A 55,420-nucleotide genomic window follows, 5' to 3' on the forward strand; every position below is an offset into this window, starting at 1 on the left:
GCGTTTAAAGTCTTGAAGACTTTGTTCCGAAGAACTTAGCCATTCGCCTCAAACGCCCACGCTTATCGGCTGTATATTTTTAACGATCCGTCAAAACAATCTCTTGTTTTGTTTGCTTCGCTGCGATCAGCGGAGCCTTCGATTATGACACGGTTTTTTAAGAACCGGCAAACTTTTTTCGCTTTCTTTCGCTTGCTTCAGTCACTTCGCTGGGAAGCTGCTGCAGTTCGCGTTTTCTGCGGAGCCTTCGATTATGACACAGTTTTTTCAACTTCGTCAACCTCGGGAGGCTTTTTCTTTCCCGCCAGTCACTTCGATCAACTCGCAACCCGGAGGCTGCTTCGTCGCCGTCGTTTTCAGCGGAGCCTTCGATTGTGACACAGTTTTTAGAACCAGATCAAGACCGAAGGGCCTTTTTTTTGTCTCGCCTTCCGACTCGCTTCGGGCTCGACTCCTGACATTTCCCGGACCTTGCTGCGATGTTGCCATCGCGTCTTGAGCCGAGCCCACGAGTATATGCCATTTTTGAGGGCCGTCCGGCGCTTCGCTCCGATAATCGCTCCTACATGGCACTCATCACACTCCTCGACGCGCAACTTGCGTTCGGCCACGTCCCGCTGCTCGACCATGCGGACTTCTCCCTCATCGAATCGGAGCGCATCGGCCTGATCGGACGCAACGGCGCCGGCAAGTCTTCGCTGCTCAAGATACTGGCCGGGCTCGAGAAGCCCGACGACGGCACCCTGCAGATTCAACAGAACGTGCGCGTCACCTACGTGGCCCAGGAGCCGGTGCTGGACATGGAGGCGGATGTATTCACCGCCGCCAGCGCCGGCCTCGGCGAGGTGATCGCCATCCGGGATCAATATCTGTCGGGCGCCCCGGGCCTGGACCTGGACGCCTTGCAGTCGCAGATCGAGGCCTACGATGCCTGGAACTGGGAGCAGCGCGTGGAAGAAACGCTGCATCGCCTGCACCTCGACGGCGCGGCCCGCATCGGCTCGCTCTCGGGCGGCACGCGCAAGCGGGTCGCACTGGCGCAGGCGCTGGTGGCGGCGCCCGACGTGCTGCTGCTCGACGAACCCACCAACCACCTCGACCTCGATTCGATCGAATGGCTCGAGCAGCTCCTGATCGACTTCAAGGGCAGCGTGGTGACCATCACCCACGACCGGAGCTTCCTCAACCGGGTCGCGACCCGCATCGTGGAGCTGGACCGCGGCAAGCTGGGCTCCTACCCAGGCAATTTCGAGCAATACCTAATACAGAAGGAAGAGCAACTCGCCCAGGAAGCCGTGATCAACGCGAAGGCCGACAAGCTGCTCGCGCAGGAAGAGATCTGGATCCGCAAGGGCGTCGAGGCGCGGCGCACGCGCAGCCAGAGCCGGATCGGCCGGCTGCAGGAGATGCGCGCCAATCGCGCGGCTCGGCGCGAGGTGCAGGGCAGCGTCAACATGGACGTCGCCTCCGGCCAGGCCAGCGGCAAGATCGTGGCCGAACTGACCGAGGCCTCGAAGTCCTTCGGCGACAAGACCGTCATTCGCGGCTTCACCGGCACGATCCTGCGCGGCGACAAGGTCGGCCTGATCGGGCCCAACGGCGCCGGCAAGACCACGCTGCTCAAGCTGATCCTCGGGGAGCTCGAGCCGGACAGCGGCAAGATCCGCCGCGGCGCCAATCTTCAGGTGGCCTACTTCGACCAGATGCGCAACGCGCTGAACCTCGACGCCACGCTGGAGGACTTCATCAGCCCGGGCAGCGAATGGATCGAGATCGGCAACCAGCGCAAGCACGTCAAGAGCTACCTGGCCGACTTCCTGTTCTCGCCGGCACGGGCCCATTCCCCGGTGCGTTCGCTGAGCGGCGGCGAGCGCAACCGGCTGCTGCTGGCGCGCCTATTCGCGCGGCCGGCCAACGTGCTGGTGCTCGACGAGCCGACCAACGACCTCGACATCGACACGCTGGAACTGCTCGAGGACCTGCTGCAGAACTACGACGGCACCGTGTTCCTCGTGAGCCATGACCGTACCTTCCTCGACAACGTGGTGACCAGCACGATCGCCTTCGAGGGCGACGGCCGCTGGCGCGAATACGAAGGCAGCGTGCAGGACTGGCTGACGCAATCGAAGCGGGCCAGAGAGATCGCGCAGCAGCGCGCCGCCGCGCCGCCGGCTGCAGCACCGGCCACCCCGGCCGTGGCGCCCGCGGCGGCCCCCGCGGCCAGCGCCAAGCCGGCCGCGGCGCGCAAGAAGCTCAGCTACAAGGAGCAGCGCGAGCTCGAGACCCTGCCGGCACTGATCGCCGAGCTGGAAGACGAGCAGAAGCGGATTTCCGAACTGCTCGCGCTCGATGGCGGGGCGATCTACGCCACCGACGCCACGCGCGCGGCCGAACTCGGCGAGCGACACGCCCGCATCGACGACGAATTGCTGGCGGCGCTGGAGCGCTGGGAAACGCTGGGCGCCGCGCGCTAGCCGACGCACCGGCCGTGCGCGGGCCCGCCCCGGACGCGGCCTGACGCCGGACCGACTGGCGTCCTTGTCCGACGCGGCGAGGCGCGGCGGCGCGCTATACAGGGCCTGTCCTGGCTCCTTCCTCGCCGCATGCCTCCTCTCTACGCCCTCGGGCGACCCGCAGCCCTGTGCCGCAGCGTCGCTCTTGCACTGCTGCTGGCCGTCGGACTCGCCGCCTGCGCCGAGCTGCCGAAGAATGTCGACCGGCCGGTCTCGGCCGCGCTGGCCTCACCGGCGGGCACGCCGCTCGGCGAACTGGTGCAGCAGCGCCGCGCTTCGGCGGGGACGCGCTACACGACCGGCTTCGTGCTGCTCGATGGACCGCCGGCCGCCTACGGCAGCCGGCTGGCGCTGGTCGAAGGTGCGCAGAAGACCCTCGACCTCCAGTACTACGCGATTCACGCCGATGCCAGCACCGCCCGGCTGCTGCGCGCGGTGCGCGAGGCCGCCGAGCGCGGCGTGCGCGTGCGCATCCTGCTCGACGATTTCCACAGCACCGGCCGCGACGCGGTCGTGATGCGGATGGCGCTGGTGCCCAACGTCGAGATGCGGATGTTCAATCCGCTGGCAGGCGCGCGCGCCTCGACCCTGGGCCGGTTCATGAGCTCGATCGAGGACGCCTCGCGGATCCAGCAGCGCATGCACAACAAGCTATTCATCGCCGACAACGTGCTGGCGGTCGCGGGCGGCCGCAACCTCGGAGACGCCTACTTCGGCAAGAACAACAAGGGCAATTTCATCGATCTCGACGTGCTGGTGGCCGGGCCGCTGGTGCAGGACCTGTCTCGCAGCTTCGATGCCTACTGGAACAACGAGCGCGCCTATCCGGTGCAATCGCTGGTGACGGCGAAGGAACTCGACCAGATCCGCGAGAAGGCGCGCGCCGAGTCGAAGGCCGAAGCCGAACGCGCGGCCGCCGCGCCGGTGCCGCCCGCAGGGGATCCAGGCAGCGGCGACGGCGCATCGGCCGCCGACGCCCGCGCGCAGGCCTGGGACGAAAAGCCGATGGACCTGCGCACGGCCGATTTCGTCTGGGCCCCGGCGGTGGTGCTGGCCGACAAGCCGGGCAAGATCCCGGCCGACAGCGCCGGCCCCGACACCGGCAAGGCCCCGGGCCTCACGGTGACGCGGCAGAACGGGAAGACGCCGCGCCAGGCCGCGCGCAGCGGCGACTCGCTCGATGCCGCCGCCAGCGCTGCGGCCGACGGCGAGACCGTGGTCGACGGCCTGCTGCAGCTGATCGGAACCGCGCGCCGCGACCTGCTGATCATCTCGCCCTACTTCGTGCCGGGCGCCGACATGAAGCAGGCCTTCGCCGCGGCAAAGGCGCGCGGCGTGCGGGTCCGCGTGCTGACCAATTCGCTGGCGTCGAACGACGCCCCGGTCGCCCACGTGGGCTACGCGCGGCATCGCGACGAGTTGCTGGCGATGGGTCTGGAGCTCTACGAACTGCGCAGCGAGCAGGCCGGGCTCGGCAGCGCCTTCGGCTCGGGCAGCGGCAGCATGGCGGGCGAATCGCGCTCGATGCTGCATTCGAAGGTGCTGGTGATCGACGGCCGGCTGCTGGTGGTCGGCTCGATGAACCTGGACCTGCGCTCACAGCTGCAGAACACCGAGATCGCGGTGCTGGTGCGCAGCGACGTACTTTCGCGCGTGGCCGGCGAGAAGATCGACCGGGCCATGCGCGAAGGCTCGTGGCGCGTGGAGCGCAGCGACGGGCGGCTGGTCTGGCACGCGCCCGAGGGCAGCGGCCTGGCGGACGCCACCAGCGAGCCCGACACCAGCGCCGGATTGCGGCTGATGCTGAAGCTGTTCGGCCCGCTGGCACCCGACTCCCTGCTGTAGGCGCGTCAGAGCTGGTCGCGCACGCGCGCGAAGACCTTCCAGAAGGTGGCGTCCTGGGCGGTCGCGAAGTTGATCCGCATCAGCGTGGTCGGCGGCCGCCGGGCATGGAACAGCGAGCCGGGGGCCAGCAGGTAGCCCTCGTCGAGCATGCGCTGCGTCAGCGCATCGGTATCGACGCCGGTATCGACCCAGCCGAACAGGCCGGCCGGCTCCGAAGCCAGCGTGCAGCCGGCCGCCAAGGCGAGCTTGACGGTGCGGCCGCGCGCGCCATCGAGCCTGACCCGGATCCGCTCGGCGTGCCGGCGCAGCTGGCCCTGGTCGATGCACCAGGCCAGCGCGCGCTCGAACAGCGCCGGCGAGGTCAGGGTCGCGAGCAGCTTGGTCTCGAGCAGGCGGCCGACCAGCGCCGGCGAGGCGGCCAGGAAGCCGATGCGCCAGTTCGGCGCCAGGATCTTGGCGAATCCGCCCACGTAGATGGTGCGCTGCAGGCCGTCGAGCGCGCTGAGGCGGGTCGCATGCTCGGGCGCCAGGTGGCTGTAGGTGTCGTCCTCGACGATGTGGAAGTCGTGCCGGTTGGCCAGCTGCAGCACGCGGTGCGCACTCCCTGGCGTCAGGCTGTAGCCGGTCGGGTTGTGCAGCACGCTCACGCTCACGAAGAGCTTGGGCTTGTGGGCGTCGCCCGCCGTGCAGTAGCGCTCCATCACCTCGAGGTCGGGCCCGTCGGCCTTGCGCGGCACCGGCAGGATCCGCATGCCCAGCGCCTCGAGCCGCGCGAATTCGAGCGCCCAGCCGGGCTCCTCGACCATCACCGGATCGCCGGCGCGCAGCAGGGTGCGGCTCACGATGTCGAGCGCGTGGGTGGCGCCGATGGTGGTGACGATCTGCTCCGGCGCCGCCGGCACGTTGATGCCCGCCAGCTTGGTCGACAGGCTGCGGCGCAGGCCGCCGTCGCCCGCGGGCTCGCCATACTGCAGCGACAGCTCCTGCAGCGCCTTGCTGCTGGTGACGCGGCGCACCGCCGCCGGCATGAAGGTCGACTCCAGCCAGTCGGAGGGGAAGACGCCCATGCCCGGCTGCGGCTTGTCGCTCGGACGATGGAACATGCCGCGGATCAGCGCACTGGCATCGGCCGCCACCAGGGGCACGGGCGCCGGAGCCGGCGTCGAGCGGGTGCTGGCAGTCTCGAGCCCGCCGCCGGCCGCTGCCGAATCGCGCACATAGAAACCGCGCTGTCGGCGCGCCTCGACCAGGCCCTGGGCCAGCAGCTGGTCGTAGGCCGCGACCACGGTGTGCGGGCTCACGCCCTGCTGGCGTGCGCACTCGCGCACCGACGGCAAGCGCGCCCCCGGTGCCAGCAGCCGGTTGCGGATGCGCTCGGAGAAGCGGTCGGCCAGCTGGCCGGTCAGCGACTGAGTAGAAGTTCGTGTCAGCATGACGGATGAGGCTCTGTGTCGACGGATCGACCGATACAGACCGGGTGCATGTTCGCATATCTGTATCGGTACTGTAATGGTCATCAGTTTAAAGTGTGTGTCATGAACTGGCAAGAATTCACAGCGCTGCTGGTGTTGGCCACGGCGATGAGTTTCTCGCCCGGTCCCAACACCACCTTGTCGACCGCCCTCGCCGCCAACGGCGGCCTGCCGCGCGCCATGCGCTTCGTGTGGGCGGTGCCGGTCGGCTGGAGCCTCTTGCTCGCGCTGTGCGCGGCCGGCGTCGGCGCACTCGTGATGGCGGCGCCCTCGCTGCGCTGGGTCATCAAGGCCTTCGGCATCGCCTACCTGCTGTGGCTGGCCTGGAAGCTCAGCCGCAGCGGCACGCTGGGCCAGGCCGATGGCGCCCGGATGCAGGTCGGCTTCACGCAGGGCGTGATGCTGCAGTTCCTCAACATCAAGGCCTGGCTGCTGGCGCTGACGCTGGTCGCCGGCTGGATCGCCGGCCAGCCCGACCCGTTGCGGCGTTTCGCGATCGTGGCGCCCGTGATGCTGGTCTATGCCTTCGCCAGCAACTTCGCCTACGCGCTGGCCGGCGCGCTGCTGCGCAACTGGCTGGCCCAGGGCCGTCGCCTGCTGTGGTTCAACCGCGCCATGGCGGCGGTGCTGGCGCTCACCGCCTGGTGGATGGTGGGCGTATGAAGATGAAGATCAAGGACGAGACCCTCGGCATGTGGCTGGGCGTGCTCGGCGTGGCCTTCTTCGCGGTCACGCTGCCGATGACGCGGCTGGCCACCGGGACGCAGGCCGCACCCCAGCTGTCGCCCTGGTTCGTGACGCTCGGGCGGGCAGCACTGGCCGGCGTGCTGTCGGTGATCTTCCTGCTCGCCACCCGCTCGCCCCGGCCGCAGCGGCAACACTGGAAGCCGCTCGGCATGGCGGTGCTCGGCAACGCGGTCGGCTACCCCCTGCTGCTGGCCTATGCGCTGCGCGTGGTCACTGCCAGCCACGCCGCGGTGATCACCGCCCTGCTGCCCCTGGTGACCGCGGCCTGCGCCGCCTGGGTGCTGCACCAGCGGGCGCGGCTCGGCTTCTGGCTCTGCGCCATCGCGGGCAGCGCGCTGGTGGTCGTGTTCTCGCTGCTGCGGGCGCAGTCGCACGGCGGCGGCTTCGGCCTCGAATGGGCCGACGTGCTGCTGGTCGGCGCGGTCATCGCGGCTTCGCTGGGCTACATCTACGGCGCCCAGGTGACGCCGGCACTGGGGGCCGAGCGCGTGATCTGCTGGGTCTGCGTGCTGGCATTGCCGGTGACGCTGCCGGGCACGCTGTGGCTCTGGCCCGAGCAGCCGGTCGCGGCCTCGGCCTGGATCGGCTTCGTCTACGTCGGCGTGTTCTCGATGTGGATGGGCTTCTTCGCCTGGTACCGCGGCCTCGCGATGGGTGGCGCCCTGCGCGTCAGCCAGACCCAGCTGCTGCAGCCCTTCCTGTCGATCCTCGCCGCCGTGCCGCTGCTCGGCGAACCGCTCGACGTGGTCACGCTCGGCTTCGCCGCGGCCGTGGTGGCCACGGTCGTCGCCGGCAAGAAGCTGTCCCAGCCGCGCGCCCCGGTCGTCGTTGCGACGGCGACCCGCTAATCTTCCGCACCTTCAAGGAAAAAACATGAACTGGAAACTCGCCGCCCGTGCCGAAAAGATGAATCCGTCGGTGCTCCGTGAAATCCTCAAGGTCACCGAACGACCCGGCATCATCAGCCTGGCCGGCGGCCTGCCTTCGCCGAAGGCCTTCCCGATCAACGCCTTCGCCGAGGCCTGTGCAGAGGTGCTGCACAAGGACGGCCAGGCCGCGCTACAGTACGGCGCGAGCGAAGGCTACGGCCCGCTGCGCGAAGCCGTCGCCGCGATGCTGCCCTGGCCGGTGGACCCGGCCCAGGTGCTGATCACCACCGGCTCGCAGCAGGGCCTGGACCTGGTCGCCAAGGTGCTGCTCGACCCCGGCAGCCGCGTGCTGGTCGAGACCCCGACCTACCTCGGCGCGCTGCAGGCCTTCTCGCCGATGGAGCCGGAGCCGGTCAGCGTCGCCAGCGACAGCGAGGGCGTGGTGGTCGACGACCTGATCGCCAAGGCGCAGGACGCGCGCTTCGTCTACCTGCTGCCCAACTTCCAGAACCCGACCGGCCGCACCATGACCGAGGAGCGCCGCGCTGCGGTGTCCGCGGCGGCGGCCAAGGCCGGCCTGCCGATCGTCGAGGACAACCCCTACGGCGAGCTCTGGTTCGACCAGGCGCCGGCGCTGCCGCTCACGGCGCGCAATCCCGAAGGCTGCATCTACCTCGGCTCGTTCTCGAAGGTGCTGGCACCGGGCCTGCGCCTGGGCTTCATGGTGGCGCCCAAGTCGATCTTCCCGAAGCTGCTGCAGGCCAAGCAGGCGGCCGACCTGCATTCGCCGAGCTTCAACCAGCGCATGGTCCACGAGGTCATGAAGGACGGCTTCCTGTCGCGCCACGTGCCGACCATCCGGGCGCTCTACAAGCGCCAGTGCGAAGCCATGGTGGCGGCGCTGCAGCGTGAGATGAAGGGCCTGTCGGTCGAATTCGTCAAGCCGGCCGGCGGCATGTTCCTGTGGGTCCGGCTGCCCGAGGGCATCGATACCGTGGCGCTGCTGCCGAAGGCGGTCGAGCGGGGCGTGGCCTTCGTGCCGGGCGCGCCCTTCTACGCCGGCGAGGGCGACCCGCGCACGCTGCGGCTGTCCTTCGTGACCGCGAGCGTCGACGAGATCGACACCGCGATCGCCGCGCTGGCCGAGGTGGTGCGCGAACAGCTCGCCCACCATGCGGCGGCCGAGGTGCAGCGGCAACTGGCGGCCAGCCCCGCCTGATCCCCCGACAGCCCCGCGATGATCGACGGCAGCAGCTTCCTGCTCTTCCTGCTCGCGGTGCTGGCGCTGTTCGTCTCGCCCGGACCCAACATGGCCTTCGTGCTTTCGCACGGGGTGTCGATGGGACCGCGCGCCGGCTTCGCGGCCGGGCTCGGCATCGCCGCGGCGGACCTGGTGCACACGGTGTCGGCAGCGACCGGCATCACGGCACTGGTCGCTGCCTGGCCGCCCGCCTTCGACCTGCTGCGCTACGCCGGCGCGCTCTATCTGCTGTGGCTCGCCTGGCAGGCGCTGCGCGCCGGTGCTGCGCAGCCCAAGGCCGGCGCCGAGACCGCCACTTTCAGGCGCGTGGTGCGCAGCGCGTGGCTCAACAATCTCGTGAATCCGAAGGCGCTGCTGTTCTTCATGGTGTTCCTGCCGCAGTTCGTCGACCCGGCGCGTGGCAGCGTGCCGCTGCAACTGGTGCTGCTGGGCATCACGCTGTCGCTGGCCGGCCTGGTCTTCAACACCGCGCTCGGCGCCTGCAGCGGTCAGGTCGGCCGCTGGCTGCAACGGCGCGGTGCGGCCGGCTTCCAGCGCGGACTGCTGGCTGCGATGATGGCGGCCCTGGCGCTCCGGCTGCTCCTGCTCGACCGCCCTCCTATCAAGGGACTCTGACATGCTCAATATCTGGGGGCGCATCAGCTCCATCAACGTGCGCAAGGTGGTCTGGTGCGCCCAGGAACTCGGCCTCGACTTCCAGCGCACCGAGGCCGGCGGCCGCTTCGGTGTGGTGCAGACGCCCGAATACCTGCAGCTCAATCCGAACGCGATGGTGCCGACCATCGACGACGGCGAAGGCCCGGACCGGGTCACGCTGTGGGAATCGAACGTGATCGTGCGCTACCTGTGCGCCAAACACTCGCCCGGCAAGCTCTACCCCGAGCCGCTGGCCGCGCGCTTCGACGCCGAGCGCTGGATGGACTGGCAGCAGACCACCTTGAACCCGGTCAGCGGCGGCGCCTTCAGGCAATGGGTGCGCACGCCGCCCGAGCAACGCCAGCCCGAGCTTATCGCCTACTCGGTGCGCGCCACCGAGCCGCTGTTCGCGCTGCTCGACGCCCACCTGGCGACCCGCGCCTTCATGCTCGGCGATGCATTCACGATGGCGGACATTCCGGTCGGCTGCGAGGCGCACCGCTGGTTCGGCCTGCCGCAGACCGAATACACGCGCCCGTCGTGGCCGAACGTCGAACGCTGGTTCGCCGACCTGCGCACCCGTGCCGGCGCGCGCGGCGTGCTCGATCTCGCACTCGAATGACTCCGATGACCTCCCGCCCCTTCAAGCAAGTCGACGTCTTCACCTCGACGCCCTATTTCGGCAATCCGCTCGCCGTCGTGCTCGACGGCAGCGGCATCGACGACGCCGCGATGCAGCGCTTCGCGGCCTGGACCAATCTCTCCGAGACCACCTTCATCCTGCCGCCGACCGAACCGGCGGCCGACTACCGCGTGCGCATCTTCACGCCCGGCGGCGAGCTGCCGTTCGCCGGCCATCCGACGCTCGGCAGCTGCCATGCCTGGCTGCAGGCCGGCGGCAAGCCGAAGGCGGCGGCACAGATCGTCCAGCAGAGCGCCGTGGGACTGGTCGCCATCCGGCGCGAGGGCGAGCGCCTGGCTTTCGCCGCGCCGCCGGTGCGCCGCATTGCGCCGAGCCCGACCTTGCTGGCCAAGGTCGCCGCCGCGCTCGGACTTCGCGCGCCGCAGATCGTCGCCGCGCAGTTGCTCGACAACGGCCCTGCATGGCTGGGCCTGCTGCTGAACGATGCCGACACGGTGCTCACGCTCAAGCCCGACCACCGGGCGCTGCGCGAGCTGGGGCAAAAAGTCGGCGTCGCGGGCCTTCCGGCCGCGGACGATTCGCCGCGCCTGATCGGGCGCTCCAACCGCGAGGCACGCGCCTTCGCGCGCTCGGAGGAAGCGCCGGCCGACATCGAGGTGCGGGCCTTCGCGGCGCCGATCGGCGTCGAGGAGGACCCGGTCACGGGCAGCTTCAATGCCAGCCTGGCGCAATGGCTGATCGCCGACGGGCATCTGCCCGAGAGCTACGTGGCCGCGCAGGGCCAGACCCTGGGACGCGCGGGACGCGTGCACATACGGCGCGATGCCGATGGGCAGGTGTGGGTCGGGGGGGATTCGGTGACCTGCGTGGATGGCACGGTGATGCTTTGACCAGCCGCCTCGCAGGGTGTTGAAACCTGGGGGTCTCGGGCCGATCCGACGCCCGAAAAGACGGTTCATGCCGCAGTCACTTTCCTGATATGCGACCGGATACGGCGCGTTGCCGGGAGCCGCGCGCAGGCCGATGAAACAGACGCAAGTGCGCCGCTAGAGTGCACGCTGCCTGTCCATCCGTCTTCGCATGAACCGACCCCGAGCTGCCAAACCTCACCCCCTGTTTTCCCGCTTCGCGGCGGCGCCGAAGCCGGCCGGGCCCGACGCGCTCTACGAGCAAGCCCTGGCGCTGTACCAGCAAAGCCACTGGGAGGCGGCCATCGCCCTGTGTCGCGACAAGCTGCTGCCGCAAGCACCTCATCATCGGGACGGCCTCTCGCTGCTCGGCGCGGCCTGTTTCCTGCAAGACGACCTGCCGGCCTCCGATCGCTATCTGCAGGCAGCGATCGCAGCAGGCGCGGGCGCCGAGACCCACACCAACCTCGGCGTCACGCTGAATGCGCTGCATCGACCCGATGAAGCCGAAGCCGCCTACCGGCGGGCCGTGGCGCTCGATCCGCGGCAGGCCAAGGCCTGGAACAACCTGGGCAACCTGCTGACGCGCAGCTTCCAGGCCAGCCGCCGCGACGAGGCCCTGCATTGCTACCGGCAGGCGCTGGCGGCCAAACCCGACTACGCCAATGCCCATACCAACCTGGGACACGAACTGGAGAACCGCAAGGATCTGGCCGGCGCCGAGAAGTGCTATCGCGAGGCCTTGCGGCTCCAACCCCGCTTCCTGCCGGCCATCGGCAATCTGGCCGCCCTGCTCAAGCGGCTGAAGCAGCCCGCGGAGGCGCTGAAGTACTACCGGCAGGCCATCCTTCTCGATCCGCGCGATCCCGCTTTCATCGGCAACGCACTCGGCCTCTGCCGCGAAGTCGCGGATTGGCGCGCCGACGGCAGGGCGACGGTCGCCAGTCTCGTGGCGGCACTGGAGCGCGACGGGGCGAGCGACCTGGCACCCCTCTATCTGCTGGCCTGGCCGGAGTGCGGCGCCGAACTGCAGCGCAGCGCAGCGCGGCGCTTTGCAACGAAGCGATGGGCCTGGGCGCTGGCGCAGCCGCCGCTGGTCTCCGCCGCCATGGCGCGCGAAGGCCCGTTGCGCATCGGCTACCTGTCGGCCGACTTCCGCAACCACCCGGTGGCCCACCTGGTGACCGAGGTGATCGCCGCGCGGGATCGCACGCAGTCCGAAGTGTTCCTCTACGCCTACGGCCCGCCAGCCGACGACCCGCAGCGCCGCGCCCTGCAACGCGCCACCGACCACTTCACCGACATCGGCGCCATGGACGACCTCGATGCCGCGCGGCGCATCCGCGACGACGGCATCGACGTGCTGGTCGACCTGACCGGCTACACCACCCATGCGCGGCTCGCGATCACCGCCCTGCGCCCTGCGCCCGTGATCGCCTCGTGGCTCGGCTACATCGGAAGCCTGGGTGAACCGCGTCTGGCCGACTATGTGATCGGCGACGCCATCGCCACGCCCCCGGCGCTGGCGCACCAGTTCAGCGAAACGCTGGCCCTGATGCCCGAGTGCTACCAGCCCAATGCGGCCCTGTATCCGCTGGCGCCAGCACCAGCGCCGGGCTGGTCTCGCCTTCGAGCGTGACATGCAGGTCGCTGCCGACGCGCGTCAGGGTGGCGTTTTCAGGGCCGACCTCACCCTCGGTCTTGAGCAGGTACTTGACGTTCGGCAAGGCCTTGATCTTGAGCGGCGCCGCGCCGTCCAAGGCGATCGGATCGCCCGCCTTCTTACCGCTCTTGTTGATGACGACTGCCGTCTTTTTTGTAGCCACTGAATGCCCCAGCTCTAGTAAAGAGATTAGAAAAAATTAAACAAAAAAATGGGTGCGAGTCGAGCTGCAGGCCACCATGGCCCGCACGCTGCCGTACGTGGCGTTGTTCACCGTGTAGCTCGGTGCAACCATCTTGCCGTTGGCATCGATCGTGGCGCCGCCACCCAGCGAGGACGCGACCTCGCGCAATTGCCCGACGTTGGCCGCGTCGGTGTTCGCCATGCCGGCGCCGACGTTCTGCAGCAGCACCGCAGCGCCGCCCTGGTTGAAGGTCACCGTGCCGCGGTTGGAGCCGGCGTCGTAGGTCACCGCGTCGAGCGTGTTGCCGCCGGCGTCGACCAGGCCGGCCTTCTTGAGTTGGCCGACATTGACCGCATCGGTTTCGGCCTTGCCTGCGGCCACGCCGCTCAGCACGCGCTCACCGTCGGTGCCCGCGAAGTTCACTGAGGTGCCGGCCTTGTCGCCCGCCACCGTGATGGCGTTGGTCGTTGCGTCCTGCTTCACCAGGCCCACCGTGCCGTTGTCGAGCTTGTTCGAGATGTTGGTGATCTCGCTCGTGTTGCCGGCGATCTTGGTCTCGGCCGTGCTCAGGCGTCCGTTCGTTGCGTTCAGCTGCGACATGTTCACCGCGTCGTAGTCGGCGATGCCGGCCGTGACGTTCTTCAGCGTGCGGGTGTTGCCGTCCCTGTCGGCGAAGTCCACGGCCACGCCGTCGGTGGCCTTGCCCACCGTCAGGTTGGCACCGGCTGCAGCTTGCTGCACCAAGCCGATGGTGCCGCTGGCCAGGTCGCCCTTGATGCCATCGATTGCACCGGTGTTCTGCGTCACGCGGTCGTCGATGTTGGTGATGGCATCACCCACGCTGCTGACCGTCGAGCCGTTCACGCTGTAGCTAGGTGCGGAGAGCTTGCCGTCCGCGCCGACCGCCGAGCCGCCGCCCAGGGCCTTGGCGACCGAATCGCCCACGCCGTAGAGCTGCGAGCCGTTGACGGCGTCCATGCTGGTCGCATTGACCGCCCCGGCCGTGACGTTCTTCAGCGTGCGGGTGTTACCGTCCCTGTCGGCGAAGTCCACCGCCACGCCGTCGGTGGCTTTGCCCACCGTCAGGTTGGCACCGGCTGCAGCTTGCTGCACCAGGCCCACCGTGCCCTTGGACAGGTCGTCCGTGAGGCCCTCGATCGCGCTCTTGTTGTCATCGATCGCGCTCTTGTTCAGCGTCACGCGGCCGTCGAGGTTGGTGACTGCGTCACCCACGTTGTTGACCGTCGAGCCGCCCACGCTGTAGCTGGGTGCGGAAACCTTGCCGTCCGCGCCGACCGTCGAGCCGCCGCCCAGGGCCTTGGCGACCGAATCGCCCACGCCGTAGAGCTGCGAGCCGTTGACGGCGTCCACACTGGTCGCATTGACCGCCCCGGCCGTGACGTTCTTCAGCGTGCGGGTGTTGCCGTCCCTGTCGGCGAAGTCCACCGCCACGCCGTCGGTGGCCTTGCCCACCGTCAGGTCGGCGCCGGCTGCAGCTTGCTGCACCAGGCCCACCGTGCCGTTGTTCACGTTGGTCGTGAGGTTGGTGATCGCGTCCGTGTTGCCGGCGATGTTGGTCGCGTTGGTCGTCACGCGGCCATCCAGATTGGCGATGGCACCCCCCACGCTGTTGACCGTCGTGCCGCCCACCGTGTAGCTCGGTGCCGAAACCGTGCCGTCCGCGTTGACCGCCGAGCCTCCGCCCAGGGCGTTAGCCAACGAAGAGCTCACGCTATAGAGCTGCGAGCCGTTGATGGCATCGGTGCTGGCGGAACCGACCGAGCCTTTGGCGAGACCCGAGATCTGGCCGTTATTGAGCCGGATGCCCGCGCCGGAAGCCGTGATGTTGAGGCCAACGCCATTGCCATTGGTGGTCTGGACACCCGTCGTGATGCCGTTGATGTATTGGTAGCCGCCAACGGACATGTTGTTGTTGGCAATTACCACATTGTTCGTTTGGCTGGTGTTGTTGTAGCCAGAAAAATTGCTACACGCAGACCACGTAGGGTTGGAAGAGGTTCCATCCATATATTGGCAACCACCCGGGTCGACACTGCCAAAAGCAGTGTCATTGACGACAAAACTCGCAAAGGCGCTCTGTGGCATGCTGAAACTGGCCAGACCGGCCAAGACCATTGCCGCCGCCGCCAGCACCGAACGGCCAGGACGTGGCGCGCCACCCGCGCCCTCTTGCGTCTGCGCACGCACCACTGCGCCCTTCGAAGCCTTGCCTCGTGCCGAGACGGCTTCACTGGCGGCCACCCATGCTCCAAGGGCTTCATTCCAAATACTGGTATACGACTTATTCATCAGACAGATCCTTCAAGTTCAAATTGATGCCGTTTCGCGCAGACCGTCTGGGCGACAAAGGCTCTCTATTGCCCTCGACTCCGAATGCATGAACCCAGTTGATGCGCAGTACAAGGACTTGGGATCAATGATATTGAAGCGCCTTTGCGCCGTATATGAGAATCCTCTTAGAAACAATTGAAGAAGCGCAATGAAAAGCTGCATCGCCGATCCCTGTCTGGATCGTTAAAAATTCCCGTTAATTCGCGCCATTAAATTAATTTCAGACGCATCGATCTATTCGATTTCGCCCGCGTGATCGAGCTCGATCCGCCCGCGGTCGCCGCCGCGACCGCGCGTGGCGCCTCCCATTGGCAGAATCCCCGCATGGGAACCCTCTACCTCGTGCGCCACGGGCAGGCCAGCTTCGGCGCCGCCGACTACGACCAACTCAGCGACCTGGGCCGCAAGCAAGCCGTGCGGCTGGGCGAATACTGGCGCGAGCGCGGCATGCGCTTCGACGCCGTGATCACCGGCACGCTGAAGCGCCATCGCCAGACCTGGGAGGGCATCGCCGAGGGCCTGGGGATCGGGCACGAGGACGTGCTGCCCTGGCCCGGACTCAACGAGTACGACAGCGAGGCGATCATCGCGACGGTCCATTCCGGCAAGCTCGAGAAGCCCGATTCGCCGGAGATGTACCGTCACCATTTCCGCCTGCTGCGCGACGGGCTGGGCGCCTGGATGCAGGGCCGCACCGAACCGGTCGGCATGCCGAGCTACGTCGATTTCCTGGCAGGCGTGACGACCGCGCTCGACCATGTGCGCGACAAGCACCACGGCGCCAAGGTGCTGGTGGTGTCCAGCGGCGGTCCGATCAGCACCGCCGTGGGCCATGTGCTGGGCACCAGCCCCGAGACCACGGTCGAGCTGAACCTGCGGATCCGCAACACCGCGGTGACCGAGTTCGCGTTCACGCCGAAGCGCCACATGCTGCTGACCTACAACACGCTGCCGCACCTCGACGGCCCGGCCTACGAAGGCTGGGTCACCTATTCCTGAAGACTACTTCGTCACTTCGCGCAGCCAGGCCGAGCAATCGGCCGCGGCTTCGACCGGCCAGTCGACCTTGAGCAGGGTGTCGCCACGCTGCAGCTCGATGCGGATGTGACGGCCGTCCGCCGTGCTGCCATTCACGAGCCGCGACCACCAGCCGCGGCCCGCTGACGCGGGCGCAGCCGGGACGGCCGCGGGTGTCGTTGCAACCGGCGCCGCAGCCGGCGCCACGACAGCCGCAACGGGCCGCGCAGCAGCCGCCAAGGGGGCCGGTGCCGCAGGCTGGATCGGCGCCGCCGGAGCCCTTGCCGGCGTGGTGGCTGCCACTGAAGGACCGCCTTCCAGCCGCGCCACCAGGTTCTGGCCGAACTCCTCCCACATCCGGTCGGCCTTGGTCTTCATGACGCTGAGCCCGAAGGTGCCGAGCCGCCCGAGCACGTCGACCTTGACCTTCATGCGCAGCTCGGTGCGGCCGTCCGGCAATTCAGTCAGGAAGAGTTCGCTCTGCTGCTTCAGCGAACTGGCGACCGAGGCGTCCTCGCCGGTGCCTTCGCAGCGCAGGTAGCGCGGTGCCTGCTGCTCGACGATGGTCGTTCGCAGCTTGAACTTGGCGCTGATGAAGGAGATCTTGACGTGGATCTGGGCGATGTACTCGACCTCGCTCACCACCTCGATCGACTTCATGCCGGGCACGCAGCTGCCCATCACCTGGGGGTCGAGCAGCATCTGCCAGACCTGCGCCGCGGGCGCGGCGACCGTCATCGTCTTTTCAATTTCCACGCATCTTCTCCGCAGCGTTCATGACGGATTCGACGATCTGCGTGTAGCCGGTGCAGCGGCAGAGGTTGCCGCTGAGGCCGTGGCGCACTTCGTCGACCGTCGGGTTCGGGTTTCGGGCCAGCATCGCGCACGACGCCATCAGGAATCCGGGGGTGCAGTAGCCGCATTGCAGGCCGCCGCATTGCATGAAGCTCTGCTGCAGCGGATGCAGCGCATCGCCGCTGCCGAGGCCCTCGACCGTCGTGATGCGGCAGCCGTCGGCCTGCACCGCCAGCGACAGGCAGGACTTGACCACCTCGCCGTCTACGATCACCGAGCAGGCGCCGCAGGTGCCGGTCTCGCAGCCGCGCTTGGTGCCGGTCAGGTGCAGGTCGTCGCGCAGGAAGTCCGACAGCATGCGGCGCGCCGGCACCTCCATCGTTTGCGCCTCGCCATTGACGGTGATCGCGATCAGGTGCTTGCTCATGGCTTGTCTCCATCGATGGCCAGGTCGAACAGCTGGGCGATGGTGCGCCGGGCCACCACCCGCACCATGTCGCGGCGATAGTCCTCGCTGCCGCGCGAATCCGAGACCGCGAGGATGTCCGCGCTCGCGATGTCGGCCGCCTCGGCCGCCACCTCCGCAGTCACGGCCTTGCCGGCCAGGAAGGCCTCGGCGCGCGCAACGCGGGCCGGGATCGGGGTCGAGGCGCCGACCACCAGCCGGGCCTCGTGGCAGCGCGCGCCGCTGCGGCGCACCGACAGCGCGACATTCACCAGCGGCCGGTGCTCGGCCGCGGTGCGCCGGAAGCGGGTGTAGCGGCCAGCGGCGTCGGCCGAGGGAGCCGGGACGCGGATGTCGAGCACCACCTCGTCGGGCTCGATGGCCGTGACGTAGTAGTCGACCAGGAATTCCTCCATGCCGAGCACCCGCTCGCCGCGCGAGCTGGCCAGCGTGACCCGGGCGTCGAGCGCCATCAGGCAGCTGGGCGGGTCGGTGGCCGGGTCGGCATAGCAGAGGTTGCCGCCGATCGTGCCCTGGTGGCGCACCTGCGGGTTCGCCACTTGCGCCGCCATCGCGGCCAGCATCGGGTAGTGCTGCTGCACCAGCGGCGACCGCGCCACGTCGCAGTGGCGCGAGAGCGCGCCGATGCGCAGGCCCTCGCGGGCGTCGAAGGAGATGCCGCGCAATGCGTCGAGCCGGGCGATCGAGACGATGTGGGTCGGCGTCAGCATGCGCTGGCGCATCGCCAGCATCAGGGCGCTGCCGCCGGCCATCACGCGGCAGTCGTCGCCGAGATCAGCCAGCATGCGGCTGGCCTCGTCGATCGTGGCCGGTTGCAGGAAATCGAAATCACGCATCACGCGCTCCTTGCAGTTCGCGCAGGCCCGCCAGCACCTTCTCGGGCGTGATCGGCAGGTCGTGGATGCGCACGCCGATGGCGTCGTAGACCGCGTTGGCGATCGCCGGCGCGCCGGGCAGGATCGCGGTCTCGCTGGCGCCCTTGGCGCCGTAGGGGCCGTTCGGATCGTTCGACTCGACGATGCCGCCGCGCAGCATCGGCACCGCGTCGCTGGTGGCCATCGTGTAGTCGGCGAAGTTGCCGTTGGCGATGCGGCCGCCCTCGAGCTGAAGCTGCTCGTAGAGCGCCCAGCCGATCGCCTGCACGGTCGCGCCATTGGTCTGGCCGTGGATCGCCAGCGGGTTCAGCGCCTTGCCGCAGTCGTCCGAGACGAAGCTGTCGACCAGCGTGACCTGGCCGGTCTGGGTGTCGACCTCGACCTCCACCGCCTGGGCCGCGAACGAATAGGCCGGCGCGATGTTGCCGTAGACCTTGTCGTCGTGCATCTGCGTGCGCGCGTCCCAGCTGCCGCTGACCTGCAGGCCCTCGCCGCCGTGGCGCCAGACGTGCAGGCGCGCCAGCATGGCCAGCGTGCAGCTGCGGTCGGGGTCGGCGATGACCCGCACAGTGCCGTTGGCGCATTCGAGCTGCTCGACCGGCCGTTCGAGCTCGGTCGCGGCCAGCGCGACGAGCTTGTCGCGTGCCATGCGCGCCGCCACGATGGCCGCGTTGCCGCCGGCGATGGTCACGCGCGAGGCCAGCGAGCCGATCGCGATCGGCGAGTTGTCGGTGTCGGGCGGCACCACGTGGGTGTGGGCCAGCGGAATGTCGAGTTCGTGCGCAACGACCTGGCTCAGCATCGTCATGGCGCCCTGCCCCATGTCGGCCTCGCCGCTGTGGATGAAGACCCGGCCGTCTTCGTTGACCTTGACCACCACCGTCGAGCCGTCCCAGTTGCCGATCGTGCGGTTGCCGCTGACGTGCATCGCGGCCGCCATGCCGACGCCGCGGCGGCGGGCGCCGGTGCCCTTCGGCGCGGCCCGCTTGGCTTGCCAGCCGATGGCGTCGATCGCCTGGTCGATGCACTCCTTCAGTCCCGTGCTGCCGATCTGCCAGCCGTGGATCGATGTCTCGCCGGCTCCGATGGCATTGAGCTTGTGGATCGCGACTGGATCGAGGCCGAGCTGCTCGGCCATGGTGTGGATGTGGCTGTTGAGTGCGAACAGCATCTGCGAGCCGCCGAAGCCGCGGAAGGCCCCGTGCGGCGGCGTGTGGGTGTAGACCAGCGTGGAGTGCGAGCGCACGTTGGGGTTGCGGTGCATGTTGTCGCTGCGCATCGCGCTCACGTGCATCACCTCGGCCGCGAGGCCGCTGTAGGCGCCGCAGTCGGCCACGATGCGCACCTCCTTGGCGACGATCAGGCCGGCGCGGGTCATGCCCAGCCTGAGCGTGATGCGCTCCGGCACGCTCGACGGCGCCGCCAGGAAGTCCTCCAGCCGGTTGTTGACCAGCCGCACCGGCTTGCCGGTCTTGAGCGTGAGCAGGCCGGCGATCAGGTTGTTGGCGTCTTCGACCAGCTTGCCGCCGAAGCCGCCGCCGGTGGTCGCCTGGTGCACGCGGATACGCGAGATCGGCATCTCGAGCGCCGCCGCCAGCCGCAGCCGCGCCTGTGTCACCGACTGGGTCGATGTCCACACCACCAGCCGGCCGTCGGGCTCGAGCGCCGCGACCGTCGCCATCGGCTCCAGGTAGCCGGGGTATTGCGCGTGCGTGGTGTAGGTGGCCTCATGGACCAGGTCCGCCGATGCGAAGCCGGCATCGGGATCGCCGCGCTCGAAACGGATCTCGTGCGAGACGTTGTTGCGCCCCGGATGGACGCCCGGTGCCTCGTCGTCCAGCGCCTCCTCGGGCAGCAGGATCGCCGGCAGCTCTTCGTACTCGACCTGGATGTGGTCGAGCGCGTCGCGTGCGATCTCCTCGCTGGCGGCCGCCACCGCGGCGACCTCTTCGCCGGCGAATCGGACCACGCCCTCGGCCAGGATGCGGCGCTCCTTGTGATGCACGCCCCACGTCGCTCGCGGTGCGTCGGCCCCTGTCAGCACCGCCTTGACGCCCGGCAGCGCCAGCGCCGCCGAGGTGTCGATGGCGACGATGCGCGCGTGCGGATAGGGGCTGCGCAGCACGGCGCCATGCAGCATGCCGGCGACCTTGAGGTCGCCCGCGTACTGCGCGCGCCCCAGCACCTTGGCGCGCGCATTGACCTGCGGCACGTCCTGCCCCAGGGTCGAAAGATTCTTTCCCGACGTCATGGCGCAGCTGCTATTCGGCCGACACGCCCAGGTCGCGGATGACCTTGCCCATCACCTCGTAGTCGGAGGCGTTGGTCTTGCCCAGCAGTTCGGGCGCGCCGCCCACCGGCAGGGCACCGAAGGTCGCGAGCTTCTCGACCACTTCGGGCGACTTGAGGATCTCGTTGAGGTGGGTGTTGAGCAGCTTCACCACTTCTGCTGGCGTTCCCTTGGGCGCGAAGAAGCCGTTCCAGGCGCCGACCACCACGTCCTTGTAGCCGGCCTCGACCAGCGTCGGCACGTTGGGCGCGAGCCTGGAACGCTGGGCGTCGCCGATGGCCAGCGGCACCAGGCGGCCCTGCTGGATGTACTGCGTCACCGGACCGAAGGTGACCCACGCGGTATCGACGTGGCCCGCGACCACATCGGTCACGGAAGGGCCGACGCCGCGGTAGGGCACGTGCGTGATCTTGACGCCGGCCGCGCGGTTGAGCCATTCGCCGAGGATGTGCATCGGCGAGCCGGCGCCGGGGCTGGCGTAGCTGAGGGCCTTGCCGCCCTTCACGCTCGCGATCATTTCCGGCACCGACTTCACGCCCGCAGCAGGGTTGGCGACCAGCACCAGCGGCTGCACCGCCGTCTTGATGATCGGCTCGAAGCCGTGCAGGACGTCGTAGCTCGCACTCGGCGACAGCTTCATCACGAGCGGCGCGGTGGTGAACGGGTTCGGCGTGAACAGCAGCGTGTAGCCGTCCGCCGGCGCCCGGCCGACGTAGTTGTTGCCCAGCGCGCCGCCGGCGCCGGGCTTGTTCTCGATGATCACCGGCTGCTTCAGCCGCTGCGACAGCTTGTCGGCGAACAGGCGCGCAATGGCGTCGGTGTCGCCGCCCGGCGGGTAGGAGACCACCACGCTGATCGGCTTCGACGGATAGCCCGAGGCCGTCTGGGCCCCGGCAGCGCCGAGCGTGAAGGTGAGGGCGCCGGCGATGGCGGCGGTGACGAGAAGTCGGCGGTCGGATTTCATCGGGAGCTCCATCGAGGGGGCGTTGCAGGGCGGACAGGGTGAGGGCGATAGGTGTTTCGCATACGAATCAATCATCCATTAACGAAACATCCAAGTCGCATTCTTCTCCAATTCGGTTGACTGATCAACATAGCAAAATGACGTATTGACAAATCAACCGAACTGGTGCGGACGGGTCGTTTCCGGGATTCAATGAGACGATTCGCCTGTCGCCCCTGCCGCGTGCGCCTGCGCCCGCCCTGAACATGGAACCGAAAAAAGCAAAAGACACCCTGCCCCTGCCTGCCGCCGAGAGCGAGGGCACGGGGTCGCCGTGGGAGGGCCTCGAGGAGGGCGGCGCCAACCTGGCGATCGAGGATTTCCTGACCACCATGATGAGTCACGCCAGCAATGCGCTGCGGCGCGCGATCACCGTGCCTTATGCCGATCAGGCCGGCCTGACGGTGTCGGAGTGGCGCATGCTGTCGGTGCTGGCCGAGGCGCGGCAGCTGCCCTTCATGGAACTGGTGGCGCGCGCTGCGGCCGACAAGGCGCAGGTCAGCCGGACGCTGCGCCTGCTGGAAGGCCGCGGCCTGCTGTCGCTGCACGCCGAACAGCAAGGCGCGCGCAAGTGGCAGACCTGCCGGATCAGCCCGCTCGGGCAGGCTCTGTTCGAGCGGATCATCCCGGTGGCGCGTCAGCGCCAGGCGGCCGTGCTCCGCCAGCTGAGCACGGAAGACCGCGTGGTGCTCCATCGGGCGCTGAAGACGCTGCGCCGCATCGGCGAATCATCCGCCGGACTCTGAGCGACGCCCAGGCCGGCGCCGGCCGCCCCAAGGCGGGGGGCATCAATCCTCACGAAGCGGACGAGCGTGGGGGCTCAGGCCGGCGCCGGGCCGCCCCAAGGCGGCCTGCGGCCCCCCCCGGGGGGCAGCGACCCACACGAAGTGGGGGAACGTGGGGGCCACCCAGGCCGGCGCCGGGCCGCCCCAAGGCGGCCTGCGGCCCCCTCGGGGGGCAGCGACCCACACGAAGTGGGGGAGCGTGGGGGCAACATTCAGGCTTGCCAGACCCCGTAGCCCGCCTCCCGCAGCGCGATGCCGAGCTCGACCTCCATCTCGCGCGCAGCCTCGTAGGGCATCGGGTTGTACATCGCGTACAGCGCCGGCAGCAGCCGAAGCCCGTGGTCGCGCACGAAGCCGTTGGCCTGGATGCCGGCCTTGTGCTTGTCGAAGCGCACGTCGGGGTCGAGCCCGGTCATGCCGACATAGACGAAGGGCATGCCGAGGCGGTAGTCAGGGTTGGCGCGCCGGAAGCGCGCGACGTTCCAGACCCGGTCGTCGAGCTCGACCACGTAGACGTGGTGATGGTGGCGGCTGCGCGCCTTGCGGACCGGCATGCGCGAGCCCTGCGCCGGACCGGATCAGCTCTTGCGCTTGATCAGGCCGTAGATGAACAACAGCACGACGGCACCGACGACCGAGGCGATGAAGCCCGCGCCCTGCCCCGCGGTGTACCAGCCCATGGCCTGGCCGACGTAGGTCGCGATCAGCGAGCCGGCGATGCCGATCAGGGTGGTGATGATGAATCCGGCGGAGTCATCCCCGGGTTTGATCGCGCGTGCCACCAGGCCCGCGACGAAGCCGATCAGAATGGTCCAGACGATGCTCATGCGGGGTCCTTGGTGGTTGGGAGGGGAGCCGCAGCGCCGAAGCGCGCGGCCGATTTGATGATAGCGGGCCGCGGCCCACAACGCCTGTAGGCCGCCAGCCATCGCGCCGCAAGGGACGCTGCGATATAAAACCCGGATGCTCGAAAAGCTCCCTGACGCGATCGGCCACGCCCTGCACGGCGTGCGTGCCGGCCTCGACGAAATCACCTTCAACACGATCGGCCTGCGCGCCGGCATGGGTGCGATCACGGTCACGAGCCTGGCCTTCGCCGACCACGCGCCGCTGCCCGAGCGCTACACGGCCGACGGCGCCGGCCGCTCGCCGCCCATCGACTGGATCGGCGTGCCGGAAGGCGCCGCCGCGCTGGTGCTGGTGGTGGAGGACGCCGATTCGCCGACGCCGCATCCGCTGGTGCATGCGATCGTGGTCGACCTGCCGCCCGCCGATGGCGGCCTGCACGAATCCGCGCTGCCGAGCGCCGACCATGAAGGCAGCGGCATCCATGCGGGCCTCAATTCCTACCTGCAGGCCGCCTGGATGCCGCCCGATCCGCCGCCCGGCCATGGCATCCATCGCTACGCATTCCAGGTGTTCGCGCTGGCCACGGCGCCGAACTTCTCGACCAATCCGGGCCGCGAAGAGCTGTTCGAGGCGCTGAGCGCGCATGCGATCGCCAGCGGCCTGCTGATCGGCACCTGCGAGCGGCACGACGGCTCGATCAAGCTGCCTGACCTCGCGCCGGCCGGGCCGCTGGTCGCCGGCTGAGGCAGGGGCCGCGGATTGCGCCCCGCTCAGGGCAGCGGCTGGGTGTAGGCGGTGTCCAGCGGCAGCCGCGACACTTCGGCCAGCAGCGCGGCCAGTTGCGTGGCGCTGGCGTCGACCAGCGCCCGCCCCTTGTCCGCGGTCGCGGCAGCGGCATTGCCGGCGGCGCCCTCGGGGTTGTAGTCTTCCATGGCCCAGCCGAGCTTGGCGCTGCGGCCGTTGCCGAGGATCGCGTAGTCGGCCGCGCGCTGGCGCGAGGTCGAATCGAAATTGCGGGCCGCGGCCATCGCGACCTGCGCCGGGGCCAGCGCCAGCATCATCGAGGTTTCCATCTCGCCGGCATGGACGCCGAAGCGGTGCTCGTCGGCACTGAAACGCGCGCCGGCCTCGCCGAGCGGCAGGTTGAACCAGCTCGCGCTGTAGACGATCAGGCCATGCGCCGCGCGCAGTTCGCGCGCCACGATGTCCATGGCGCCCGAATGCCCGCCGTGGGCGTTGAACAGCACCAGCTTGCGCAGGCCGGCGCGCGCGACGCCGGCGCCGATCTCGCTCCAGAGCCGGATCAGCGTGCCGGAGGACAGCGTCAGCGTGCCGGGAAAGCGGGCGTGCTCGGGACTCAGGCCGATCTGCTGGGTCGGCAGGAACAGCACCGGCAGCTCGGCCGGCAGCAGCGGCAGCGTGGCGGCGACGATGCCGTCGGCCAGGGTCGAGTCGACGCCCAGCGGCAGGTGCGGGCCGTGCTGCTCGGTGGCGCCGAGCGGCAGCACCGCCACCGTGGCGGCGGGGTCGAGGGCGGCGAAGTCGCGCGTCGTGAGCTGGGACCAGAAGCGACTGGCAGGGGTGGTCATCCAGCGATCTTAGGGCCTGTGCCCGCCGCCCGGAATGGCATCGAACTTGAGCGCCAGGAAGTCCACCAGCGCCCGCACCCGCTCCGGCACGAAGCGGCCGCTGGGCAGCAGCGCGTGCAGCGGATAGGGCTCGGTGTCCCACTCGGGCAGCAGGCGCACCAGGGTGCCGGCGGCCACGTCGCCCTGCAGATCGAGCTCGGACTTCAGCGTGATGCCGCGGCCGGCGATCGCCCATTCGCGCGCCAGCGAGGCGTCGTCGACCACCCTGTCGCCATCGACGCGGACCTCGGTCCAGTGGCCGTTGCGGCAAAAGCGCCAGAGCCGCTGGCGGCGCCCGCCGCGGTGGAAAGTCAGGCAGTTGTGCTGCAGCAGGTCCTGCGGCGTCCGCGGCGCCGGATGGCGCTTCAGATAGCCCGGCGACGCGCACAGCGCCGGACGCGAGTCGGCCAGCCGGCGCGCCACCAGCCGCGAGTCGGCCAAGCGGCCGTAGCGCAGCGCCACGTCGACTTCGTCGCGGGTCACGTCGAGCGGCCGGTCGCCCACCGAGAGCGCCAGCTGCAGGCCCGGATGGCGGTCGAGGAACTCGTCGAACCAGGGCAGCAGCGTCACCCGCGTCAGGTCCGACGGCGCGGCGACGCGCACGGTGCCCACCAGCGCGCCGCGATCGGCCAGCACCAGCGACTCGCCCTCGGCGAGCAGCTCGAATGCGCGCACCGCGTAGTCGAGCAGGGTCTGGCCCTGCGGCGTCAGGCGCATGGCCCGGGTCGAGCGCTCGAACAGCCGCGCGCCCAGCTGGGATTCGAGCCGCTTGAGGGTCGCGCTGGCCGCCGCCGGCGTGATGCCGAGGGCCGCGGCGGCCGCGGTCAGCGTGCCACCGCGGGCCGTGTGGATCAACACCTGCAGGTCGGCGGTATTTTCAATCTTCATTTGAAAGTGAAGCTTCTCATCGACGTCTTATCAAATTCGAGTTGCAACTCTACATTTCTCTCATCGCAACGATCAAGGAAAGTTCGCAATGAAAGCCGTCGGCTACCGCCAGTCCCTGCCCATCGACAACCCTGCCGCGCTCGAGGACCTCGAACTGCCGGCGCCGACGCCTGGCGCCCGCGACCTGCTGGTGCGGGTGAAGGCGATCTCGGTCAACCCGGTCGACACCAAGGTGCGCCGCAACGCGGCGCCCGAAGCCGGCCAGGCCAAGGTGCTTGGCTGGGATGCGGTGGGCACGGTCGAGGCCGTCGGCCCGGCCGTGACGCAGTTCAGGCCCGGCGACCGCGTCTACTACGCCGGCTCGATCATCCGCCCCGGTGCCAACAGCGAACTGCATGCGGTGGACGAGCGCATCGCCGCGCTGGCGCCCGCCAGCCTCGGCGACGCCCAGGCCGCGGCGCTGCCGCTGACCACGATCACGGCCTACGAACTGCTGTTCGACCGCCTGCGCGTGCCGCAGGGCGGCGGCGCCGGCCAGACCCTGCTGGTGGTCGGCGGCGCCGGCGGCGTCGGCTCGATCCTGATCCAGCTGGCGCGCCAGCTGACGCAGCTGCGCGTGGTCGCCACCGCCTCGCGCGCCGAAACCAAGGCGTGGTGCATCGAACTGGGTGCCCATGCCGTGATCGACCACGGGCAGCCGCTGGCGGCCGAACTCCGGGCCGCGGGCATCGGCGAGGTCGACCTCGCCGCCAGCCTGACCCGCACCGACAAGCACTACGCCCAGATCATCGAGAGCCTGAAGCCCCAGGGCCAGATCGCGGTGATCGACGACCTGCCGGTGCTCGACGCCATGGCGCTCAAGACCAAGTGCATCTCGCTGCACTGGGAGATGATGTTCACGCGCTCCCGCTTCGAGACGCCCGACATGGCGCGCCAGGGCGAGCTGCTGGCCGAAGTCGCCGCGCTGGTCGATGCCGGCCGGATCCGCACCACCGCCAACGCGAGTTTCGGCACCATCAACGCCGCCAACCTGCGCCGTGCCCATGCGCTGATCGAGAGCGGCAAGGCGCAGGGCAAGGTGGTGCTGGAAGGCTTCTGAGCGCGCCGGCACCAGGGCGGCGCACCACTACTTCTTCTTGAGCTTCCAGACCGCGTTGCCCACGTCGTCGGCGACCAGCAGGGCGCCGCCCTTGTCGAGCGCCACACCCACCGGGCGCCCCTGCGCCTTCTCATCGGCGTTCAGGAAGCCGGTCAGCACATCGACCGGCGCGCCGCTGGGCCGGCCGCCGATGAAGGGCACGAAGACGACCTTGTAGCCGGCCAGCGGATTGCGGTTCCAGGAGCCGTGCTCGCCGATGAAGGCGCCGCTGGCGAACTCCGGCGGCATGCCGCGCGGGCTCGAGAACGCGATGCCCAGCGGCGCATGGTGCGAGCCCAGCGCGTAGTCGGGCACCACCGCCTTGGCCACCATGTCCGGGCGCTGCGGATTGACGCGGGCATCGACGTAGCCGCCGAAGTAGCTCCAGGGCCAGCCATAGAAGGCGCCGTCCTTGACCGAGGTCAGGTAGTCGGGCACCAGGTCGCTGCCGAGTTCGTCGCGTTCGTTCACCACGGTCCACAGCACCTGGGTGTCGGGCTCCCAGGCCATGGCGGTCGGATTGCGCAACCCGCTCGCGAACAGCCGCTTCTCGCCGCTCTTCACGTCGACTTCCCAGATGGCGGCCCGGCCCTCCTCGGCTTCCATGCCGTTCTCGGCCACGTTGCTGTTGGAGCCGACGCTGACATAGAGCTTGGTGCCTTCGCGATTGGCCACCACGTGCTTGGTCCAGTGGTGGTTGATGCCTGCCGGCAGGTCGGTGACCTTGACCGGCGTCGCCGTGATGGCGGTCTGGCCCTCGGCATAGGGCACCTTGACCAGGGCATCGGCATTGGCGACGAACAGCTCGTTGCCGACCAGCACCACCCCGAACGGCGACACCAGGTTCTGCATGAAGACCTGCCTGACCTCGGCCACGCCGTCGTTGTCGGCGTCGCGCAGCAGGGTGATTCGATTGGCGCTCGGCACGCCGGCGCCGGCCCGCTTCTGCACCATGCCCATGACCTTCGCCCGGACCTGCGCGAACAGGCCGCTGCCGCCGTCCTGGCTGCCCTCGGGCTTGGGGGGCTTGTTGCTCTCGACCACCAGCACGTCGCCGTTGGGCAGCGTGTAGACCGTGCGCGGGTGGTCCAGGCCGCGGGCCAGCGCGGTCACCGCGAAGCCTTCGGCCGGCGTCGGGCCCGCGGTGTCGGTCCAGCCCACGGCGGGCGCGATCTTCACCGTGGGCAGCAAGGTCTTGTGGGGCGCCGGCAGCTTCGGCGCCGGACCGATGCCGGCATCGGCCGGCAGCTTGGCGGTGTCACCGCAGGCGGCCAGCAGCAGCGCGGCCGCGAGCGGGGCCAGCAGCGACGGTCGCAGGGAAAGAGGTCGCGTCATTCGGGTCATGGTGGATGTCCTTCAGGCGGGCGCCGAACCGACGGCCCGGAACCGATCATGCGCAGCCGGCGCCAGTGCCCGGTGTCGGCTGTGGGCGCTTTCGCCTGTGGGGCCGGCCCGCGCCCGTGCGCGCCGCTACCATCGGGCCATGACCGACGACCTGTTCCGCTCCGATGCCTACCTGCGCGACTGCGAGGCCCTCGTGGTGGCCGTCGACGAAAGCGGCATCCGGCTCGACCGCACCGTCTTCTATCCAACGGGCGGCGGCCAGGCAGGCGACAGCGGCCACTTGCGGCTGGCCGATGGCCTGGAGATCGCGATCGCCGACACCCGCAAGGCGAAGGATGCCGAAGGCAGGCCCACCGACCAGATCCTCCATGTCCCGGCCCCGGGCCAGGAAGCCCTGCTGGCCGCGCTGCGCCCCGGCGACCGCCTGACCGCATCGATTGCCTGGGAGCGCCGGCACAAGCTGATGCGCTTCCACACCGCCACCCACCTGCTGTGCCACCTGGTGCCGCAGCCGGTCAATGGCTGCTCGATCACGCCCGAGTACGCCCGGCTCGATTTCCACATGACCGAGCCGCTCGACAAGGAAGCCCTGACGGCTGGCCTGGCGCGGCTGGTGGCCGAGGCCCATCCGCTCGTGGTCGGCGCGATCAGCGACGCCGAGCTCGACGCCAACCCGGCGCTGGTCAAGAGCATGAGCGTGCAGCCGCCGCGCGGCACCGGCACGGTGCGCACGATCCGCATCGGCGAGGGCGCGGGCACCATCGATTTCCAGCCCTGCGGCGGCACGCACGTCGCGAACACGCGCGAGATCGGTGCCGTGGTGGTCAGCAAGATCGAGAAGAAGAGCGCCAACAGCCGCCGGGTGGTGCTGGGATGGGCCGAATGATTCCCATGGGCCGGAACTTCGCCCCGTCGCGCCGCTCGGACTGACGGCATGTCTTTTCTTTCCCGTTTTCGCCTCGCGACCTTTCTCTGCGCCGGCCTCGCGGCCTGCCTGCCGGCCGCGGCCCAGCTGGCCTCCCGCGCCGGCCCCGTGGTCACGACCCCGCACGTGCGGGCCGAACTGGTGGCCCACGCGCCGGACGGCGTGTCGCCCGGCGCGCCGGTCTGGGTGGGCCTGCAGATCGCCCACCAGCCCGGATGGCACACCTACTGGAAGAACGCCGGCGACTCCGGCCTGCCGACCGAACTGGCCTGGTCGCTGCCCGCGGGCGTGACCAGCGGCGACATCGCCTGGCCGGTGCCGCGCAAGATCCCGATCGGCAATCTCGCCAACTACGGCTATGAGCACACGGTGCTGCTGCCGGTGCCGCTCGCCGTGGCGCCGGACTTCAAGCCCCCCGTCGCACTCACGGGCGCGCCTGAGCTCGAGGTCCGGCTCAAGGCCTCGTGGCTGGTGTGCAGCAAGGAGTGCATCCCGGAGGAAGGCGAATTCCACCTCAAGCTGCCGTTGCAGGGCTCGACGGCGCTGCACAAGTCGGATTTCGACGCCGCCTTCGCGGCCCAGCCGGCACCGCTGGCGCAGCCGGGCCGGATCACCGTCGAGGGCGACCGCCTGCAGGTCCGCCTCGAAGGGCTGCCCGCCGCCGCCCAGGGCAAGAGCCTGGAGTTCTTTCCCGAAACCACGGAGGTGATCCACACCGCCGCCGTGCAGGGCAAGGACTGGACCCAAGCCTGGCAGGGCGATGCCTGGATCGCGAGCGTGCCGCTGGCCGCCCAGCGCAGCGCCAGTCCGGCCGTGATGCCGGTGGTGGTGGCCCTCGCCGAGGCCGACCGGCAGGCAGGCCTGCCGATCGCCTGGCGCGCCGCGGCCCCGGTTTCCGGCCCTTGGCCGGCCACTGCGGCCCCGGCCCAGGTCTCGCCGGCACTGAAGGCTGCGCTGGAGGCCAACGCCAACGCCCCGACCCCGCTGCCGCAGTCGTCGGCCGGCTTCATTGCCGCCCTGCTCGGCGCCCTGATCGGCGGCCTGCTGCTGAACCTGATGCCCTGCGTGTTCCCGGTGCTGGCGATCAAGGTGCTGGGCTTCACGCGCCACGCCGACGACCGCGGCGCCCACCGGCGGGCCGCGCTGGCCTACACCGGCGGCGTGATCCTGTCCTTCCTGGCCCTGGGCGGCGCGATGCTGGCGCTGCGGGCCGCCGGCGCCCAGCTCGGCTGGGGCTTCCAGCTGCAGTCGCCCGCGGTGGTCGCGGCCCTGGCCGCCCTCTTCACCCTGATCGGGCTGAACCTGGCCGGCCTGTTCGAATTCGGCCGCATGGCACCGGCCTCGATCGGCGCCGTGCAGGCCCGCCATCCGCTGGCCAACGACTTCCTGTCGGGCGTGCTCGCGGTGGTGGTCGCCTCGCCCTGCACCGCGCCCTTCATGGGCGCCTCGCTGGGTTTCGCGATCGGCCTGCCCGCCAGCCAGGCACTGCTGCTGTTCGCCGTGCTCGGCTTCGGCCTGGCCCTCCCCTATCTGGCGGCCGGATTCGTGCCGGCCGTGGCGCGCCTGCTGCCGCGGCCCGGCGCCTGGATGAACACGCTGCGGCGCCTGCTCGCGTTCCCGATGTTCGCCACGGTCGCCTGGCTGGTCTGGGTGCTGGGCCAGCAGAGCGGCATCGACGGCGCCGGCGCCCTGCTCGGGCTGCTGGTGGGCCTGGCGGCGATCGTCTGGAGCCTGACCCTCCGCGGCCGCACGCGCTGGGTGCTGGCGAGCCTGACCGTCGCCCTCACCGCCGTGCTGGCGGGCGCCATCGGCGGCCACGTGGTGCGGCCGGCGGAGCCCGTGGCCGCGGCCGCCGCGGGGCAGCGCTGGCAGCCCTGGACGGCGGAGCGGGCCAACGAGCTGGTCGCCGCCGGCCAGCCGGTGTTCGTCGACTTCACGGCGGCCTGGTGCGTGACCTGCCAGTACAACAAGCGCAGCACGCTGGCCGATCCCGAGGTGATGGCGGATTTCGATGCCCGCAAGGTGGCGCTGCTGCGCGCCGACTGGACCCGGCGCGACCCGGCCATCACGGCGGCACTGACCGCGCTGGGCCGCAGCGGCGTGCCGGTCTACATGCTGCAGGCACCCGGCAAGCCGCCTGTGGTGCTGACCGAGATCCTGGGCAAGAATGAGTTGCGGGAGGCGCTGGCACGGCTTTGACCCCGGCGTCTAACGGGTTGTCACATGAACATGAAGAATCCGTTCTAAGCTCTCGCGGTTGTTGAGTATTTATCAGGAGTCCTAGCCGACCATGTCCACCTCGTCCTCCTCCGGCTCACGTTCCTACCGTGCCGCGCGCGACGCCCGCGCCGCCCTCAGCCGGGCCTCCCGGCGCGCCATCATGACCGCCGCCGTGGCGCTCGGCGCCACCTTCCTCATGAACGCCCAGGCTGCCGCCGCGCCCGCAGTCGGCCAGCCGGCGCCCGATTTCGTCGCCGTCGACACCTCCGGCGCGCAGCACCGCCTGTCGGATTTCGCCGGCAAGTTCGTGGTGCTCGAATGGACCAATCCGGGCTGCCCCTTTGTCGGCAAGCACTACGGCAGCGGCAACATGCCCGCCACCCAGAAGGCCGCGACCGCCAAGGGCGTGGTCTGGCTGGCCATCAACTCGACCGAACGCGGCCACGGCGACTACCTGAAGCCGGAAGCGCTCGCGGCCTGGATGAAGGCGCAATCCGGCGCCCCCACTGCGCTGCTGATGGACGAGGACGGCGTCGTCGGCCGGGCCTACGGCGCCCGCACCACGCCGCACATCTTCATCGTCGACCCCAAGGGCACGCTGGTCTACGCCGGCGGCATCGACAGCATTCCCTCGGCCCGCGCCGAGGACGTCAAGACCGCCACCAACTACGTCAACCAGGCGCTGGGCGAGGTCTTCGGCGGCAAGGCAATCAGCGCCGCGGCGACACGCCCGTACGGCTGCTCCATCAAGTACAAGACCTGAGACCTGCCCTGCGACAATGCAGGGATGCCTTTCGCCCCCCTGAAGAACGATACCTTCCTGCGCGCCTGCTGGCGCCAGGCGACCGATCACACGCCCGTCTGGCTGATGCGCCAGGCCGGGCGCTATCTGCCCGAATACCTGGCGACCCGCGCCAAGGCGGGCAGCTTCATGGGGCTGGCCACCAATGTCGGCTTCGCGACCGAGGTCACGCTGCAGCCGCTCGAGCGTTTCCCGCTCGACGCCGCGATCCTGTTCTCCGACATCCTGACGGTGCCTGACGCGATGGGCCTGGGCCTTTCCTTCGAGGCCGGCGAAGGTCCGCGCTTCGCCCGTCCGGTGCGCGACGAGGCCGGCATCGCCGCGCTGGCCGTGCCCGACATGGACAAGCTGCGCTACGTCTTCGATGCCGTGGCGTCGATCCGCCGCGCGCTGGACGGCCGGGTGCCGCTGATCGGCTTCTCGGGCAGCCCCTGGACGCTGGCCTGCTACATGGTCGAGGGCGCGGGCTCGAGCGACTACCGGCAGGTCAAGACCCTGCTCTACAGCCGCCCGGACCTCATGCACCGGCTGCTGGCCGTCAACGCCGATGCCGTGGCCGCCTACCTCAACGCGCAGATCGATGCCGGGGCGCAGGCCGTGATGGTGTTCGACAGCTGGGGCGGCGTGCTGGCCGACGGCGCCTTCCAGGACTTCAGCCTGGCCTACACGCAGCGCGTGCTGTCGCAGCTGCGGCGCGACGGCGCCGATGGCCGGCCGGTGCCGCGCATCGTGTTCACCAAGGGCGGCGGACTCTGGCTCGACGAGATGCAGCCGCTGGACTGCGAGGTGCTGGGGCTCGACTGGACCGTCAACCTCGGCCGCGCCCGCGCGCTGGTCGGCGAAGGATCGCGCGGCAAGGCGCTGCAAGGCAACATCGACCCCAATGTGCTGTTCGCCCAGCCGCAGCAGATCGAGGACGAAGTCGCCAAGGTGCTGCAAAGCTTCGGCCGCCCGCACACCGACCCCGCGAGCACCGGACCGACCCACATCTTCAACCTCGGCCACGGCATCAGCCAGTTCACGCCGCCGGATCATGTCGCGGCCCTCGTGAATGCGGTGCATTCGCAATCACGCGCGCTGCGCGGCTGAGCGTTCTGTTATGAGTTGTAAGTACCTGAGAACGCTTCGGAGGCGTTTGTCAAGCGCCAAAAGCGTAAGGAGGGACTGACTTATGCACAAAACGACTGCTGCGGTGCGCAAAACCTTCTGACCTGCATCAACTCTTGCTCCTAAAGCGATAGCGAAGCTAAGTTGTTGATTCATATAGGATTTGAACTTTGCTTTTTTTGCGGGCATTCCAGCGGGAGCCTTGATTTTCAAGGGCTGGCGACGTGTCTGGCCCTGATATCAACAAAGTTATCCACAGAAACTCTGGATGTCCCGCAAAGCGCTGAAAAATCAACGACTTAAGCCGTTTTGCTCCACTTCTCTTTAACAAACCTGCCTAGCGGGAAACTGCCTTGAGTTGGTGCATCGAGGTCGCCGTACAGGCTCCGGCCCACAGTGCACTAGGGGATGTACTTAGCTACACATGTCCCGTGTCTGTGGCGCCGGGCGCACTGGTGCGGGTGCCGCTGGGCCGCCGCGAGGTGCTGGGCGTGGTCTGGGCGGCGCACGCGCCCGATGCCTGGACGCCGCCGGCCATGGCGCTCAAGCCGGTCGCCGGCGTGCTCGACGCCTTGCCGCCGCTCGGAGACGCCTGGCGCGACCTGGTCGCGTTCGCGGCCCGCTATTACCAGCGCTCGCTCGGCGAGATCGCCCTGGCGGCCCTGCCGCCGCAGCTGCGGGACCTGAGCGCGGCCCAGCTGGCGCGGCGGCTCAAGCGCCAAGGCCCTGCGACGCGCGCCCCAGGCACCGACGCCGCCACGCCCGCGGTGGCTCCGACCGCCGAGCAAGCCGCGGCGCTGGCCCGCATCGAGGCCGAGGCCGGCCCCTTCCTGCTGTTCGGCAGCACCGGCAGCGGCAAGACCGAGGTCTACCTGCGCAGCGTGGCCGCGCTGCTCGAGCGCGAGCCGGCGGCCCAGGCTCTGGTGATGGTGCCCGAGATCAACCTGACGCCGCAGCTCGAAGCCCGCTTCAAGGCGCGCTTCGGCGCCGATGCGGTGGTCTCGCTGCACAGCGGCATGACCAACCCCCAGCGGCTGGCGAGCTGGCTGGCGGCGCACGGCGGCGCCGCGCGCATCGTGCTCGGCACCCGGATGGCGGTGTTCGCCTCGATGCCGTCGCTGCGGCTGATCGTGGTCGACGAAGAGCACGACCCGAGCTACAAGCAGCAGGAGGGCGCCCGCTACTCGGCGCGCGACCTGGCGGTGTGGCGCGGCCGGCGCGAAGGCGCCAAGGTGATCCTCGGCTCGGCCACGCCGTCGCTCGAGAGCTGGCACCGCAGCCGGCCGGCCGGGGACGGGGATGCCGGCGGCAGCTACCTGCGCCTGGCGATGCCCTCGCGCGTGGGCGCCGGCGCGCTGCCTGCGGTCCGGCTGGTCGACATGAACCTGCAGCCGCCAAAGACCGTGCTGTCGGGCGCGCTGCTCGACGCCATCGGCCAGCGCATCGCGCGCGGCGAGCAGAGCATGGTGTTCCTGAACCGGCGCGGCTACGCGCCGGTGCTGGCCTGCGGCGACTGCGGCTGGAAGAGCGAATGCCCGCACTGCAGCGCCTACCGCGTGTTCCACAAGATCGACCGCACCCTGCGCTGCCACCACTGCGGCTTCACCGAGCGCGTGCCGCGCGCCTGCCCGACCTGCGGCAACCCCGACATCGCACCGGTCGGCCGCGGCACCGAACGGCTCGAGGAGCACCTGGGCGAGTTGTTCGCGGCGGTCCGGCGGCCCGACGGCAGCGCGGTGCGCATCGCCCGCATCGACGCCGACAGCACGCGCAAGCAGGGCGCGCTGGAGACGCAACTCGCCGCCGTGCACGCCGGCGAAGTCGACGTGCTGGTGGGCACGCAGATGATCGCCAAGGGCCATGATTTCCGCCGCATCACGCTGGTCGCGGCCGTCAACCCCGACGGCGCGCTGTTCTCCAGCGACTTCCGCGCGCCCGAGCGGCTGTTCGGCCTGCTGATGCAATCGGCCGGCCGGGCCGGCCGCGATGCCGCCTACCTGGCGGCGCAGGAGTCCACCGCCGAGATGTGGATCCAGACCTTCCACCCGCAGCACCCGCTGTTCGCGGCGCTGCGCCGGCACGACTACGCGGTCTTCGCCGAAGGGGAGCTGAAGGAGCGCGTGCCCGCCGGCATGCCGCCGTTCGCCTTCCAGGCCCTGCTTCGGGCCGATGCACGCACGCAGGAAGCCGCTCAAGCCTTCCTGAACGCCGCCAGTTCGGCGGCCGATGGCCTGCCGGGCGCGGAACGGGTCACGCGCTATCCGGCGGTGCCGCTGACGATCCAGCGGGTGGCGAATGTGGAGCGGGCACAGATGCTGATCGAGAGCGGCTCGCGCGCCGCGTTGCAGCGCCTGCTGGCGCAATGGCAGCCGCTGCTGCACGAACTGCGCCGCCAGCCCGAGGGGAAGGGCGTCATCCGGTGGTTGGTGGACGTGGATCCGCAGAGCATCTGAGGCCCTGCCGCAGACTCACAGCAGACCGACCGGCTCCTTGCCCATCTCCACGTACTGGAGGCCGGAGCGGCGACGCCGCACGGCGCCGGGCAACAGGAAAAGCAGAGGGCTGGGCAAGACAGCCGCCAGCGCGGCGCCGGTTCCGAGCGAACCGGCGAACCACAGCCAGCCGACGGCAGCCAGCCACACCATCCACAGCACCCAGCGCGTCCAAGTCGTCATGCCACTCTCCCGGTTCAGGTACCCACTTTAGCAGCGCTTCTGAATACAGAAGCATTAGTCAAAGGCCATAGTTAACACTATCCGCTTCGTTCATGCTCGGCTGTAGGAAATACTCTGCAACAACAGTTGACTAAGCGCCGACAGACTGCCCAAGCTACGGATTGCGGGAATGCTCACCCCGGGCCCCCGCGAAAGGCACATTTCGTGAAGACGCTCTCAGGGACTCTCTGTGGCCTTCTCCTCTTGGGCATGGCGGCCGGCGCAGCGTCGGCCGACCTGGAACTCGAAGGCCATCGGCTGGTGGTCAGCGGCATGCTCGACGGCAGCGCGATCAAGGATTTCGAGTCGCATCTGGCGGGCGGCCAGGTTCGCACCGTGGTCTTCGAGAATGCGCTGGGCGGCTCGGCCGAAGTCGCTGCCGACTATGCCCGCGCGATCCGGGAGGCCGGCGTCAATACCGAGGCCAAGGGCCAGTGCCAGGCGGCCTGCGCCTATGCCTTCCTGGCGGGCAAGGAACGCCGTTTCGGCCGCGGCTTCCAGGTTCACGCGCTGCTGATTCCCGTGGCCGGCCGGCCGCGAACCGCGGACCTCGCCGGCCGCTGGCGCGGCGAGGGCGCCCAGCGCACGCTGGCCGAATTCACCACGCGGTCCAGCGAAGCCCCGGCGGTCGACGAGCCGATCCCCAAGGACCCGTGGCAGCCGAACCAGGGCGTGCTGTTCACCTCGGCGCCGACCTTGTTCGGCAGGGTCTCCAACACCTTCTATTGCGACGGCACCCAGGGGCGCGACCTGTCGCGCTGCGAACTGCTGTCCGACGCTGATCCGCACAAGCTCGGGGTCCTGACGCCTTAGGTCAGAGCCTCGGGGCCAGGGCCGCCGCCAGGGGAAAGGTGAAGAAGGCCAGCACGGTGGTCCAGAGGATGATGCGCGCGATGCGTCCGTTGTCGGCGCCGAAGCGCTCTGCCAGCATCGAGACGTTGCTCGCGCTCGGCAGCGCGGCGGCCAGCACCAGCGCCACCAGGGCCGGGCCGCTGATCGGCAGGCCGAGCGCCGCCACGCCGCGCGCCAGCAGCCACACCAGCAGCGGATGCGCCACCAGCTTGATCGCGACCACCGGCAGCACCTCCGCCAGAGCTGCCTGCGGCGGCGGGCTGCCGGCGGCGCTGCCCAGCGCCTGGGCGACCGCCGCGCTGGCGCGGTGCTCGCGCGCCAGCATCGCCGAGCGGGCCAGTACCGCGCCGATCGTGAACAAGGCCACCGGCGAGGCCGCTTCGGCCAGCATCGCGACCGTCCGCTCGATCGGACCCGGGAGCGTGAAGCGGGTCGCCGAGGCCAGCACGCCCAGCAGGATCGACCAGGGCATCGGGTTCTGGACGATGCCGCGCAGCGCCTGCCGCAAGGCCTTGGCGGCGCCGTGCCCGTCGGCGCCATCGAGCCGCGACAGCGCGATGCACAGCGACGACGTGACGACCATGTCGAAGGCCATGGTGATGATCGTGGTCGATGCCGCCGGGGCGCCGAGGATCGCCACCAGCAGCGGCACGCCCATGAAGCCGGTGTTCGGAAAGGCGGCCACCAGCGCCCCGAAGGACGCGTCGTTCCAGCCGATGCGCCCGCTGCGGCTCAGGGCGACCGTGGCGCCGACCACGATCAGCGCGCTCAGGCACCAGACCAGGGCGACGCCGCCATCCAGCAGCTGGCCGATCGGCGCCCGGGCGCCGAAGCGAAACAGCATGCAAGGCAGCGCGAAATAGAGCACGAAGGCGTTGAGCCCCGGAATCGCGGCCAGCGGCAGCAGGCCGCCGCGGGCCGCAGCATAGCCGGCGGCTATCAAGGCGAAGAAGGGAACGGTGACGAGGAATATCTGCAGCACGCGGCGATTGTGCTTGGCGCGGCCGGCGGTCATGGCGCGCGGGCGCCGGCGAACACGCCCTAGCACACTCCGGCGAGCCTTGGCGCGCGATGCCCCCCGTATCATTGGCCGTTTGCGCCTTCCGTTCCCGCACCCTCCATGTCTTCCGGTCTCAATCTCGCGCAACAAGAAGCGGTCAACTACATGCACGGCCCCTGCCTGGTCCTCGCCGGCGCGGGCTCGGGCAAGACGCGCGTGATCACGCACAAGATCGCGCGCCTGATCCAGGCCGGCCTCGAACCCAAGCGGATCGCCGCGATCACCTTCACCAACAAGGCTGCCTCCGAGATGCGCGAACGCGCCAAGGGGCTGATCGGGCGCGATGCCAAGCAGGTGGTGGTCTGCACCTTCCACGCGCTGGGCGTGCGCATGATGCGCGAGGACGGCGCGGTGCTGGGCCTGAAGCCGGCCTTCAGCATCCTGGACAGCGACGACGTCACCAAGATCCTCAAGGACGCCGGCGGCACCACCGATGCCGCCACCGCGCGGATCTGGCAGTGGACCATCAGCAAGTGGAAGAACATGGGCCTCAACGCGGCCCAGGCCGAGGCCCAGGCGGCCGACGACAACGAGCGCATCACGGCCCGCATCATGGCCCGCTACGAAGAACGGCTGGCGGCCTACCAGAGCGTCGACTTCGACGACCTGATCGGCATGCCGCTGAAGCTGCTGCAGCAGCACGACGAGGTGCGTGCCAAGTGGCAGGCGGCGCTCGGCCACGTGCTGGTCGACGAATACCAGGACACCAACGCGACCCAGTACGAGGTGCTGAAGGCGCTGGTCGGCGAGCGCGGCCGCTTCACCGCGGTGGGCGACGACGACCAGTCGATCTACGGCTGGCGCGGCGCCACGCTCGACAACCTCAAGAAGCTGCCGGTCGACTACCCGAACCTCAAGGTCATCAAGCTGGAGCAGAACTACCGGAGCACCAGCGCGATCCTGCGCGCCGCCAACAACGTGATCGGCCCGAACCCGAAGCTGTTCCCGAAGACCCTGTTCAGCGAACTCGGCGAGGGCGAGCCGGTGCGCATCGTCGATGCCGACAGCGAGGCCCACGAGGCCGAGCGCACCGTGGCGCGCATCCAGAGCCTGCGCGCCGGCGACGCCACCGCGCAAGGCCCCCAGCACAAGGAGTTCCGCGACTTCGCGATCCTCTACCGCGCCAACCACCAGGCCCGCGTGTTCGAGCAGGCGCTGCGCAAGGCGCAGATTCCGTACAAGGTCTCGGGCGGCCAGAGCTTCTTCGACCGCGCCGAGATCAAGGACCTGTGCGGCTGGTTCCGCCTGTGGGTCAACAACGACGACGACCCGGCCTTCCTGCGCGCCGTGACCACGCCCAAGCGCGGCATCGGCCACACCACGCTGGCCGCGCTCGGCACCTTCGCGAGCCAGTACAAGCTGAGCCTGTTCGAGGCCCTGTTCAGCCCCTCGCTGCCGAGCGTGATGCCCAAGCGGGCGCAAGAGGGCCTGCATGAGTTCGGCCGCTACATCAACGATCTCGAATATCGCGCCCGACGCACCATGGGCGCCGAGGACGCACGCGCCTTCCTGGGCGAATGGCTCAAGGAGATCGACTACGAGAAGCATCTCTACGACGGCGAGGACAGCGAGCAGCTGGCAGCCAGCCGCTGGACCAACGTGATGGAGTTCTGCGACTGGATGTCGCAGCGCTGCGGCGGCACGATCGACGACGCCTCCGGCGCCACGGTCGAGAGCGAGCGCAAGAGCCTGCTCGAAGTGGCGCAGACGATCTCGCTGCTGTCGACCATCAGCGAGCGCGAGCAGGACCAGAACGTGGTCACGCTGTCGACGCTGCACGCCTCCAAGGGCCTCGAATGGCCGCACGTGATGCTGGTCGGCGTGACCGAGGGGCTGCTGCCCTTCAAGCTCGACGACGACGGCGGCCGGCAGGAAAAGATCAGCGATGACACGCTGACCCGGCTCCAGGAAGAGCGCCGCCTGATGTACGTGGGCATCACGCGGGCCCAGCGCAGCCTGGCGGTGAGCTGGACCAAGCGGCGCAAGAAGGGCCGCGAGATGGTCGCCGCCCAGCCGAGCCGCTTCATCGCCGAGATGGCGCTCGACAAGAAGACCGCCAAGGAAGATCCGCGCGAGAAGCTCAAGGCGCTGCGCGCCGAATTCGCGCGCAAGGTGCAGGACAACGCGGCCGCCGCTGCCGCCGCGGCCGCCTCCGCGCCATGAGGCGGCTGCGGATGGCCTGGCTGGCCGCCGGCTGCGTGGCCTCGGCCGGCGTCGCGGCACAGCAGGCGCCGGCAGCTTCGACGGCGCCGGCCGCCCAGGCCTGCCCCGCCAGTGCGTCGGAGCTGCCGCTCGAGGCGCTGTTCGGTACCTGGGAAGCCCGCATCGAAGGCCTGAAAGGCGTGGCAAAAGTCAAGCTCGACCAACATCCCGACTACGCCGGCGTGCGCGGCACAATCTCGCGGGGCGGCGAGGGCCGGGAGGGCACGCCCGCCACCGTGTCGCAACTGGCAGGCGATATCGACGAGGACGGCATGCTGAGCCTCGACGAATCGCTGGACGGCCGCGCCATCAGCGGCGTCTGGTTGGGCGCGCTGCAGCCGGCCTCTTGCGGCCGCGAGTTCAAGGGCGTCTGGCGCGATGCCGCGAACGACAGCACCCATCCCTTCGTACTGAACAAGACTGGCAACTCGGCAACCGATCGATGAACAAACGCATTCTTTTCTTCACCGCTCTCGTCACCGGAATCGGCGCCGCCGGCGTCCAGGCCCAGGCGGTGGACAAGCCGTCCAGCCCGCTGGCCGACTCGGAACTGACATGGCAGCAGTGCCAGCGGCTCGCGGGCAGCGGCAACAACGAGGCACGGCTCGCCTGCTTCGACCGCTGGGCCCAGCAACAGACCTTGCCCGGCACCTCGGTGCCGGTGGCGCCGCCGGTGCTGGCCGAAACGCAGCCGCCGGTGGACGCCACGATCCCGGCCACGCGCGTGGTCACGGTCGCCACCGAGGACGGCTGCCGCGACCGCCAGTACTCGCCGCTGTCGCGCTTCTGGGAGCTCGAGGCCGGCAGCAACTGCGGCACGCTCGGCTTCCGCGGCTACCGGCCGCTCAGCGTCGGCATCGGCGTGGCGGCCAACGATCCCGAGACCGCCACCTCGCCGGCCATCGGCCGCACAGGCGTCGACCGGCCCTACCAGGCACAGGACATGCGCATCGGCCTGTCGCTGCGCACCAAACTCGCGCAAGGCCTGCTCACCGGCGACGACCCGGTCAAGAAGGACGGCCTCTGGTTCGCCTACTCGCAGGCATCCACCTGGCAGGTGTTCAACAGCGAGCTGTCGCGGCCTTTCCGCACCACCGACCACGAGCCGGAGTTCATCTACAGCTACCCGACCGATTTCGATCTCGGCGGCGGCTGGCGCATGCGCTACGCCGGCCTGGGCCTGGTGCACCAGTCGAACGGCCAGGACCTGCCCTACTCGCGCAGCTGGAACCGGGTCTACCTGATGGGCGGCGCCGAGCTGGGCGACAAGTTCGTGATCACCGGCCGCATCTGGAGTCGCATATCCGAGAACGCCAACGACGACGACAACCCCGACATCACCAAGTACCTGGGCCACGCCGAGGTCCGCGGCGCTTGGCAGGTCGACCGCCTGAACCAGGTCGGCGTCACGGTGCGCGGCGGCAAGGGGTCGATCCGGCTCGAATGGTTCAAGGCGATCGGCGATCCGGTCAAGAGCAACCTGCGCATCCAGGCCCAGCTGTTCCACGGCTACGGCGACACGCTGGTCGACTACAACCGCAAGCGCACGGTGTTCAGCGTCGGCTTGGCGCTGGTCGACTTCTGAGCCGGGGCGGGCGCGGCGGCGACGACAATGCCGTCATGACGCCCTCCCCCATGCCCACCCTCTCGCTGCTCGAAACCCGCGTGCTCGGCGTGCTGGCCGAGAAGCAGCGCACCGTTCCCGACAGCTACCCGCTGACGCTCAATGCGCTGGTCGCGGGCTGCAACCAGAAGACCAGCCGCAACCCGATCCTGGAAGTGACCGACGCCGAGGCCACGGCCGCGCTGGACAGCCTGCGCGGCTACAGCCTGGTGTCGGAGAGCAGCGGCGGTCGGACCTTCCGCTACGCCCACAACATCGACGGCGTGCTTCGCATCCCCTCGCAGTCGATCATCCTGCTGACCGTCCTGATGCTGCGCGGCCCGCAGACCGCGGGCGAGCTGCGCATCGCCTGCGACCGGATGCACAACTTCGCCGACATCTCGGCGGTGGAAGGCTTCCTCGACGAGATGGCGGAACGCCCGGCCGGCGCGCTGGTCGTGAAGCTGGCACGGCTGCCGGGTGCACGCGAGAGCCGCTGGGCGCATCTGCTGAGCGGGACGCCGGCGGAGGATGCGGCGAGTCCGTCGGCGGTCGCCGGTGGCAGCACCGATGTGTCGCTCGGCGAGGTGGCGGCGCTGAAGGCCAACGTGGCGCGGCTCGAGGGCGAGGTCGCGAGCCTGAAGGCGCTGGTCGCGCGCATCTGCTCGGAGCTCGGGATCGACGGCTGAGAAGGCCCGAGCGCCGCGCGGCGCTCAGCCCTTCACGCACACCACCTGCTTCAGGGTGTGGACGACCTCGACCAGGTCCTGCTGCGCCGCCATCACCGCATCGATGTCCTTGTACGCGGCCGGCGTCTCGTCGATCACGTCGCGGTCCTTGCGGCATTCGACGCCTTCGGTCGCGGCGCGGTGGTCGGCCAGCGTGAAGCGGCGCTTGGCCTCGCCGCGGCTCATCACGCGGCCGGCGCCGTGCGAGCAGCTGTCGAAGCTGTCGGCATGGCCCTTGCCGCGCACGATGTAGCTGCGCGCGCCCATGCTGCCGGGGATGATGCCCAGCTGCCCGGCCTTCGCGCTGACCGCGCCCTTGCGGGTCACGTAGACGTCCTGGCCGAAGTGATGCTCCTTCTGCACGTAGTTGTGGTGGCAGTTCACCGCCTCGACGTGGCTCTGGAAGCTCTTGCGGACCACCGTCTTCGCGGCCTCGATCACGCGCCGCATCATCACTTCGCGGTTGACGGCCGCGAACCTCTGCGCCCAGCCCACCGCGCGCACGTAGTCGCCGAAGTAGCGGCTGCCTTCCTCGAAATAGGCCAGGTCGCGGTCGGGCAGGTTCACCTGCTGGCGCATCGCATCCTGCTTGGCCAGCTCGATGAACATGGTGCCGATGAAGTTGCCGACGCCGCGCGAACCCGAGTGCAGCATGAACCAGACGAAGCCCGCTTCGTCGAGGCAGACCTCGATGAAGTGGTTGCCAGAGCCCAGCGTGCCCAGGTGCTGGATGTGATTGGTCTTGGCCAGCTTCGGGTAGTCGCGGCACAGCGCGGTGAACTCGGGTTCGAGCTGCGCCCATGCGGTGTCGACCGAGCCCGGCGTCTTCTGCCACGCGCCGGGATCGCGTGCGCCCGGCTTGCGGCCGTGCGGCACGGCACGCTCGATGGCCGAGCGCAGCGGGCCCAGGTTGTCGGGCAGGTCAGTGGCCACCAGCGTGGTCTTGCAGGCGATCATGCCGCAGCCGATGTCGACGCCCACCGCGGCCGGGATGATGGCGCGCAGGGTCGGGATCACCGAGCCCACGGTGGCGCCGATGCCGACGTGCACGTCGGGCATGGCCGCGATGTGCCTGAAGACGATCGGCAGGCGCGCCGCATGGCTCAGCTGGCGCCGGGCCTCGTCTTCGACCGGCACGCCGCGCGTCCACATCTTGATGGGCACGCCGCCACCGACTTCTTCCTCGATGTAGTTGCTTTCGTTCATGGTGAATCTCCTTGTGCGGACGTCGCACATCAAGCCACGTGCAGCTCGCCGCGTCGCAGGCGCGAGCCGATGCGTTCGATGCGGCGCCAGCCGCTGTTGTCGTTGAGGGTGATCCAGCGCCGCTCCTCGGAACGGTAGAACCAGTCCTTGTCCTGCTGGTAGTACACCTGTGCGCCGCTGGCTTCCCAGATGTTGGCGATCTCGTTGCTGTGCGCGCGCTGCTCGTCGAAGTCGGTGGTGGCCTTCTGGCCCATCTCGCTGTAGAGCGCGTTGAGCTGCAGCAGCAGCGCGGCGACCTCGGCCGGCATGCGCTCGGCCGCCAGGCCGATCTTCACCGCCTCGTCCAGCAGGATCGGGTAGTTGTGTGAAGGGTACTTGCCGTTGAGTGCGCCCGCAATCGCCTCGGCCTTGGCCGCGTCGGCGACGTGGTAGGCCAGCAGTTCGCGGCACAGCATGATCGACAGCGACTCGGCCCGGTCGACCGCGCCGATCACCAGCGGATGCACGTACTGGAACAGCGACTTGTAGGCGTTCTCGGGCACCTCGCCTTGCTGCTCGCGCCACAGGCGGATCACGCGCTGCAGCTCGTCCAGGCTGACGCCGACGCGGTCGTTGTCCCGGTCGACCGGCGACAGCGAGTGGTTCAGCGAAGTGTCGACCGCGGTGAGATAGGCTGTCGGGCCCATCAGGATCTGGTCCGCGCCAAGCGCCACCATGGTGGCGGCCGACGCGCACTCGAGCGGCACCAGCGCGACCAGCCGCCGGCAATGCTGCCGCAGCAGGTTCACCAGCCGCAGCGACACCTGGCCGCTGCCGCCGCTCGACTTCAGGAACAGGTAGATCACCTCGTGTTCTCCGAGCCGCTGCAGCACGTGGTACATCGCGACCACGTCGCTGTGGCACACCGAGCCGCGCGGGCCGTTCCAGTAGGCGATGAGCGGCGCACCGAGCTGCTCGGCCAGCTGCGCGATCAGCGCCTGCGTCTTGCCGAACAGCACCGGAGGTTGCTTGATCTTGACCGGCACCTCGATGGCCGGGAGTTGTTCGTTCTTCATGTTGTTCTCTTTCAGTTGATGGGGGCTGCTCAGCGCAGCCTCGGACGCCGTGGCACCCGAGCCGCGACAAACGTCAGCTCAGGCGCGATCCCTTCGGCAGGCGCACGGCCAGCCACTCGTGCACGTCGGCGCGGATCGGCCGGCCCTCGAGCAGGAAGCCCTCGAAACGGCTCGGCACGTACGGCAGGTAGACCAGCGGCATGCGCGCCTCTTCCGGCGTGCGGTCGGCCTTGCGTCCATTGCACGCGCTGCAGGCGGCGACGAGGTTCATCCAGGTCCAGCGGCCGCCGCGCGATTCGGGCACGATGTGCTCGCACTGCAGGTCGCGCTCCGCGAAGCGCTGGGCGCAGTAGCCGCAGGTCATGCGGTCGCGGCGCAAGAGCTTGCGCTTGCTGAAGGCCGGTGCAACGTCGAACAGGTTGACGCGCGAAGCGCCAGTCAGCGCGATGATGGGATGCACGTCGATGACCGACTGGCGACCGCGCGCGACATTGAAGCCGCCGCGCAGCGTGGCCAGCGGACCCTCGCCATCGACCCATGCGACCGAGCCCGTGGCCACGTGCAGCGCCGCGTGCTCCAGCGAGATCCACGCCTGCGGCGTGCCCTGGATGTCGAGTTGCAGCACGTGGCTGTGGTGTGGGTGCATGGGTGGCCTCCTTTCGTGGCCGGGTCGGGGGAAAACGCTTGAATGAATGGGGTGCACGAACGGAATCGAACCGTCGTCAACGGGATCACAACCCGCGGCTCTGCCATTGAGCTACGCGCACCATGATCACCACTCGCCGAGTTCTCTCACGCGTTGGTCGAGATCCATGCGCCCGAGGCGATCCGGCGCTTGCCGGCGGAAAATCAGGGCGCCGAGACGCCTCGCCACGGCGAGAGCCAGCGGATCGCGCGGCTTGGCTGGCCGCACGACGATCGTGCGAATCGGGGTGTTGCGTCTGCGCATGGCGGCTCCTGTGATGACGTTGAATTGGCGTTCCGCAGGGGAGTCGAACCCCTGGCTTCCTCCTGGACAGGGAGGCACTCTGGCCACTGAGTTAGCGGAACAAGGTCTGGTCCGTGCGGCAGGTTTCGAACCTGCGGCCTCGTGCTCCCAAAGCACGCGCGCTGCCTGCTGCGCCACACACGGGAAAACTGAAGATGGCGTCTCGTGCGGGGGTCGAACCCGCGATCTTCGGGATGAAAGCCCGATGTCCTTGGCCACTAGACGAACGAGACGAAAAGAGAAAGTTGGTGCCCCAGGGGAGAGTCGAACTCCCAGGATTCCGCTTCTGAGGCGGACACGTCTGCCGGTTCCGTCACCGGGGCTTGAATGATCCATTTCGGTTGTGGCCTCACGCGATGGGCAACGCGTCGCGCGCGCTGCCCCGTCGACATCGCTGCACAGGGGTGATCGAGCCCCTGCACATCCCGCCAGGCCGTCCACGCGGCTGATCCCTGGCGGTGGGGTGAAGTCACACCCGAAATGGAGCGGGCACCGGGCGCAAGGCCCGAGGTCCGCATCTTGCGAAGCGGCGATCCGGTCCAGTGTCCGGTCGCGCCTCGCGGCAAATTCTTAAAGAGCATCCACCGGGGTTGAACCTCGGTGCGTGCAGCGCGATCACTGCAGAAAAACAAAAAGGCCCGGAACCTTTCGGTGTCCGGGCCTCTGCAATAGAGAGCTTCGAGGTACGCGCCTACGCGCTCCCTCCACCCGGTGGCACTTGATCCTCATACGCCTTGGCCCACAAGCTGGCTTGCGTGGCGTGCATGGGGTTCAGGCGCAGATCGAATTTCGACGGCAGGTTGCCGAGGTCGTGGCACGACGAGACGCGCACGAACGTCCGGCCCGATGCGGGTCGAATGCTGGTGTGGCTCAGGGATGCGTTCACGTTGGTTCCTGCTTGCGTTGATGAAATTCGTGCGGCTCGTGCCGCGAAGGAAGTGGACTGTAAATAGTCTTTACTGTGACGTCAACAGGCTCGACAATCTTTTCCTGTCTCGTTGTTGTTGTTTTTGAACAGTGCTCCCTCTCACCGTCCTCCGTCGCCGCAATGCGCTGCTGCTCCATCGGCGCTTTCTCGAACAGGCGATCGCCGCCGGCCTGCCGGCCAAGGGGCTGGACCAGGCCTTCGCGAAGAAGCTTGAGATCTCGCCCAGCATGTGGAGCCAGATCAAGAGTTCGCGGCCCATCGGCGACATCCTGGCGCGGCAGATCGAGCGGCACTGCGATGTCGATGCCGGTTGGCTCGACAGAGAGGACCTGGTCGCCGATGCGCCGGATCCGGCGGAGGAGCGCTTCATCGCTGCTGCGCGGCAGGCTTGGCGGGGGGCCAATGCGAAGGGGAAGCGGGAGCTGAGTCGCGCGCTCCGAGCAATCACGCTCGGACAAGCGCCATTGCCTTAGCCTCGTTGAGGCCCCTCAGCCCACGCCCTGTACTGCGCCCGTCACGTCAAAAAAGAGGCGTGATCGGGTTTGACAGCCCGTGCAATCACTGCGGACCAAAGCCGCAGTTCAATCACGCAGGACCTGCGGCTTTTTCGTTCGCGCCTCCATTTTTGGCGGCTCGGACGGGAGGGCGCGAGCCCTGCCGGTTTCACGCAAGTGGTTGCCCGGTCTGTCAACCCGTTCGAGCTGCCGCCCTCGATTGACAGCGAGTGCGGCGGTTGCAGCAAAGCGCAATCACTTGGAGGTTTCACATGGCTGATTCCGCTCCTGCATTCGCGCCATCTCCCCAGCGTTCCACGTCTCGCAGCATTCGCGATCCAGTCGCCACCGAGGCGCTCGCACCGCGCCCGAACAGCGCAGCATCGCTCGCCTTCAAGGCGCAAGCCGAACTGGACCACCTGTGCGACGTCCAACTCGCCTACGCTTGCATCGAACAGCTGCTCGATCCGGACCGCTCGAGTGACGACGAGGAGATCCAGATCCACGCCACGCGCAGTCAGTTCAGCGCCCTGTTGAGGCTGCTCAACGGGGAGTTGAAGCAGCGTGTCGAGTCTGTCGATGCCGCGCTGCAGTCGGTGCGCGACGTCTTGAAGAGCGGTGCCTGACAGGCACTTCCTCCGGTTGACCCAGACGTGGCGTTCCGTTATTTATGCAGTTGTTGATTTTTATATAAAAAAAGCAACATACTGCGACATGGCCAGCCACTCCCAAAGCACCCAGGAAGACGCCATCCTCGCGCTAGCAGCAGAGCACCCGCTGCTGCGGGCACGCGAACTGCGCGAGCACGGGCTGCCGACGATCGCACTCAGCCGACTGGTGGGCGCCGGCAAGCTCGAACGCGTCGCTCGCGGCGTCTACAGCCGGCCGGGGCGCGCAATCAGCGAGCATCGCTCGTTGGCCGAGATTGCGCTGCGCGTCCCGCGCGGTGTGGTGTGCCTGCTGTCGGCGCTGCGCGTGCACGGGATCGGTACGCAAGCCCCCTCCGAGGTCTGGCTGGCCCTTCCGTCCAACGTGCCCGCCCCACGCATCAACCAGCCGGCCCTGCGCGCGATCCGCATGTCCGGTCCGGCGCTCACCGAGGGCATGGAGCATGTGCTGATCGACGGCGTGCAGGTTCCAATCTTCAACGCTGCGAAGACCGTTGCCGACTGCTTCAAGTACCGCAACAAGATCGGCCTGGACGTGGCCCTCGAGGCACTGCATGACGGCTGGGCGCAGCGCAAGCTGACCATGGACGCGCTCTGGCACCACGCGAGCGTCGATCGGGTCGCCAATGTGATGCGCCCCTATCTCGAAAGCATCACCCTATGAGCCGCAATGTCGCCGCGTCTGTTCGAGCGCGCCTCAAGCAGTGCGCGGACTCGTCAAGGGAGAATTTCAATGCTCGACCTCAACGGCGAGAGAAACGACGCCGCCACAGTAGAGGAACTCTGGGACGCAGACACTGCCGCGGTGAAGGCGCCCGAGCCAACGACGTTCGCTGCCTTCATCGCCTGGCTGACGGCCCGGGGCGCGCAGCGCCGGCTGATCGCGCTGATGGCGGAATTCGGCGCGATGGCAGGTTCGCGCCGCATCGAGTTCCTGCACCTCACGCTGCCGCAGATCGACAGCATCGCTGGCGGGATCCGGACCATACACTGACACCGGTCTTGCTTCGACCTGGCAGCGAGCGATAGAAGACAAGGTGATCGCGCGCCGGTTCACCTTTCACGAGCTGCGGGCCTACTACACCACGCAGCACAAGGCTCAATATGGCGCGCTGCCCGAGATGCATGCGGAAGCGAAGACAACGGCGCTAGGGTACGACCGATCGCGAGTATCGGTCGGAAAGGTCTCTAGGGCCACTCCAAGTGGAACCGGCGCCGGGGTCCGTCAATCGTGAGCATGAGCGTGCTCAGCACATCTCGACCCAGCAAGCCGTCGAATCCTTCGTTGTGAAACTCCCGCCCCAGCACCTCTAGCGCACGGATGTGATGAGGTCTGTCGCCGAATCCAGGCGCGCAAATGCGAAGACTAGCGCCGTAGGTATTGCACGCCGCCCCGGTCACGTCAGTAGTGATCGTCCGAACCGGCGCGGCGCCGCTCACGGGGATGTTCAACGATCGCATGTGTATCTCTGCGACGGTTGTGGTATCCGCCCCCGTGTCTATCAACATCTGCACGGTAATCGGTGGAGGGATGTTCATCCCTTGGGACATCATCCATTTCTGGAGCGGCTCGCTCAGACCGACCTGGACGTCCACGATAGGCCCACGGGCGCCGAATGGACCTCGGATAGCCGGCACTAGCCTAGATCGCGAGTGAAATGAGCGGCAGCAAGATCCTCGGTCACCTTCTTGACGAAGAATCGCTCAAGTCCGAATTTTTGATATGCCCAGTCGAGCGCGCCCTCGTAGGTTCTCGCGTAGTGAACTGGGTCAGCGCCTCGAATAACCACAAACTGGCCGTCATGCTTTGTCAGCATCTCAGGCAACCGTGCGCAATAGGTCTGAAACTCCGTCTGGAGGTCAACCGTCATAGCGACTTCCGAAACCGTTCATGTGATCTCCTCTTGGCAAGTTGTAAACCGGCTGCCCACAAGGTTATCCACAGCCACCGCACTGAATCTACATCCAGCAGGGAGCCAAATCAATCAGAGATTTCGCCGCACCATCACGATCATTGCTTGCATGCCGCGAAATAGACGAATTCCCACGACGGGAATAAAACGACAAAGGCGCTACAACTTTGAAAGTTGTAGCGCCTTGTGAAATATGGTGGCCTGGGGCGGAATCGAACCACCGACACGCGGATTTTCAATCCGCTGCTCTACCAACTGAGCTACCGGGCCAAGGTGTGCAGCCTGCGATTATACAGCGCTTCTGCGCCCTCTGGAAAGATCGACGCCAAGTTGCTTGAGTTTTCTGTACAGATGGGTGCGCTCGAGGCCGGTCTTCTCGGCCACTCGGGTCATCGAACCGTTCTCCATCGCCAGGTGGAACTCGAAGTACGCCTTCTCGAAGCCGTCGCGTGCATCGCGCAGCGGGCGGTCGAGGTCGAAGCTCTGGGTCGATTGCGGGCCGAGGTCGGCCGCCGGCATGATCGGTGCCGCCGGCACCAGGCTGGTGTCGCCGACCGTGGTCACGACTGCAGCAAAGCTGCTCGCAGGCGGGACCACGCTGGCGGCCGCGCGGCGGGCGCTTTCGCGGGCCAGTCCCTGCTCGACCGCCTTCAGCAGCTTCTGAAGCGTGATGGGTTTCTCGAGAAAGGCGAAGGCGCCGATGCGCGTCGCATCGACCGCGGTGTCGATGGTCGCATGGCCGCTCATCATGACCACCGGCATGCTCAGCAGGCCGGCCGCCGACCACTCCTTGAGCAAGGTCACGCCGTCGGTGTCGGGCATCCAGATGTCGAGCAGGACCAGGTCGGGACGGGCCCGCTGTCGCGCGGCACGGGCCTCGGCCGCGTTCTCGGCGAGTTCCACGTTATGGCCTTCGTCATTGAGAATTTCGAAGAGCAGGTCCCGGATGCCCAGCTCGTCGTCGACCACGAGGATGTTTGCCATGTGTGCTTGAGTTGTGCGCGTTGTAGTTAGAGTGATCGGTCCGTTTGACGGTCCACTGCCGCGCGCCGCGAGCGCTCAGGTGATGGATGACTTCGAATCTTCGGTGTGAGCGGCCGCTACCTGCGGCTGCGCTGCAATCGCGAATGATAACGAGACTTGTGCACCAGCCACAGCCCCATCGGCCATGCGGTTGGAAAGTTCGATCCGTGCGCCGTGCTCGTCGGCGATCTTCTTGACCACCGCCAGGCCCAGCCCGGTGCCCTTGGCCTTGGTCGTCACGTAGGGTTCGAAGGCCCGTTTGAGGATGTTCTCGGCGAAGCCAGGTCCGCTGTCCTGGACCGTGAGGCGCACCCGCTGGCCGGATTCGGACAGGCGCGTGCGGATCACGACCTCGGCCGCCTGGCCGGTGCGCCCGGCGTTGGCCTCGGCCGCATCCTGCGCGTTCTGCAACAGGTTGTGAATGACCTGCCGGATCTGCTGCTCGTCGCCGCGGATCGGCGGGCAGCGCTCGTCGAACTCGGGCCGCAGCGCCACGCGCGCGTTCTCGGCCGGATAGAGATGCAGCACGTCCAGGATCAGACCATTCAGGTCGAGCGGCCGGAGCTCGGCCGCAGGCAGCCGCGCGTAGTCGCGGAATTCGTTCACCAGCCGCTTCATCGCATCGACCTGGTCGACGATGGTCTTGACCGATTTGGTGAGGATCGCCTGCTCGGGCTGGGCCACCTTGCCCGACAGCTTCATCTCGAGCCGCTCGGCCGAGAGCTGGATCGGCGTCAGCGGATTCTTGATCTCGTGCGCCAGCCGGCGCGCGACCTCGCCCCAGGCCTGCGCCCGCTGGGCCGAGACGATCTCGGAGATGTCGTCGAACACCAGCAGCCGCTCGGCGCCGGGCAGTTCGGCCCCCCGGGCCACGATGTTGATCGCGTCCTGCCCCATGGCGTCGCCGCCGGCGTGCAACTCGAAGGCGTGCTGCCAGTGGTCGAGGCCGTGCTGGAGCCGCTCGACCTCGAAGTCGTCGAACTGCTGCTGGACGTTCTGCGCGAACTCGGCCAGCCCCGGCACCTCGGACAGCTGCTGGCCTTCGAAGGCGGCCAGCGGCGCCCGCAGCACCCGCGTCGCGCCCGGATTGGTCGAGCGGATGAAGCCGCGGGCGTCCAGCACGATCACGCCGGAGGTCAGGTTGTCGAGGATGGTCTGCAGGTTCGAGCGGGCGGCATCGAGCTCGCCCATGGTCTTCTCGACCGCGCCGCGCGCATCGGCCAGCTGCTGCGTCATCATCGCGAAGGAGCGCGTGAGGCCGCCGAGCTCATCGCGCCCCTGCAGCACCGCGGTGGGCCGCAGGTCGCCGCCGGCCACCTGGCGCACGCCGTCGGCCAGCACCAGCAGCGGCCGGGCCAGTTGGGTGCCGAACAGCACGGCCAGCAGCACGGCCCCGAAAACCGCCAGGAACAGGGTCAGCGTCAGCGTGCCGATGTACATGCGGCGCAGGCCCTCGCGCGCCAGCGCCCGCTCCTGGTACTCGCGGTTGGCCTCCTGCACGGCCAGGGCGTTGCTCACCACGGCCGGCGGCAACGGCTGGGTGACCTGCAGGAAGCGCGGCTCGGTGTTGAACTCGAAGCCCTGGCTCTGCACCAGGGCCAACGCCCTGACGCTGGCGACCGGTGCCGGCGCGCCGGGGTTCGGCGTCTCGTCCAGGCCCTCGATGTGTGCGATCGCGCGGTCTGCCCGCACCTGGCGCAGCTGCTGCTGGCTCGGGCGTTCGGGGCTGAGCTGGAAGCGCGACGCGCCCGCGCTGGCCACCAGCTGGCCGCTGCCGGTCCAGAGGATGACGTCGGTGGCGCCCAGCTGGTCGCGGATGCGCTCCAGCACCAGCCCGGCGCGCGTGTCCGGCACGTTGGCCAGCTGCGCGCTGGCGGTGCGTGTCTTGCTCGCGAGGTCGTCGGCCAGCGAGTCGAGCGTGGCGCGCCCCAGGTTCAGGCCGGCGTCGAGCGCCCCTTCGACCTTGACGTCGAACCAGCTCTCGATCGAGCGAGCGACGAACTGGTAGGAGACCACGTACACCAGCAGGCCCGGCACCACGCCGACCAGCGCGAAGATCATCGCCAGGTTGATCAGCAGCCGGCTGCCGAACTTGCCCTGCCGCAAGCGCCGCAGCAGGCGGAAGGCGACCCAGCCGATGACGATCACCAGCACCGTCGCCACCACCACGTTGATGCCGAACAGGCGGGCGTAGTTGCGCTCGTAGAGAGCCCGGTTGTTGGTCGCCTGCGCCAGCAGGAACATCAGCACCAGGCCGATCGCCGTGACCAGGGCGGCCACCACACCGATGGCCCAGCGGATGGCGCGCGAACGCCGCGCCGCCGGCGACGCCCGCGGCGCAACCCGCGGGTCGGTGCTCACTTCGCCTTCTCCAGGGGAAGCCGGGCGCTCTTCTCGATCGCGATGTTCCAGTCGCTCTGGCCGACCGCGCCGATCTGGAACGGACGCGGCAGCTGCGAGGTGTCGAGCCGGAAGCGGAAGCTCACCGGATGGGTGGCGTCGTCACCGATGTCGGCCACCTCGCCCAGCCGCAGCCGGCCGACCCGGCTGATGGCCTCGAGGGCATCGGCGAGGGTGTCGAAGTTCTGGTTCAGCGAGACGCCGAAGCCGGAATTGGTGATGGGAACGGGAGACACGTTGAGACGCCATCGGCGGGTCAGGGGCTGGTAGGCGAGCCGCATGTAGCGTGCCGCCTGGGCTACTTTGAGATCGGTCCAGTACCAGCGTTCCCGGTACACCTCGGCCTCGGCGACGAAATAGATCGCGATCCCCTTCTCGAGCACTTCCTCGACCACGCCCGGCAGTTCGAACTGCACCTGGGCCGTGAGGTAGACGCCGTCGTCCGCCTGCTCGAGCCGCAGCTGGGTGATCGCGGGGCTGCGCGAATCCGCTAGGGCAGCGCCCGGCAGCCATGCCGACAGCGCCCAGACGAGCATCAGGAACGCGGCCAGCCGAGCCGGCCAGCGCCTTTCAGCGTGGCAGCTTCTCGAGCAGCGCGTAGAAGAAACCGTCGTGATCACCCAAGGCATTGTCCGGGACACCGCGCGCATTCACCCCGCTTTGGGGTAGCAAATGCCCCGGCGAAGGCAGCAAACGGCCGTCGGTGTTGTGTTCAAGGAACGCCCCGATCTGGTGCGCGCCCTCCTCCAAAAACACCGAACAGGTGCAATAGAGCAGGCGGCCGCCCGGCCGCACCAGCGGCCAGAGGGCGGCGAGCAACATCGCCTGCTGGAGCGCCAGTTGCTCGATGTCGCTTTCGCGCCGCAGCCAGCGCACGTCGGGATGGCGGCGCACGATGCCCGAAGCGGTGCAAGGGGCGTCAAGCAGGATGGCGTCGAAGGCCTGGCCATCCCACCAGTCGGACGGCCGCGAGGCGTCGGCGACGAGGACCTTGGCGGCCAGGCCGAGCCTGGACAGCGTCTCGTCGATACGCCGGCTGCGGGCGGCGTCGACCTCCAGCGCAGTGACCTCTATCGCCACGCTGCCGGCGGCCTCGAGCAGGTGCGCCGTCTTGCCGCCCGGCGCCGCACAGGCATCCAACAGCCGCAGCGGCGCGCCTTGCCGCGGGGCCAGCCCGGAGAGCAGCAAAGGGGCCGCGATCTGCGCGGCCGCATCCTGCACCGAGCATTCGCCTTGGGCGAAGCCGGGGATCTGGGCCACCGGGCGGGCCCGCTCGAGCTGCAGGCCGCTGGCGCCAACCGGCAGCGACTGCAGGCCGGCGGCCGCCAGGCCCTGCCGAAACGCGGCGACGCCGGTCTTGCGCAGGTTGACGCGCAGGGTCATGGGCGCCTGGTTGTTGTCGGCCGTCAGCACGCGCTGCCAGTCGCGCGGATGCTGGCGCCTGAGCCGCTCGATCCACCAGCGCGGATGGTTCCACTGCGCGACCGGTTCGCGCTCGGTGATCGCGACCAGTTCGTCACGTTCCCGCAGGAAGCGCCGCAGGCAGGCATTGATGAAGCTGGCCTGGGCCCGGGTGGCCGGATTGCGCTTGGCGGCCTCGACCGCCTGGTCGACCAGCGTGAAGGGCTCGTAGGGCGAGCGATCCGCGTCCCAGGCCAGCGCCAGCGCCGTGCAAAGCAGGGCATCGGCAGCCGGGGGCGGGGTGCGCTTGGCCAGTTGGCGGCGCAGCGCCTCGGCCCGGCCGAGCCAGCGCAGCACCTGGAAGCCGAGCGCCTGCACACCGGGCCGGAGGCCCGGCTCGACGGCCTCGAAGGCGACCGAGCCCGACACGCCGCCACGGATCGATGCGAGCGCCGAGGCGGTGAGCTGCAACTGGCGCCACAAGGGCGGCGAGGTCTGCGGCGAATCTGAAAGGGAATCTGAAGGATCTGACAACTTGGGTCGATGGTAACGGCGCTGGAAAAGGAAAGGCGGCAGGCGCGCCGGGTCAGCGCAGCGGGGCCGCCGGACGCAGCTGCATGATCCAGGCCACCAGCAGGGCAGGAAACTGGCCGATCGCCGCGTTGTACTGCGCCACCGCCAGATTGAACTGGCTGCGAGCGATCTCGGCCGCCGCGGAGGGCTCGGGCCAGGCGATCGGCGTGCTGTCCGGCCCCGGCTCGTCGACGCCGTTGAGGGGCACCGGCCGCGACAGCGTGCCGTCCGCCTCGAAGCTGACGACCGCCTCCGGGTGCAGATGCTGCCAGGCGGCCAGCAGCACATGCAGCGCGGTGGCCAGTGCCGCGATCCCGGCCGGGTCGAGCGGCCGCAGCCGCGTGGCGGCCAGCAAGGTCGCGAGCTGGCCGGCCGCGGCCCGCAACG

General features: G+C 68.8%; 53 protein-coding genes, 6 tRNA genes and 1 pseudogene (1 of these 60 cut by a window edge). 28 read left to right on the forward strand and 32 right to left on the reverse strand.

Annotated features, from left to right (window positions below; genetic code table 11):
* Positions 1–566: 566 nt before the first annotated feature.
* Both QTI45_RS18485 and QTI45_RS18490 read left to right on the forward strand, forming a co-directional pair.
* Positions 567–2,474: an ATP-binding cassette domain-containing protein gene (locus QTI45_RS18485; RefSeq protein ID WP_286371897.1), complete on the forward strand. Its 1,908-nt coding sequence runs from the start codon at positions 567–569 to the stop codon at positions 2,472–2,474.
* Between the two features lie 129 nt (positions 2,475–2,603).
* Positions 2,604–4,358: a phospholipase D family protein gene (locus tag QTI45_RS18490; RefSeq protein ID WP_286371898.1), complete on the forward strand. Its 1,755-nt coding sequence runs from the start codon at positions 2,604–2,606 to the stop codon at positions 4,356–4,358.
* A 5-nt stretch (positions 4,359–4,363) separates the two neighbouring features.
* On the opposite strand, the gene QTI45_RS18495 is transcribed toward QTI45_RS18490, so the two are convergent.
* Positions 4,364–5,791 (reverse strand): aminotransferase-like domain-containing protein, encoded by a 1,428-nt coding sequence (locus QTI45_RS18495; RefSeq protein WP_286371899.1) that lies wholly within the window; start codon positions 5,789–5,791, stop codon positions 4,364–4,366.
* A gap of 102 nt (positions 5,792–5,893) precedes the next feature.
* On the opposite strand from QTI45_RS18495, the gene QTI45_RS18500 reads away from it, so the two are divergent.
* The 8 genes from QTI45_RS18500 to QTI45_RS18535 all read left to right on the forward strand — a co-directional run bounded on the left by QTI45_RS18500 (position 5,894) and on the right by QTI45_RS18535 (position 12,723).
* Positions 5,894–6,493 carry a LysE family translocator gene (locus QTI45_RS18500; RefSeq protein WP_286371900.1) on the forward strand — a complete coding sequence of 200 codons (600 nt, stop codon included), beginning with the start codon at positions 5,894–5,896 and terminating at the stop codon, positions 6,491–6,493.
* Complete coding sequence (locus QTI45_RS18505) at positions 6,490–7,425, forward strand: DMT family transporter (RefSeq protein WP_286371901.1); 936 nt, start codon at positions 6,490–6,492, stop codon at positions 7,423–7,425. Before QTI45_RS18500 ends, QTI45_RS18505 begins: the two co-directional genes overlap by 4 nt.
* Before the next feature lie 25 nt (positions 7,426–7,450).
* On the forward strand, positions 7,451–8,665 hold the full coding sequence (locus tag QTI45_RS18510) for an aminotransferase-like domain-containing protein (RefSeq protein WP_286371902.1): 1,215 nt from the start codon (positions 7,451–7,453) through the stop codon (positions 8,663–8,665).
* 18 nt (positions 8,666–8,683) lie between these two features.
* The gene (locus tag QTI45_RS18515; protein ID WP_286371903.1) at positions 8,684–9,322 is read left to right on the forward strand and encodes a LysE family translocator; all 639 of its coding nucleotides are present in this window, start codon (positions 8,684–8,686) and stop codon (positions 9,320–9,322) included.
* 1 nt (position 9,323) lies between these two features.
* Positions 9,324–9,965 (forward strand): glutathione S-transferase, encoded by a 642-nt coding sequence (locus QTI45_RS18520; RefSeq protein ID WP_286371904.1) that lies wholly within the window; start codon positions 9,324–9,326, stop codon positions 9,963–9,965.
* A 5-nt stretch (positions 9,966–9,970) separates the two neighbouring features.
* On the forward strand, positions 9,971–10,876 hold the full coding sequence (locus QTI45_RS18525; protein WP_286371905.1) for a PhzF family phenazine biosynthesis protein: 906 nt from the start codon (positions 9,971–9,973) through the stop codon (positions 10,874–10,876).
* A gap of 190 nt (positions 10,877–11,066) precedes the next feature.
* Complete coding sequence (locus QTI45_RS18530; protein ID WP_286655495.1) at positions 11,067–12,533, forward strand: O-linked N-acetylglucosamine transferase, SPINDLY family protein; 1,467 nt, start codon at positions 11,067–11,069, stop codon at positions 12,531–12,533.
* Between the two features lies 1 nt (position 12,534).
* Positions 12,535–12,723, forward strand: coding sequence for a hypothetical protein (locus QTI45_RS18535; RefSeq protein WP_286655496.1), 189 nt, complete (start codon positions 12,535–12,537; stop codon positions 12,721–12,723).
* Positions 12,724–12,756: 33 nt separating this feature from the next.
* Here QTI45_RS18535 and QTI45_RS18540 read toward each other — a convergent pair whose 3' ends face one another.
* Together QTI45_RS18540 and QTI45_RS35360 are read right to left on the reverse strand one after the other, a co-directional pair.
* The gene (locus QTI45_RS18540; RefSeq protein ID WP_286655497.1) at positions 12,757–14,667 is read right to left on the reverse strand and encodes a hypothetical protein; all 1,911 of its coding nucleotides are present in this window, start codon (positions 14,665–14,667) and stop codon (positions 12,757–12,759) included.
* 318 nt (positions 14,668–14,985) lie between these two features.
* Positions 14,986–15,051: pseudogene (locus QTI45_RS35360) on the reverse strand (ESPR-type extended signal peptide-containing protein); the annotation flags it as partial.
* Between the two features lie 366 nt (positions 15,052–15,417).
* On the opposite strand from QTI45_RS35360, the gene QTI45_RS18550 reads away from it, so the two are divergent.
* Positions 15,418–16,092, forward strand: a complete 675-nt coding sequence (locus QTI45_RS18550) for a histidine phosphatase family protein (protein WP_286371907.1) — start codon at positions 15,418–15,420, stop codon at positions 16,090–16,092.
* Between the two features lie 3 nt (positions 16,093–16,095).
* Here the strand turns inward: QTI45_RS18550 and QTI45_RS18555 are convergent, their stop codons facing one another.
* Genes QTI45_RS18555 through QTI45_RS18575 form a run of 5 tightly spaced genes read right to left on the reverse strand, consistent with a single transcriptional unit; the run spans position 16,096 to position 21,500 of the window.
* A complete protein-coding gene (locus QTI45_RS18555; RefSeq protein WP_286371908.1) occupies positions 16,096–16,866 on the reverse strand; it encodes an SRPBCC family protein in 771 nt (256 codons plus the stop codon).
* The gene (locus tag QTI45_RS18560) at positions 16,856–17,332 is read right to left on the reverse strand and encodes a (2Fe-2S)-binding protein (RefSeq protein ID WP_286371909.1); all 477 of its coding nucleotides are present in this window, start codon (positions 17,330–17,332) and stop codon (positions 16,856–16,858) included. Before QTI45_RS18560 ends, QTI45_RS18555 begins: the two co-directional genes overlap by 11 nt.
* Complete coding sequence (locus tag QTI45_RS18565) at positions 17,329–18,207, reverse strand: FAD binding domain-containing protein (protein WP_286371910.1); 879 nt, start codon at positions 18,205–18,207, stop codon at positions 17,329–17,331. Before QTI45_RS18565 ends, QTI45_RS18560 begins: the two co-directional genes overlap by 4 nt.
* Complete coding sequence (locus tag QTI45_RS18570; RefSeq protein ID WP_286655499.1) at positions 18,200–20,497, reverse strand: xanthine dehydrogenase family protein molybdopterin-binding subunit; 2,298 nt, start codon at positions 20,495–20,497, stop codon at positions 18,200–18,202. The genes QTI45_RS18565 and QTI45_RS18570 overlap by 8 nt, the downstream gene beginning before the upstream one ends.
* A gap of 10 nt (positions 20,498–20,507) precedes the next feature.
* Entirely contained in the window at positions 20,508–21,500 is a 993-nt protein-coding gene (locus QTI45_RS18575) for a Bug family tripartite tricarboxylate transporter substrate binding protein (protein WP_286371912.1), read from the reverse strand.
* 245 nt (positions 21,501–21,745) lie between these two features.
* Here QTI45_RS18575 and QTI45_RS18580 point away from each other — a divergent pair, with 245 nt between their 5' ends.
* Entirely contained in the window at positions 21,746–22,285 is a 540-nt protein-coding gene (locus QTI45_RS18580) for a MarR family winged helix-turn-helix transcriptional regulator (RefSeq protein ID WP_286371913.1), read from the forward strand.
* A gap of 251 nt (positions 22,286–22,536) precedes the next feature.
* On the opposite strand, the gene QTI45_RS18585 is transcribed toward QTI45_RS18580, so the two are convergent.
* Together QTI45_RS18585 and QTI45_RS18590 are read right to left on the reverse strand one after the other, a co-directional pair.
* Positions 22,537–22,878, reverse strand: a complete 342-nt coding sequence (locus QTI45_RS18585; RefSeq protein ID WP_286371914.1) for a hypothetical protein — start codon at positions 22,876–22,878, stop codon at positions 22,537–22,539.
* Between the two features lie 24 nt (positions 22,879–22,902).
* Complete coding sequence (locus QTI45_RS18590; protein ID WP_286371915.1) at positions 22,903–23,151, reverse strand: GlsB/YeaQ/YmgE family stress response membrane protein; 249 nt, start codon at positions 23,149–23,151, stop codon at positions 22,903–22,905.
* 136 nt (positions 23,152–23,287) lie between these two features.
* Here QTI45_RS18590 and QTI45_RS18595 point away from each other — a divergent pair, with 136 nt between their 5' ends.
* Positions 23,288–23,917, forward strand: coding sequence for a YbhB/YbcL family Raf kinase inhibitor-like protein (locus QTI45_RS18595; protein ID WP_286371916.1), 630 nt, complete (start codon positions 23,288–23,290; stop codon positions 23,915–23,917).
* Positions 23,918–23,943: 26 nt separating this feature from the next.
* On the opposite strand, the gene QTI45_RS18600 is transcribed toward QTI45_RS18595, so the two are convergent.
* On the reverse strand, positions 23,944–24,762 hold the full coding sequence (locus QTI45_RS18600; RefSeq protein ID WP_286371917.1) for a creatininase family protein: 819 nt from the start codon (positions 24,760–24,762) through the stop codon (positions 23,944–23,946).
* Positions 24,763–24,771: 9 nt separating this feature from the next.
* Complete coding sequence (locus QTI45_RS18605) at positions 24,772–25,689, reverse strand: LysR family transcriptional regulator (protein WP_286371918.1); 918 nt, start codon at positions 25,687–25,689, stop codon at positions 24,772–24,774.
* An 88-nt stretch (positions 25,690–25,777) separates the two neighbouring features.
* Here QTI45_RS18605 and QTI45_RS18610 point away from each other — a divergent pair, with 88 nt between their 5' ends.
* Positions 25,778–26,788 carry a zinc-binding alcohol dehydrogenase family protein gene (locus tag QTI45_RS18610; RefSeq protein ID WP_286655500.1) on the forward strand — a complete coding sequence of 337 codons (1,011 nt, stop codon included), beginning with the start codon at positions 25,778–25,780 and terminating at the stop codon, positions 26,786–26,788.
* 27 nt (positions 26,789–26,815) lie between these two features.
* On the opposite strand, the gene QTI45_RS18615 is transcribed toward QTI45_RS18610, so the two are convergent.
* On the reverse strand, positions 26,816–28,171 hold the full coding sequence (locus QTI45_RS18615) for a PQQ-dependent sugar dehydrogenase (RefSeq protein WP_444813183.1): 1,356 nt from the start codon (positions 28,169–28,171) through the stop codon (positions 26,816–26,818).
* A gap of 139 nt (positions 28,172–28,310) precedes the next feature.
* On the opposite strand from QTI45_RS18615, the gene QTI45_RS18620 reads away from it, so the two are divergent.
* From QTI45_RS18620 to priA, 5 genes are all read left to right on the forward strand, one after another.
* A complete protein-coding gene (locus tag QTI45_RS18620; RefSeq protein WP_286371932.1) occupies positions 28,311–29,057 on the forward strand; it encodes an alanyl-tRNA editing protein in 747 nt (248 codons plus the stop codon).
* A gap of 48 nt (positions 29,058–29,105) precedes the next feature.
* A complete protein-coding gene (locus tag QTI45_RS18625; protein WP_286371933.1) occupies positions 29,106–31,295 on the forward strand; it encodes a protein-disulfide reductase DsbD family protein in 2,190 nt (729 codons plus the stop codon).
* 91 nt (positions 31,296–31,386) lie between these two features.
* The gene (locus QTI45_RS18630) at positions 31,387–32,079 is read left to right on the forward strand and encodes a redoxin domain-containing protein (RefSeq protein ID WP_286371934.1); all 693 of its coding nucleotides are present in this window, start codon (positions 31,387–31,389) and stop codon (positions 32,077–32,079) included.
* 24 nt (positions 32,080–32,103) lie between these two features.
* Positions 32,104–33,207, forward strand: coding sequence for a uroporphyrinogen decarboxylase (hemE, locus tag QTI45_RS18635; protein WP_286371935.1), 1,104 nt, complete (start codon positions 32,104–32,106; stop codon positions 33,205–33,207).
* Positions 33,208–33,578: 371 nt separating this feature from the next.
* The gene (gene priA / locus QTI45_RS18640; RefSeq protein WP_286655501.1) at positions 33,579–35,678 is read left to right on the forward strand and encodes a replication restart helicase PriA; all 2,100 of its coding nucleotides are present in this window, start codon (positions 33,579–33,581) and stop codon (positions 35,676–35,678) included.
* 15 nt (positions 35,679–35,693) lie between these two features.
* Here the strand turns inward: priA and QTI45_RS18645 are convergent, their stop codons facing one another.
* A complete protein-coding gene (locus QTI45_RS18645) occupies positions 35,694–35,900 on the reverse strand; it encodes a hypothetical protein (protein WP_286655502.1) in 207 nt (68 codons plus the stop codon).
* Between the two features lie 204 nt (positions 35,901–36,104).
* Here QTI45_RS18645 and QTI45_RS18650 point away from each other — a divergent pair, with 204 nt between their 5' ends.
* The gene (locus QTI45_RS18650; protein ID WP_286655503.1) at positions 36,105–36,752 is read left to right on the forward strand and encodes a hypothetical protein; all 648 of its coding nucleotides are present in this window, start codon (positions 36,105–36,107) and stop codon (positions 36,750–36,752) included.
* A 1-nt stretch (position 36,753) separates the two neighbouring features.
* Here the strand turns inward: QTI45_RS18650 and QTI45_RS18655 are convergent, their stop codons facing one another.
* On the reverse strand, positions 36,754–37,773 hold the full coding sequence (locus QTI45_RS18655) for an AEC family transporter (RefSeq protein WP_286655708.1): 1,020 nt from the start codon (positions 37,771–37,773) through the stop codon (positions 36,754–36,756).
* A 138-nt stretch (positions 37,774–37,911) separates the two neighbouring features.
* On the opposite strand from QTI45_RS18655, the gene QTI45_RS18660 reads away from it, so the two are divergent.
* Genes QTI45_RS18660 through QTI45_RS18675 form a run of 4 tightly spaced genes read left to right on the forward strand, consistent with a single transcriptional unit; the run spans position 37,912 to position 42,345 of the window.
* Positions 37,912–40,014 carry an ATP-dependent helicase gene (locus tag QTI45_RS18660; RefSeq protein ID WP_286655504.1) on the forward strand — a complete coding sequence of 701 codons (2,103 nt, stop codon included), beginning with the start codon at positions 37,912–37,914 and terminating at the stop codon, positions 40,012–40,014.
* Between the two features lie 11 nt (positions 40,015–40,025).
* On the forward strand, positions 40,026–40,499 hold the full coding sequence (locus QTI45_RS18665; RefSeq protein WP_286371940.1) for a hypothetical protein: 474 nt from the start codon (positions 40,026–40,028) through the stop codon (positions 40,497–40,499).
* Entirely contained in the window at positions 40,496–41,638 is a 1,143-nt protein-coding gene (locus QTI45_RS18670) for a phospholipase A (RefSeq protein WP_286371941.1), read from the forward strand. Before QTI45_RS18665 ends, QTI45_RS18670 begins: the two co-directional genes overlap by 4 nt.
* A gap of 35 nt (positions 41,639–41,673) precedes the next feature.
* Positions 41,674–42,345, forward strand: a complete 672-nt coding sequence (locus QTI45_RS18675) for a YceH family protein (RefSeq protein WP_286655505.1) — start codon at positions 41,674–41,676, stop codon at positions 42,343–42,345.
* A 24-nt stretch (positions 42,346–42,369) separates the two neighbouring features.
* Here QTI45_RS18675 and QTI45_RS18680 read toward each other — a convergent pair whose 3' ends face one another.
* The 10 genes from QTI45_RS18680 to QTI45_RS18725 form a co-directional block, all read right to left on the reverse strand.
* Positions 42,370–43,590 carry an RtcB family protein gene (locus tag QTI45_RS18680; RefSeq protein ID WP_286655506.1) on the reverse strand — a complete coding sequence of 407 codons (1,221 nt, stop codon included), beginning with the start codon at positions 43,588–43,590 and terminating at the stop codon, positions 42,370–42,372.
* A 29-nt stretch (positions 43,591–43,619) separates the two neighbouring features.
* Positions 43,620–44,645, reverse strand: coding sequence for a Clp protease/crotonase-like domain-containing protein (locus QTI45_RS18685; protein WP_286655507.1), 1,026 nt, complete (start codon positions 44,643–44,645; stop codon positions 43,620–43,622).
* A gap of 73 nt (positions 44,646–44,718) precedes the next feature.
* Positions 44,719–45,291, reverse strand: coding sequence for an HNH endonuclease (locus QTI45_RS18690; RefSeq protein WP_286371945.1), 573 nt, complete (start codon positions 45,289–45,291; stop codon positions 44,719–44,721).
* Between the two features lie 47 nt (positions 45,292–45,338).
* Positions 45,339–45,412 (reverse strand) — tRNA-His (locus QTI45_RS18695).
* Positions 45,413–45,417: 5 nt separating this feature from the next.
* On the reverse strand, positions 45,418–45,594 hold the full coding sequence (locus QTI45_RS18700) for a short-chain dehydrogenase (RefSeq protein WP_286371946.1): 177 nt from the start codon (positions 45,592–45,594) through the stop codon (positions 45,418–45,420).
* A gap of 25 nt (positions 45,595–45,619) precedes the next feature.
* Positions 45,620–45,695 (reverse strand) — tRNA-Asp (locus tag QTI45_RS18705).
* Between the two features lie 6 nt (positions 45,696–45,701).
* Positions 45,702–45,777 (reverse strand) — tRNA-Pro (locus QTI45_RS18710).
* A gap of 12 nt (positions 45,778–45,789) precedes the next feature.
* A tRNA-Glu gene (locus tag QTI45_RS18715) sits at positions 45,790–45,866 on the reverse strand.
* A gap of 13 nt (positions 45,867–45,879) precedes the next feature.
* A tRNA-Leu gene (locus tag QTI45_RS18720) sits at positions 45,880–45,956 on the reverse strand.
* Positions 45,957–46,324: 368 nt separating this feature from the next.
* Entirely contained in the window at positions 46,325–46,519 is a 195-nt protein-coding gene (locus tag QTI45_RS18725) for a hypothetical protein (protein WP_286371947.1), read from the reverse strand.
* A gap of 131 nt (positions 46,520–46,650) precedes the next feature.
* On the opposite strand from QTI45_RS18725, the gene QTI45_RS18730 reads away from it, so the two are divergent.
* The 4 genes from QTI45_RS18730 (at position 46,651) to QTI45_RS18745 (ending at position 48,717) form a co-directional block, all read left to right on the forward strand.
* Positions 46,651–47,034, forward strand: coding sequence for a hypothetical protein (locus QTI45_RS18730; RefSeq protein WP_286655508.1), 384 nt, complete (start codon positions 46,651–46,653; stop codon positions 47,032–47,034).
* A gap of 293 nt (positions 47,035–47,327) precedes the next feature.
* Positions 47,328–47,681 (forward strand): hypothetical protein, encoded by a 354-nt coding sequence (locus QTI45_RS18735; protein ID WP_286371949.1) that lies wholly within the window; start codon positions 47,328–47,330, stop codon positions 47,679–47,681.
* A gap of 88 nt (positions 47,682–47,769) precedes the next feature.
* The gene (locus QTI45_RS18740) at positions 47,770–48,387 is read left to right on the forward strand and encodes a type IV toxin-antitoxin system AbiEi family antitoxin domain-containing protein (protein WP_286371950.1); all 618 of its coding nucleotides are present in this window, start codon (positions 47,770–47,772) and stop codon (positions 48,385–48,387) included.
* Between the two features lie 69 nt (positions 48,388–48,456).
* Positions 48,457–48,717: a hypothetical protein gene (locus QTI45_RS18745; RefSeq protein ID WP_286371951.1), complete on the forward strand. Its 261-nt coding sequence runs from the start codon at positions 48,457–48,459 to the stop codon at positions 48,715–48,717.
* Between the two features lie 643 nt (positions 48,718–49,360).
* Here QTI45_RS18745 and QTI45_RS18750 read toward each other — a convergent pair.
* The 7 genes from QTI45_RS18750 to QTI45_RS18780 form a co-directional block, all read right to left on the reverse strand.
* A complete protein-coding gene (locus tag QTI45_RS18750) occupies positions 49,361–49,594 on the reverse strand; it encodes a hypothetical protein (RefSeq protein WP_286371952.1) in 234 nt (77 codons plus the stop codon).
* A 236-nt stretch (positions 49,595–49,830) separates the two neighbouring features.
* Positions 49,831–49,906: transfer RNA gene (locus QTI45_RS18755), tRNA-Phe, on the reverse strand.
* Positions 49,907–49,924: 18 nt separating this feature from the next.
* Positions 49,925–50,620 carry a response regulator gene (locus tag QTI45_RS18760; protein ID WP_286371953.1) on the reverse strand — a complete coding sequence of 232 codons (696 nt, stop codon included), beginning with the start codon at positions 50,618–50,620 and terminating at the stop codon, positions 49,925–49,927.
* Between the two features lie 75 nt (positions 50,621–50,695).
* Complete coding sequence (locus QTI45_RS18765) at positions 50,696–53,020, reverse strand: sensor histidine kinase (protein WP_286371954.1); 2,325 nt, start codon at positions 53,018–53,020, stop codon at positions 50,696–50,698.
* Positions 53,017–53,595: a DUF4390 domain-containing protein gene (locus QTI45_RS18770; protein WP_286371955.1), complete on the reverse strand. Its 579-nt coding sequence runs from the start codon at positions 53,593–53,595 to the stop codon at positions 53,017–53,019. The genes QTI45_RS18765 and QTI45_RS18770 overlap by 4 nt, the downstream gene beginning before the upstream one ends.
* A 34-nt stretch (positions 53,596–53,629) precedes the next feature.
* Positions 53,630–54,994 (reverse strand): 16S rRNA (cytosine(967)-C(5))-methyltransferase RsmB, encoded by a 1,365-nt coding sequence (rsmB, locus tag QTI45_RS18775; RefSeq protein WP_286371956.1) that lies wholly within the window; start codon positions 54,992–54,994, stop codon positions 53,630–53,632.
* 52 nt (positions 54,995–55,046) lie between these two features.
* Positions 55,047–55,420, reverse strand: partial view of a LemA family protein gene (locus QTI45_RS18780; RefSeq protein ID WP_286371957.1) — the 3' portion only. Its footprint extends 214 nt past the window's final position; the window shows 374 of its 588 coding nt (coding positions 215–588); its start codon lies beyond the right edge, outside the window; its stop codon occupies positions 55,047–55,049.

It is taken from the genome of Variovorax saccharolyticus (assembly GCF_030316765.1).
GTDB lineage: Bacteria > Pseudomonadota > Gammaproteobacteria > Burkholderiales > Burkholderiaceae_C > Variovorax > Variovorax saccharolyticus.

Coding starts and splice junctions, on each gene's coding strand:
- QTI45_RS18485 (WP_286371897.1), top strand. CDS start 567: ATGGCACTCATCACACTCCTCGACGCGCAACTTGCGTTCGGCCACGTC.
- QTI45_RS18490 (WP_286371898.1), top strand. CDS start 2,604: ATGCCTCCTCTCTACGCCCTCGGGCGACCCGCAGCCCTGTGCCGCAGC.
- QTI45_RS18495 (WP_286371899.1), bottom strand. CDS start 5,791: ATGCTGACACGAACTTCTACTCAGTCGCTGACCGGCCAGCTGGCCGAC.
- QTI45_RS18500 (WP_286371900.1), top strand. CDS start 5,894: ATGAACTGGCAAGAATTCACAGCGCTGCTGGTGTTGGCCACGGCGATG.
- QTI45_RS18505 (WP_286371901.1), top strand. CDS start 6,490: ATGAAGATGAAGATCAAGGACGAGACCCTCGGCATGTGGCTGGGCGTG.
- QTI45_RS18510 (WP_286371902.1), top strand. CDS start 7,451: ATGAACTGGAAACTCGCCGCCCGTGCCGAAAAGATGAATCCGTCGGTG.
- QTI45_RS18515 (WP_286371903.1), top strand. CDS start 8,684: ATGATCGACGGCAGCAGCTTCCTGCTCTTCCTGCTCGCGGTGCTGGCG.
- QTI45_RS18520 (WP_286371904.1), top strand. CDS start 9,324: ATGCTCAATATCTGGGGGCGCATCAGCTCCATCAACGTGCGCAAGGTG.
- QTI45_RS18525 (WP_286371905.1), top strand. CDS start 9,971: ATGACCTCCCGCCCCTTCAAGCAAGTCGACGTCTTCACCTCGACGCCC.
- QTI45_RS18530 (WP_286655495.1), top strand. CDS start 11,067: ATGAACCGACCCCGAGCTGCCAAACCTCACCCCCTGTTTTCCCGCTTC.
- QTI45_RS18535 (WP_286655496.1), top strand. CDS start 12,535: ATGCAGGTCGCTGCCGACGCGCGTCAGGGTGGCGTTTTCAGGGCCGAC.
- QTI45_RS18540 (WP_286655497.1), bottom strand. CDS start 14,667: ATGTCCGTTGGCGGCTACCAATACATCAACGGCATCACGACGGGTGTC.
- QTI45_RS18550 (WP_286371907.1), top strand. CDS start 15,418: ATGGGAACCCTCTACCTCGTGCGCCACGGGCAGGCCAGCTTCGGCGCC.
- QTI45_RS18560 (WP_286371909.1), bottom strand. CDS start 17,332: ATGAGCAAGCACCTGATCGCGATCACCGTCAATGGCGAGGCGCAAACG.
- QTI45_RS18565 (WP_286371910.1), bottom strand. CDS start 18,207: ATGCGTGATTTCGATTTCCTGCAACCGGCCACGATCGACGAGGCCAGC.
- QTI45_RS18570 (WP_286655499.1), bottom strand. CDS start 20,497: ATGACGTCGGGAAAGAATCTTTCGACCCTGGGGCAGGACGTGCCGCAG.
- QTI45_RS18575 (WP_286371912.1), bottom strand. CDS start 21,500: ATGAAATCCGACCGCCGACTTCTCGTCACCGCCGCCATCGCCGGCGCC.
- QTI45_RS18580 (WP_286371913.1), top strand. CDS start 21,746: ATGGAACCGAAAAAAGCAAAAGACACCCTGCCCCTGCCTGCCGCCGAG.
- QTI45_RS18585 (WP_286371914.1), bottom strand. CDS start 22,878: ATGCCGGTCCGCAAGGCGCGCAGCCGCCACCATCACCACGTCTACGTG.
- QTI45_RS18590 (WP_286371915.1), bottom strand. CDS start 23,151: ATGAGCATCGTCTGGACCATTCTGATCGGCTTCGTCGCGGGCCTGGTG.
- QTI45_RS18595 (WP_286371916.1), top strand. CDS start 23,288: ATGCTCGAAAAGCTCCCTGACGCGATCGGCCACGCCCTGCACGGCGTG.
- QTI45_RS18600 (WP_286371917.1), bottom strand. CDS start 24,762: ATGACCACCCCTGCCAGTCGCTTCTGGTCCCAGCTCACGACGCGCGAC.
- QTI45_RS18605 (WP_286371918.1), bottom strand. CDS start 25,689: ATGAAGATTGAAAATACCGCCGACCTGCAGGTGTTGATCCACACGGCC.
- QTI45_RS18610 (WP_286655500.1), top strand. CDS start 25,778: ATGAAAGCCGTCGGCTACCGCCAGTCCCTGCCCATCGACAACCCTGCC.
- QTI45_RS18615 (WP_444813183.1), bottom strand. CDS start 28,171: ATGACCCGAATGACGCGACCTCTTTCCCTGCGACCGTCGCTGCTGGCC.
- QTI45_RS18620 (WP_286371932.1), top strand. CDS start 28,311: ATGACCGACGACCTGTTCCGCTCCGATGCCTACCTGCGCGACTGCGAG.
- QTI45_RS18625 (WP_286371933.1), top strand. CDS start 29,106: ATGTCTTTTCTTTCCCGTTTTCGCCTCGCGACCTTTCTCTGCGCCGGC.
- QTI45_RS18630 (WP_286371934.1), top strand. CDS start 31,387: ATGTCCACCTCGTCCTCCTCCGGCTCACGTTCCTACCGTGCCGCGCGC.
- hemE (WP_286371935.1), top strand. CDS start 32,104: ATGCCTTTCGCCCCCCTGAAGAACGATACCTTCCTGCGCGCCTGCTGG.
- QTI45_RS18645 (WP_286655502.1), bottom strand. CDS start 35,900: ATGACGACTTGGACGCGCTGGGTGCTGTGGATGGTGTGGCTGGCTGCC.
- QTI45_RS18660 (WP_286655504.1), top strand. CDS start 37,912: ATGTCTTCCGGTCTCAATCTCGCGCAACAAGAAGCGGTCAACTACATG.
- QTI45_RS18665 (WP_286371940.1), top strand. CDS start 40,026: ATGGCCTGGCTGGCCGCCGGCTGCGTGGCCTCGGCCGGCGTCGCGGCA.
- QTI45_RS18670 (WP_286371941.1), top strand. CDS start 40,496: ATGAACAAACGCATTCTTTTCTTCACCGCTCTCGTCACCGGAATCGGC.
- QTI45_RS18675 (WP_286655505.1), top strand. CDS start 41,674: ATGACGCCCTCCCCCATGCCCACCCTCTCGCTGCTCGAAACCCGCGTG.
- QTI45_RS18680 (WP_286655506.1), bottom strand. CDS start 43,590: ATGAACGAAAGCAACTACATCGAGGAAGAAGTCGGTGGCGGCGTGCCC.
- QTI45_RS18685 (WP_286655507.1), bottom strand. CDS start 44,645: ATGAAGAACGAACAACTCCCGGCCATCGAGGTGCCGGTCAAGATCAAG.
- QTI45_RS18690 (WP_286371945.1), bottom strand. CDS start 45,291: ATGCACCCACACCACAGCCACGTGCTGCAACTCGACATCCAGGGCACG.
- QTI45_RS18700 (WP_286371946.1), bottom strand. CDS start 45,594: ATGCGCAGACGCAACACCCCGATTCGCACGATCGTCGTGCGGCCAGCC.
- QTI45_RS18735 (WP_286371949.1), top strand. CDS start 47,328: ATGGCTGATTCCGCTCCTGCATTCGCGCCATCTCCCCAGCGTTCCACG.
- QTI45_RS18740 (WP_286371950.1), top strand. CDS start 47,770: ATGGCCAGCCACTCCCAAAGCACCCAGGAAGACGCCATCCTCGCGCTA.
- QTI45_RS18745 (WP_286371951.1), top strand. CDS start 48,457: ATGCTCGACCTCAACGGCGAGAGAAACGACGCCGCCACAGTAGAGGAA.
- QTI45_RS18750 (WP_286371952.1), bottom strand. CDS start 49,594: ATGACGGTTGACCTCCAGACGGAGTTTCAGACCTATTGCGCACGGTTG.
- QTI45_RS18760 (WP_286371953.1), bottom strand. CDS start 50,620: ATGGCAAACATCCTCGTGGTCGACGACGAGCTGGGCATCCGGGACCTG.
- QTI45_RS18770 (WP_286371955.1), bottom strand. CDS start 53,595: ATGCTCGTCTGGGCGCTGTCGGCATGGCTGCCGGGCGCTGCCCTAGCG.